This window comes from Mesorhizobium sp. CNPSo 4689, assembly GCF_057784325.1.
In genome coordinates, this window is sequence record NZ_JBWLUZ010000019.1 from 1 (window position 1) to 56353 (window position 56353).

Below are 56353 nucleotides of genomic sequence, written 5' to 3' on the forward strand. Positions count from 1 at the left end.
ACTCCCAAGTCGCCGCCACCTCCACCTCCCCCACCTCCGCCTGATCGATTGATCAAGGAGGAGAGGTTCCCATATGTGGTGCCGCCTTCTCCCAAACCGAAGTAGTGGAACTACCGTGGCCACTTGAACCATCAGCGAAAGTCCATTGATCCATCAGTAATTTGCGATGGTCTTGGGCAGGCTGCTGGGCCATAGCGTTGGGCCATGGCAATCGAAACAACTCACCTCGACGAAGACGCCAAGGCCCGCCGCGGCTTTCTGCTGGCGTTGGGTGCCTATCTCCTGTGGGGGATGCTGCCCTTCTACATGAAGGCGGTCGCGCATCTGCCCCTCATCGAAGTCATCGCCCACCGTATCGTCTGGTCGGTGCCGATCGCCGCCGCCGTGCTGGTCTGGGCCGGTCGCACCGCCGATTTCAAGGCGGCGATCCGCTCGCCGCGCAGCATCGCCATGGCGGCGCTTACGGCGACGCTGATCTCGGTCAACTGGGGCATCTATGTCTGGGCGATCGCCGTCGACCGCACCGTCGAGACCGCGCTCGGCTACTACATCAACCCGCTGGTGGTGGTCGTGGTCGGCGCGGTGCTGCTGGGCGAGCGGCTGGACCGGCTGCAGATCGCGGCGGTGGTGCTGGCCGCGGTCGCCGTCACGGTGCTGACCATCGAGGGCGGCAAGCTGCCCTGGGTGTCGTTGGCGCTGGCCTTTTCCTTCGCCGCCTACGGCTTCTTCCGCAAGACGCTGCCGATCGGCCCGAGCCAGGGCTTTCTGCTCGAAGTGCTGCTGCTTTCGGTGCCGGCGCTTTGTTACATCGCCTACCTGATCGCCACCGGGCAGGACCATTTCGTCTCCAGCACCGCCAACGACACGGCGCTGCTCATCGGCTGCGGCCCGGTGACGGCGGTGCCGCTGCTGCTGTTCGCCTTCGGCGCCAGGCTGCTCCGCCTCTCTACCATCGGCATTATGCAGTACATCGCGCCGACCATGGTGTTCCTGATCGCCGTGCTGGTTTTCGGCGAGCCTTTCGGCAACACTCAGGCTATTGCATTCGGCCTGATCTGGACGGCGCTGGCGATGTATAGCTGGTCGATGTTCCGCGGCCGCGAGATCCGGCCGGCGGCACCGGCGGCTCGGTAGGGGCAAGGGGTTTCCGATGTATGTGCTGCACATAGCCAACAAGAACTATTCGTCATGGTCGCTGCGGCCGTGGGTGCTGATGCGCGCCCTCGACATCCCGTTCGAGGAACGGCTGACGCCATTCCCGACCGGATCAAGCTGGGAGCTTTACCGACCGTTCTCACCCAGCGGCCGGGTGCCGTGCCTGGTCGACGAGGGTTGGGCGGTCTGGGATTCGCTGGCCATCGTCGAGTATCTCGCCGAGCGCCACCACGGCGTCTGGCCGGTCGAAGCCAAGGCGCGGGCCTGGGCGCGCTCGGCCGCCGCCGAGATGCATTCGAGCTTTACCGCGCTGCGCAACCTATGCCCGATGAGTTGCGGCCTGCGCATCGAGCCGTTTGCGATGTCCGATGCGCTGAAGCACGATCTCTTCCGCCTCGGCGACCTCTGGAATGACGGCCTTGCCCGCTTCGGCGGGCCGTTCCTGGCCGGCGATCATTTTACCGCTGTCGATGCCTTCTTTGCCCCGGTGGCGTTTAGGACGCAGTCCTACGGCCTGTCTTTCGAGGGCGCGGCCGCAGACTATCCGGCGCGATTGCTCGACCTGCCGGCGATGCGTGAATGGTCTGAAGCAGGCCTTGCCGAGACATGGCGCGAGCCCGACCATGAGGCGGAAGTTCGCGCCGCCGGCACCATCACAAGGGATCTGCGGGCGACGGCGTAGCAGGACGGTGCGCTACATCCGCCCAAGCCGCCTGACGAAGAGATAGACGGCGGCGGCGACAAACAGCGCCACCGCGGTCACAACCCAGAACCCCATCGGCGTGTCGACCAGTGGCAGGCCGCCGACATTCATGCCGAACAGGTCCGAAATGATGGTCATCGGCAGAAGCACCGCTGTCATGACGGACAGTATGTAGAGCAGCTGGTTCGACTGCATCGTCAGCTTGGCCATCAGTTCGTCCTGCAGCAGCCGGGTGCGGGCCTGCAACTGTTCCCCGTCGTGATAGAGCGTGTGCGCCCGGTGCGAAAGCCGTGCGGCCATGTCGTTGATCGGGTCGGGCAGATCGTTGCGGTGCGAATGGTCGAGATGCCTGAACAGGCTGGTCAGCGTCGCCATCTGCCGGTGGATTACCACCAGCTGCCGTCGCGCATCGACCAGCGCCTGCCGCTCGCTGTGCCATGCGTCGCACACGATGCGGTCCTCGATGCCGTCGAGCGTCTCGGAGAGGCCGCCCAGTTCCGCAGCCATGCCGTCCAGCGACTGGCCCATGACCGCCTCGATCAGTTCGGCGGGCGAGCGGAATTTTCGCGTGCCGTTCTCCACCGCCTTGCGGATGGTATCGACCGACTGAAGCGGCTGCTTGCGGGCGCCGATCAGAATCGTTTCGTTGAGGGCGAAACGGAAATGGCCAAGGCCGCGCGCCTCCGCCGAATAGTCGTGGCGCAGATCCGGCAAGTCGCCATAGAGCCAGTCGTCCTCGAGGTCGATGTGGCAGCCATGGCTGGCGGTCAGGAAGGCCTCGCGCACGGGGGCCGGCAAGGCCTGCTCGGAGGCGATCTCATGGCGGGCGCGCATCTCGGAGAGCTGGTAGCTGCGCCATGTCCAGTGCGCTTCAGCGATATCCTTCGTTCGCACGCCATCGGCGGTGAAATGATAGAGGAAGAATAGCCCGTGCTCGTCGGGTAGGTAGGGAGACAGATCGCTGCCTTCCGGGTTGAGGGCGATGTTCATGGTCGCTTCGCCAAATGCAGGTTTCCAAGATAGCCCGCACGGGCAGGCTGCGAAATTCCTAGCACGGGCGAAGCCGAATTCGTGTGACGGTTTCTTGACAGCTGGTCACAGCGTGGGGAGGGGCCGGCCGACGGCGGGTGAGCGCCGCCGGCCGCGCGGTTTGATGCCGTTCAGCGCTTCGGCCCAAACCCGGGATAGGGGTTGAGCGGCACGACCGCGGCAATGTCCATCATGCCGGCCTTGACCAGCGGCAAGGTGGCGAGATGGCCGCGCACGTCGGCATCGCTGCCGGCCTCCAACATCATGCCGGTGCCCGGAATATCGCCGCGGTTCCAGACCTGGCGCACCGCACCTTCGGCATAGAGCGTGCGGCGTTGCTCGGCTTCGCCGGGCAGCAGCGGGGCGAAATCGGCGTCGCTGAACTTCTCGGTGTTGCGGGTGAGAAGGGCAAAGAACTGCATGGCGGTCTCCTGTGGTTTCCAGTTTGGGGTGGCAACTGTGTCGCCGCCACTGGTCAGACTGTCCAAGACTGATTAGGCTAAAATTCAGACCTTAGAGGACTAGCTTCAGGAGAAAAAATGTTCGAGCTGCGCCAACTCCGTTATTTCGTCGCTGTGGCCGAGGCCGGCAATGTCGGCCGGGCCGCCGAACTGCTGCATATCTCGCAGTCGCCCTTGAGCCGGCAGATCATGCAGCTCGAGGCGCAACTGGGCGTCGCCTTGTTCGAAAGGGCAAAGCAGCGGGTTCATCTCAATGCCGAGGGACAGGCCTTCCTTGCCGAGGCCCGCGCGCTGCTGGCCAGTGCGCGGCGCCTGGAGGAGCTTGGCCGCGATCTTGGGAGCGGTGCTGCCGGCCGTCTCGCCATCGGCTATGTCGAGGGCGCGGTGCATGCCGGGCTGGTCGCCGGCATGCTCAGGCTGTTCCGCCGCGACCGGCCCGACTTCCATCTGCGATTGATGAGCCAGCGCTCGGCCGCGCAGTTGGACGGGCTGCGCCGGCGCACGCTCGACCTCGGCCTCGTCTATTCGCCGCCGGCCGATGATGATCCCGACATTGCCTCGTTGCTCGTCAGGCGCGAGCCGCTTGTGTTGGCGATGCCGCAAAGCGATCCGCTTGCCGATGTCGTCGACATCCTTGCGCATCATCTCGACGGCCGCACCTGGATCACCGTGGTGCGCCAGCCCGACGATACCAACCGCGGCCAGTTCCTGGCCGCCTGCGCCAAGGCTGGCTTCATGCCTGAGATCGCCTACGAAACGGCCGATCCGCTGACCTCGCTCGGCCTGGTCAGCGCCGGGCTTGGCCTGGCGACGGTGCAGGCCAGCCTGCAAAGCGCAGCCCCGCCCGGGATCGTCTTTCGCGACTTGCCCTGGTTCGAGCGCACCGTGTCGATCCATCTCGCCTGGCGGCGGCGGGACAAACGGGCAGTGATCGCGGATTTGAGGAAGGCAGTAGTGAATAGTGAATAGTGAATAGTGAATAGTGAATAGTGAATAGTGAATAGTCGGTAGTCAGTAGTGGATAGACAGGTTCCGATTCGCGCGATCTTGCACTTCACTATTCACTATTCACTATTCACTATTCACTATTCACTCTACTATTACATCTTGTCTATCACCGACTGCACTCCCTCGGTCGGCGCGTCGACGGACGATCCCGCCACCATGATGGCGGCGACGATTGCTTCGGGGTCTTCGACCACCAGCGGCCTGACCCGCTGCGCCGTGTGGATGAAGCCCTCGGCCGACATGTGGTCGAGCAGCGAAAGCATCGGATCCCAGAACCCCTTGATGTTGGCGAACACGATCGGCTTGCGGTGGTGGCCGAGCTGGCCCCAGGTCATGATCTCGACGATCTCCTCGACCGTGCCGATGCCGCCCGGCAGCGCCACAAAGGCGTCGGATTTTTCGAACATCCTGTGCTTGCGCTCGTGCATGTTGTCGGTGATCACGAGCTCGTCGAGCCGGTCAAGCGCGGTTTCGGTTGCTTCCCTGTTGATCAGGAAGCGCGGAATGATGCCCGTCACCTTGCCACCGGCCTTGAGCGCGCCCTCGGCGACGGCGCCCATGATGCCCTTGGTGCCGCCACCATAGATCAGCCGCAGGCCGGATCTGGCGAGCGAGCGGCCGAGCAGATGTCCGGCCTTGGCATAGGTTTCATCGCGGCCCGGAGACGAGCCGCAATAGACGCAGACGGATCGAATCGTGTTCATATGATGATTGGTGATAGGGACGGCAGACGGGGTCAAGCCCGGGCGGGCTTTTTCTTGTCGGACTCGCTAAAACAGGCTAGACCGGCGTTAGGTGGCTAAGGGGTAGGGAAATATGGCAATTAATCCTTTGAAGGCGTTTCTGTTCGCGGCGGGTGGGACAGTTGCGGCCGCAGGAACCGCCTATGTATCGGGCGCGCTCGATCCGTATCTCAATCACACGCCGCCGGCCGAGATCGCTGCACTTGCGCCGGCCGATACCAAGCCGGCGGAAACAAAACCGGCCGACGCGGGCACCGAAGGCCGATTGCCAGCGGCACCGGCGCCCGCTGCCGACGCCACGGCACCCGCTGCCCCTGCTGCTCCGGCGGCGCCGGCCGCAGCGCCTGCCGCAGCGCCTGCGGCTCCCGCCGCTACCGGGCCGATCGCCCCGACCTTCGATGTCGTGCGCGTCGAAGGCAACGGCTCGATTGTCGTCGCCGGCAACGCGGCGCCCAATTCCAAGGTCGAGATCCTCAACGGTGCGACGGTCCTCGGCTCGACGGTCGCCGGTGCCGATGGCGCCTTTGCCATCATCCTCGACGATCCGCTGAAGCCCGGCGACTACACGATCACGCTGCGCTCGACGACCGGCGACGTCGTGACCGCCTCGGCGCAGACCGCTGTCGTCTCGATCCCGCAAAATCCCGCCGGCCAGGTGCTGGCCATGGTCGAGGAGCCCGGCAAGCCGTCCGAGCTGCTCACCGTCCCTGCGCCCGACACCAAGCCCGCAGCACCCGCCACCGGAGACCAGGCAGCCGCGCCGGCGACCCCAGCACCGGCGCCTGAAACGCCTGCTGCAGCAGCGCCAGCGCCGGCTGCGCCAGCCACTGTTGAAGCCGCGCCGGCGCCCGCAGCGGCACCCGCCGCATCGGTTGCCGAGCCCAAGATCGTCGTTGAGGCCGTCGAGATCGACGGCAACAAGATCTTCGTCGCCGGCATCGCCGACCCTGGGCGCAAGGTGCGCGCCTATGCCAACGACATCCTGCTCGGCGACGCGCTGACCTCGCCCGACGGCCATTTCCTGGTCGAGGCGACGCGCGACATTCCGGTCGGCAGCTACACCATCCATGTCGACGGCCTCGACGCCGACGGGGTGAAGGTGGTGGCCCGCGCCGCCGTGCCGTTCGAACGCGAGCCGGGCGAGTCGGTCGCCGCCGTCGCCCCGGCCGAAACCAAGCCTGCCGCGCCAAAGCCGGCCGCGCCTGCAACCGGGGCCGAAGCACCGGCCGCGCCTGCGACGGACCCTGCCGCGCCGGCGACAACGGCCGAAACGCCTGCCGCCCCGGCCGCCGAGGCGCCGGTGGTTGCCGCCGCTCCGGCCACGACGCCCGCCCCCGAAGCCGGGGCTCCCGCCGAGGTGGCGGCGGCGACGCCCGCCGTGCCCGAGACGGTGGCGCCCAAGCTCGAACCTGCCGACAGCGCCGTCATCATCCGCCGCAACGATACGCTGTGGCGGATCTCACGGCGCGTCTATGGCCGTGGCGTGCGCTATTCGACCATCTATCTCGCCAATCAGGATCAGATCCGCAATCCCGATCGCATCTGGCCGGGACAGGTGTTCAAGGTCCCGCAAAAGTCGAAGGAAGGCGAGGACGCCGACCTCAAGGCAATGGGCGACCAGATGACGGCACCTCCGGCCAAGACGAATTAAGGCTGCGGGGGTGCGAGTAATCTCCCCCACGAGGGGAGAGATTGGCAGTTCCGGCGATCTAACCATCGGGATAGCTTGCCCCATCATCGTTCATCGTCTATCGCCGATGAACGATGACCGAATCCCTGGCTGAACCAGACCGCGCGGCAAGCGCGCTACCCACCTGCACCCCTGACAGTCGTATTGTCGCGGCTCGATTTGCGGCGCTTTCGCATCCGGCGCGCATCGAGATCCTCAAGCATCTTTCGGCGAGCCGCTCCTGCTGCTGCCGCGAGGTGGTCGACCATCTCGACCTTGCGCAGTCCACCGTGTCCCAGCATTTGAAGATACTGGTCGAAGCCGGGCTCGTGCGCTTCGAGCCCGACCGCCAGCGCTCGCGTTATGAAGTCGACCACGCCGCGCTCGCCGATGTGTCGGCGTCGCTTGCGGCACTGGTCGATTCCTGCTGTTCCGGCGGCTAAAAATAAGAAGGCAAAAAAGAATGGCCGAAAAGACCGTCTCCGACTCCTCGACCTTCAGCACCTTGCGCAATCTATGGCCCTATATGTGGCCGGCCGACCGCGCCGACCTCAGGGCGCGGGTCACCTGGGCGACGCTTCTGCTGGTCGTCGCCAAGCTGACGCTGGTCGCCGGGCCCTATTTCTTCAAATGGGCGACCGACGCGCTGGCCGGCGACGCCAAGTCTGCGCCGCCGCTGCCGGCGTTTCTCTTGGCGCCGGTGATGCTGGTCGTCGCCTACAATGTGCTCAGGCTGGTGCAGCTCGGTTTCAATCAGCTGCGCGACGCGCTGTTTGCCCGCGTCGGCCAGTATGCGGTGCGCCAGCTCGCCTTCCGCACCTTCGTCCACATGCACCAGCTGTCGTTGCGCTTCCATCTCGAGCGGCGCACAGGCGGCCTGTCGCGCATCATCGAGCGCGGCACCAAGGGCATCGAGACGATCGTGCGCTTCATCATGCTGAACACGGCGCCGACCATCCTCGAATTCGCGCTCACCACGGCCATCTTCGCCTACACTTATGGCTGGAAATACGTGGTCGTGGTGGCGGTCACCGTCTCGGTCTATGTCTGGTTCACGGTCAGGGCCAGCGACTGGCGCATCTCGATCCGCCGCGACATGAACGACAGCGACACCGACGCCAACACCAAGGCGATCGACTCGCTGCTCAATTTCGAGACCGTCAAATATTTCAACAACGAAGCCATGGAGGCCGAGCGCTTCGACCGCTCGATGGCGCGCTATGAGATATCAGCAACCAGGATCTGGACCTCGCTCGGCTGGCTGAATTTCGGCCAGGGCGTCATCTACGGCATCGGCACCGTCATCGTCATGTGCATGTCGGCGCTGGAGGTGCAGGCCGGCACGCAATCGGTCGGCGACTTCGTCTTCATCAACGCCATGCTGATGCAGCTCTCGGTGCCGCTCAACTTCATCGGCTTCATCTACCGCGAAATCCGCCAGGGCCTGACCGATATCGAGCAGATGTTCGACCTGCTCGACGTACCGCAGGAGATCGTCGACAAGGCCGATGCGAAGGCGCTCGCCGTCCCGGCCGGCAAGGTCGAATTCCGCGATGTGCATTTCTCCTATGATCCGAACCGCAAGATCCTGAAGGGCGTCTCCTTCGAGGTGCCGGCCGGCAAGACGGTCGCCATTGTCGGGCCCTCGGGCGCCGGCAAGTCGACCATCTCGCGGCTGCTGTTCCGCTTCTACGACATCCAGTCCGGCCAGGTGCTGATCGATGGCCAGGATGTCAGGGACGTGACGCAGGAGAGCCTGCGCGCGGCGATCGGCATGGTGCCGCAGGACACCGTGCTGTTCAACGACACCATTGCCTACAACATCCGCTACGGTCGCGTCGGCGCCAGCGAGGAAGAGGTGCGCAAGGCGGCCGAACTCGCCCAGATCGGACCGTTCATCGAGCGGCTGCCGGACGGCTACCGCTCTATGGTCGGCGAGCGCGGGCTGAAACTGTCAGGCGGCGAGAAACAGCGCGTGGCGATCGCCCGCACCATCCTGAAGGCGCCGCCGATCCTGATGCTCGACGAGGCGACTTCGGCGCTAGACAGCCACACCGAGCAGGAGATCCAGGCCGCGCTCGACCTCGTCAGCCAGGGCCGCACCACCATCGTGATTGCCCACCGGCTGTCGACTGTGATCACAGCCGACGAGATCATCGTGCTCAAGGACGGCCAGATCGCCGAGCGCGGCACCCATGCCGCACTGATGCTCAAGCACGGCCTCTATGCCTCGATGTGGGACCGCCAGCGCGAGGCCACCGAAGCCGAGGAGCGGCTGCGCATCGCGCGCGAGAGCGACGAGCTGGGTGTCATCGTGCGCCGGCGGACGTCCGAGGTGGGGTAGGGCGATGTTGAAGCTGCCGATCTCCCCCCTCGTGGGGGAGATGCCCGGTAGGGCAGAGGGGGGCGCTGTCCCGCCGGCCTCTGCGGTTTCTTCCCAATGCAGAGCGCCAGTATTGTTTGAAATCTCAGAAAGGATGCGATCCTTCGCGCCCCCCTCTGTCCTGCCGGACATCTCCCCCACGAGGGGGGAGATTGGCGCGTCACCGCCGGAGCCATCCGGCAAACGTCGAAAAAATTTCTTCTTGACCTCAACATAGCTTGAGATTGCAAACCGTCTTCGAACCCCTGCACAGCATATCGTTCAAGAACGGAGATGGATTGAAATGAGCGAGACAAATCAAAAGCTTGGCAATGAAGCCGTGTTCAGGGTCGACAAGTTCGTCATCCCGGCCGACGCCCGCGAGGAGATACTGCGCAAGGTCAGGGCGACGCATGAATTGCTGCGCCTTCAGCAGGGCTTCGTGCAGGATTTCCTGCTTGAGCAATTCTCGGGCCCGGGAGAATTCAACCTCGTCACCATTGTCGAATGGGAAAACCAGGCGGCCGTCGACAACGTCGTGCCGATCGTGAAGGCGGCGCATGAGCGTGCCGGCTTCAACCCCCAGGAGACGATCGCCCGCCTTGGCGTCAGGGCCGATATCGCCAACTATCAGCGCCTGCCTGAAATGTAGGAAGGCCAGCCCGCCCCGGGTGCCGGCGCCTCGACGCTGAGCACCTGGCCGGTGCGGGCGTCGCTTATCATGTGTTCGAAGCCGCGCCATTCGGCGGCGACGATGAACAGCGTCTTGCCGTCCGGCCCGCCCAGCATGCAGGCAAAGCAGCCACGGTCGACGACAATGGTTTGCAGCACCTCGCCGCCCTCGCGCACCCGCACGCAATGCCGGTTGGGCACGTCGGCATACCAGACGGCACCCTCGGCATCGAGTGAGATGCCGTCGGGAAAGCCGTTGCCGAGATCGGCCCAAACCCGCCTGTTGGCAAGCCCGCCATCGCCGCCGATGTCGAAGGCAGTCAACCGGTTGGCGTGCGATTCGGCGACGATCAGCGTCTTGTTGTCAGGTGTCACCGCCATGCCGTTGGCGAAGGCGATGTTCTCGGCCACCTGGCGGATCGTGCCATCCGGCGTGATCAGCACGATGGTACCCGGCCCGAAATGCTCGCCCGGAGCAGGCGCCGGCCCGCCGCCATTGACATAGATGTTGCCGCGCCCGTCGACGACGATCTCGTTCCACGGGCTCTTCGACAGCGGCCTGAGGTCGGCGTGCGTGACGAGCGTTCCGTCCGGCTCCCGCCGCAGCAGCAGGCCTTCACGACCGGAGACGACGAGCAGCCGCCCGTCCGGCAGCCAGTCGATCGAATAGGGCAGGGCGGCCGGCACGGTGAGCACGACCTCGCTGTTGCCCTCGGCATCGACGGCGATGATCTCGCCGGTGCCCCAGTTGCAGAGCCAGAGGCGTCCGTCATGCCAGCGCGGCGACTCGCCGAAGGCGAGGCCATTCATCACGATACGCGGTTTGTTGGCTGCTGATTTCTGTGACGGCATCACGGGCTCCAAGGTTTGATTAGAAGGAACGCTGCCTCCCAAGGACGGGCGAGCCTGGCTCGCCCCGACAATAGCGATGGTCTTTTCTGCTAGGGGCGCGCGGCTCGAGGCTGGCGGGGCCTACCTACGGCCGCCTCCCCCATTGTTGCGTTGCGACGGCGGGGGCTTTCGGCTATTGAGGCCGGACCTGAAACAAGGGCTGCCCCCATCCCATGAGCCTCGTCGACACGGTCAAGAATGCGTTCGTTCCGATCCATCGCGAAGGCTATCCGTTCATCGCCGCCTTTGGCGCGGGCACGCTTTTCCTCGGCTATTTCTCCTCCATCCTGTTCTGGATCGGCCTGATCCTGACCGCCTGGTGCGTCTATTTCTTCCGCGATCCCGAGCGTGTCACGCCGGTCGACGACCGGCTGGTGGTGAGCCCGGCCGACGGCATCATCTCGGCGGTCGGCCCGGCCGTTCCGCCGCGCGAGCTTGGCCTCGGCACCAGTGAGATGACCCGCATCTCGGTGTTCATGAACGTGTTTTCCTGCCATGTGAACCGCGCTCCGGTGCGCGGCCGCATCACAAAAATCGAGCATCGGCCCGGAAAATTCCTCAACGCCGAGCTGGACAAGGCGAGCACCGAGAACGAGCGCAACGGCGTCGTCATCGACAGCCCCAACGGCACGGTCGCCGCGGTGCAGATCGCCGGCCTGGTGGCGCGGCGCATCGTCTGCTGGGCCGAGACCGGTGGCTCGATCGCCATCGGCGAGCGCTTTGGGCTGATCCGCTTCGGCTCGCGCGTCGACGTCTTCCTGCCGGTTGCCGCGACGCCGCGCGTCGCCGTCGGCCAGACGGCGGTCGGCGGCGAAACCGTATTGGCCGAATTCGGCGGCGCTGCCGCGACGCCGCTCGTCAGGATTTCGTAAGCGGTGGGCGCGCCCTTCAAGAAGTTCGAGGCGCATGGCAGCGGCGGTCCGCGCATCCGTGAGATCCCGATGCGCATGGTGCTGCCCAATCTGGTCACCGTGCTTGCCATCTGCGCCGGCCTGTCCGGCATCCGCTTCGGCTTCGAAGGCCGCTTCGAGCCGGCGGTGGTGATGGTGCTGCTTGCCGCCTTCCTCGACGGCATCGACGGTCGCCTGGCGCGCATGCTGAAGGCGACATCGAAATTCGGCGCGCAGATGGATTCGCTGGCCGATATCGTCAATTTCGGCGTAGCACCGGCGCTCGTCCTCTACGCCTTCATGCTCGACCGCGCCGGTTCGTTCGGCTGGATCGCCGCACTTCTGTTCACCATTGCCTGCGGCTTGAGGCTTGCCCGCTTCAACGTGCTCGACGATGAGACCGACCGGCCGATCTGGCAGACCGAGTATTTCGTCGGCGTGCCGGCGCCGGCGGGCGCGGTGCTGGTCATGCTGCCGCTCTATCTGTCCTTTCTCAGGCTCGGCATCGAGCCCAGCCGCTCTGTCGCTTTCATTGCCACCGGCTTCACCGTCCTCGTCGCCTTCCTGCTGGTCAGCCGGCTGCCGGTCTATTCCGGCAAGAGCGTCAAGGTGCCGGGCGACAAGGTGCTGCCGGTCATCCTTGCCGTCGTGCTCTACGTCCTGCTGCTGATGACCTATCCCTGGTACACGCTGACCGCTTCGGTCGCCGGCTACCTTGCCTTCCTGCCGTTCAGCGTGCGCGCCTATTCGAGGCGCGCCAAGCTTGAGGGCGAGAAGGTTCCGCCTTCCGATATCGGTTAAGGGGTACTGGCGAAGCCGTTGATCGGCCTCACGCCGCGGCGCTCAGCCCCAGCCGCTCGATCACCAGCCTGCGGGTCGAGACATAGTCGGTCTTGCCCGAGCCCAGCACCGGGATCTCCTCGACCTTGACGATGTCGTTGGGCACCATCAGCTCGGCCGCGCCCGCCTGCTTGCCGAACTTGCGCAGTTCCTCTGGATCGGCGTCGTCGGCGGTGGTGACCAGCACGATGCGCTCGCCGCGCCGTTTGTCCGGCACCGCCACTGCCGCATGGCGCTCCTCCGGCCATAGCGACTGTACCAGCATCTCGACGGCGCCCAGCGACACCATCTCGCCGGCGATCTTGGCGAAGCGCTTGGCGCGGCCGCGAATGGTGATGAAGCCATCGCGGTCGACCGAGACGATGTCGCCGGTGTCGTGCCAGCCGTCCAGCGGCTGCAGTTCACCCGGCCGGTCGGCGGTCATGTAGCCCATCATCAGGTTCGGCCCGTCGAGCCAGAGACGGCCGGCATCGTCGATGCCCTCGACCGGCTCGAGCTTCATGCGTATCGCCGGCAGCAGCCGCCCGACCGTGCCGTCGCGTCCATGGATGGCGGTGTTGACGGCAACCACGGGAGCTGCCTCTGTCAGGCCAAAACCTTCGATGATTGCCGCCTGGAAGCGTTCGCGGTAGACGCGCCGCGTTTCCGGCTTCACCGCCTCGGCGCCGGCGACGACGAAGCGCAGGCTGGAGAAATCGCCGTCCTTGGCGGTGCGCGCATAATTGGCGAGGAAGGTGTCGGTGCCGAACATGATGGTCGGCTTCACCTTGCGGGCGATCTCGGGGATGATCTTGTAGTGCAGTGGCGAGGGGTAGAGGAACAGTTTCACCCCGGTGACCAAAGGCAGGATGGTGCCGCCCGTCAGCCCGAAGGAGTGGAACACCGGCAGCACGTTGAGCAGGATGTCGGCCGGCGAGATGGTGATGCGGGCTTCGGCTTGCATGGCGTTGGCGTAGAGGTTGCGGTGCGACAGCACTACGGCTTTCGGCGTGCCTTCCGAGCCTGAGGTGAACAGGATCACCGCCGGCTTGGTCGCATCCTGCGGTTGCAGGGGAAAGCGCCACAGCACTGCTGCGGCCAGCTTGTCCAGCGCCGTCACGCTCTCGCGCACGTCCTCCAACCACAGCATCCTGGCGCCGCCCGCCTCGACCGCTTCGACGATGTCGGCGATGCCGGCTTTCTCGATGAAGGCGCGGGAGGAGACGACAGTGCGGATAACGGCGGTGCGCACGGCGGCGGTCACGCTGGCCGGCCCGGCAGTGTAGTTGATCATCGCCGCCACCCGGCCGGCCGACAAAAGACCGACTAAGGACAGCACCACGCCATTGGCATTGGGCAAAAGCAGCCCGACTGCTTCGCCCGGCGCCGTCACCGCTTCGAAGCGGCGGCCAAGCACGCGCGCGCCGATGAACATTTTGCGGTAGCTCATCGCGCCCGAGATGACGTCCTCGATGATCGGATGCGAGGCGCCGACACGGTCAGCGGCGTCGCGCATCGCCAGGAACAGGCCGCGATCGAGATTGCTGCCGAACAGCCGCGCCTCGGCGACACGGTCGAACAGCGCGTTGGTGTTCGAGGCCTGGTCGGGGTTGCGCGCCACAAGCTCGGCAATGGTCATCGGCTCCAGCACGCTGATCGACAGCCGCGGAAACCAGTGGCGCGGCGCCCTGTCCGCTGGCGTCAGCGACACCGGCAGATCGCGCGCGCCGGAGACGAAGATCGGCACGATCCTGGCATCGGCCTGCATGGCGATGCGGGTGATGGCGCGAAACAGCCGGAACGCCTTGACGTCGGGCTCGACCGCTTCGGGCAGATAGACGGCCAAGCGCCCCTTGCCCTTCAGCACCCGCACCAGCCGGCGGCTGACGAAAACATGTTCGGCATTGAAGGCGATGCTGCGGCCAAGCTCGCGCCACGGCTCCAGCCAGGGCGATCTGGCCGAGGCATCGTCGAGGATATGCAGCGTGTCGTCCGGCAGCAGCGACAGCATCAGCGCCGGCTCGAAGCGCGACTGGTGCGAGACCACATAGATCACCGGCGCCGGCGCATTGCGGGCGATCCTGATACGCTCGTCGGCGATCCGGTAGGCGAGCTTGAACGGCACGTAGAGCAACGCCTGGGTAAAACGCAGGCCAAGGCGGAATTTCTCGACCACGCCGATCAGCAGCCAGGCCACTACGAGACCCGCAAGCAGCGCCAGTGTCAGGATCATGCCGCGTCTCTCCCAACGTCCTCCATGCCGCGGCTCTTTGGCGGCCGCTTCGAGGGCAGAGCCTAGCGGAAGTGGGGGCGGCGTCAATGTGGACTGAGTGCCCTCCGACCTTCTCCCCTTGTGGGAGAAGGTGGCCGAGCGAAGCTCGGTCGGATGAGGGTGTTGGAAGGATCGCAACGTCAAAGATATAAGCACCTGAAATCATTTTACTTTTTAACGCGGCGTTTCTTCAGCACCCCTCATCCGTCTCGGCGCTGCGCGCCGATCCACCTTCTCCCACAAGGGGAGAAGGTGAAGAGGTGCTAGGCCGCTTTCAACCTCCCGCTGATGAAACGAAACTCCTGCGTCTTGCCGCCATAGCCGTAAGCCGCCGCCGGCACTTCGTGCACGAAGGCGTAGCTTTCCTCGTGCACATGACCCAGCAAGCGACCGAAGGCGGCGAACACCGCCCGGAGATAAGCCTCCAGATCGAGGTTGGTGTTGGTGCCGTCGACCACCTTGATGTCGAGCCAGAAGGTGTTGGAGCCTTGCTCGGCCAGCGACTTGCCGCCGGCGAACCAGTGCTGCGGATCGAGATAGTTGATCGCGACCGCGGTGATGGTCGGATCCTTGCGCAGATGCGTGGCCGTCAGTTCGGTGACCTCCTTGGCGATTGCCGCGGACAGTTTGGCGTCGGGCTTGCCGGTGACGCTGATAGTGATGATCGGCATTGTTTTCTCCTCGGGTTGCTGCGGCGTCTGTTCGCCGTTGGAGAACCATGTCACGATCAACGAATCAGAAAAATCGAATTGTTTTCAAGTTACGATTCGATAAAATCGAATTATGCAGACACTCGATCCAGACCTTCTCAAAACCTTCCTCGCCTTCGTCGACGGCGGTTCGTTGGCGCAGGCGGCGTCGGTGGTCGGCCGCTCGCCCTCCGCTGTGACGGCGCAGATGCAGCGGCTGGAGGAGATCGTCGGCGAGCCGCTGCTTCTCGCGCAGGGGCGGGGGCGCGGCCTGACGCCGGCCGGCGAGGATCTGGTCGGCCATGCCAGGCGCATTCTCGCCGTCCACACCGAAGCATGGCTGGCGCTGAGGGGCGCGCGCGCCGATGGCCGCGTCGCCATCGGTACCACGCAGGATTTTGCCGACAGCGGCCTGCCGGAACTGCTGCGCGCCTTCGCCGCCAGCCATTCGCGGGTCAGGATTGAACTGCGCGTCGGCCGCTCCGCCGAGCTCACGCAAGCGCTGCAGTCCGGTCTGCTCGATCTGGCGATCACCATGCGCCAGCCCCAGGCGCCGGACGAGGTCGGCCTGCTCCGCGAGCCGATGCTCTGGCTCTGCTCGCAAGAGGGGCTGGCCGCGCGGGAAGAAGAGATACCCCTGGCGCTGCTCGACCCGCATTGCGGCTTTCGCGAAGCGGCCCTTGCGGCGCTCGATGCCGTCGGCCGCCGCTACCGCATAGCCGCCGGCAGCGCCAGCCTTGCCGGCCTGCGCACGGCGGTCAATGCCGGCATCGCGCTGACCTTGCGTACCGCGCGCTTTGCCCATTACGGTATTGTCGAAGCGCCGCGCGCCCTTGGCCTGCCGCCGGTTCCGTCGGCTGAATTCGCCATCCGGCTTCGCCAGGGGGCCGATCTGCCGGCGCGGGATCTGGCGGCGCTGCTGAGCGGCAACCTCGCTCTGACAGGCAGTACAGGTTGATCCAAAGAAAAAGCCGACCTTGCGATCGGCTTTAAGTAGGACGGGTCGAGGGGTTTGGGGGGACTTGGGGGGTGACCCGTCGCAGCAACAATGCCCGAGTCGGATGATGGTTCCGTGACTGCGAAAATATTTTAGCCGTCGGCTCCGCTCCGTCTGGCCACCAGCCAATCGCGGCCGGCATGGGCAAACACCGCGGCAAGCACGATGGCACCGCCGATCATGCTGGCGGCCGGCGGGATCTCGGCCAGGAACAGGAAGGCGAACACGATCGCGAACGGCACCTCGGCCGAACCGAGCAGGCCGGATTCGGGCGCCGGGATCAGCCGCGAGCCTTCCGTCCACAGGATCGAGGCCATCGCGAAAGAGGCGCCGAACGTGGCGAGCAGCACGGCATCCCGCGCCGAAACGGCCAGTGGATCGGTGACGAACCAGCCGAGCAGGAACAGAAGGAATGCCGACACAGCACCCGCCCAGACCACCGGCGTGTCGCGGAAGGCGCGCACCATGATCATGTAGAGCGCGCTGCCGGCGGTCATCAGCAGCGCTAGCCCGTCGCCCAGAAGATGGCCGGTGCCGAAGCCGGACCCGACCATGATCGCCACGCCGCACAGCGACACCGCGGCGGCGGCCAGCGTTTGCATGCGGAACGGCTCGCGCACCAGGATGAAGGCAAGCAGCGCGGTGATGAAAGGCGCCGTGGCATAGATGATGGCGACATTGGCGACATAGGTGAATTTGAAGGCGGCGATGAAGGCGATGCTGGCGAGCGCCCCTTCGACCGCCAGCAGCCACCCGCGCCAGCCGAGCCGCAGGCTTTCGCGCCCGCCCGCGCGACGGCGCCGCCACAGCACATAAACGGTGATCAGGATCGAGCCGACAAAGCCACGCCAGCAGGTGATGGTCAGCGGGTCGGCATGGATCGATTTGGTGAGAACCCCGGTCAGCGCGAAGAAGGCCGCCGATGCCGAAACCAGCATGATGCCGAGCGTTCGCTCGGCGGCGGTGTCGGTGGGTGGCATGCTCAGAGCCTCTGTCATTTCAGGAGACTACTCCGTCGCGTCCTGACACCATCCTGTCAGCAGCGATCCGTTGTCCACATCTCAGTGTCATATCCTACAGCCGCTTGCGGAAATGCTCGTTGCCGACGATCAGCAGGCCGGCACCGATGATCAGCGCGGCCCCCAAAAACACTTCGCGGCGCGGCACGTCGCCCCAGATGGCGAATCCGAGCGCGAAGGCCCAGACCAGCGACGTGTATTCGAACGGCGCCACGATCGACACCGGCGCCCGCTTCATGCCTTCGAACAGCAGGTACTGCGCGACGCCGCCGAGCGCGCCGACGCTGATGAGGAGCAGCAACTGGGCGCCATCCGGAATCTGCCACAAGATGAGCGCCGGCACCGCCGAAAAAACCAGGAAGTAGAAATTGTTGAGGATGAGCTGGATCATCGTTCGCTCCTGCATGGCGGTCTTGCGCAGCAGCACCACGGCGATGCCCCACAGCAGCGCGGCGGCCAGCACCAGAAGGATCGGCATGGACAGGCCGAGATGGGTGGGGTCGCAGGCCACGAACACGCAGGCAAAGCCGATCAGCACCGCCAGCCAGCGCAGCAGCGGTACCTTCTCGCCGAGCATGAACACCGACAGCACGGTGACGATAATCGGCGCCGCGTAATAGACGGTGGTCAGTTCGGCCAGCTGAAGAGTGCGAGCGGCATTGTAGTAGCAAAGCCAGGCAGCAAGCGTGAACGCGCTACGCACCAGCATCGGCCTGGCGATGGGCGAGCGCGCGGTATCGGCGAACACGCGCCGCCCGCCGATCACCGCGCAGCCGGCGAGCACGGTGATGCTGCGGAAGAACATGATCTGCCAGACGCTAATGCCGACGACGAGCAGCTTGATCGCAGCGTCCTGCGTCGAAAACAGGAAATAGGCGCCACCGGTGAACAGGATGCCTGCAAGCACCCTTTCGCGGGTTTCCAGAATGGCGATATCGGCCATGCGACGGGTCCCGCGGCTGTCGAGAAGGAAGCCTGCCCAATCAAGCTCCACACTGCAGGCTATACGGGCGAGACCCAGCGCGGCGCTACGCCAGCGCCGGCCTTGCGTTGGGGCAGCGGTTACTGGCGAGCCGCGCGGCCACGCCGCTCACTGCGTCGCCTGGTAGAGCTCCGAAGCGGCCTCCTTCAGCGCACGCCGTCCGTCAGGCTTGAAATACATCATGTGCCCGCCCTCGATGACATCGAGGCGGATCGGTTTGGCATTGGCGAGCGACGGGATCTGGTTCACCAGGTAGCGCGAGGCGAGATAGGGCGTGACCAGGTCCGTGTAGCCGTTGACGATGACGACGCCGAGCGCCGGGTTCAGCGAGCGCGCCCGCTGCAGATCGTCCATCACGCCGACATAGCCTTGCCGCGAGGCGCTGGTGCCATAGTCCCAATTGTGGCTGATCTCGCCGTTGAGCAACCGGTAGCTGACATCGGTGCGAAAGTTCAGCTCGTCGCGGGCATAGGCGACGAAGGCCGAGGTCAGCACCGGCACGCTGCGGTCGAGCACCGGGTCCGGGCCGGCGATGCGAGCGCTTTCGGGCGCGATATCGGCCGTCGCGATTGTGCCGTCATAGGGGCTGAGGACCTTGCCGCTGGCGCGGGCAAATTCCCTTGCGAACAGGCCGGTCGGAATACGCGCGAAATTCCGCTGGACGAGGTCGAGCGGCAGTCCGGTTATCTCCGCCACGCGCTGGCTCGCCAGCCGGCCGCCTTGCTCCAGCCCGCTGGCCAAAGCCGTAAGATAGTCGCCCATGGCATAGTGCTCGACTTCTGCGAGCTTCTCGCGCAGCGCATCGCCGCTGACGCCTTCGGTGCGCAGGCGAACCGCCGCCAGCGATGGCAATTCGAGCGCCCAATGCAGCGGCTCGAATTCGTCCGGCTGCACCAGCATGAACTCCAGCGCCGGCGAGATCAGCACGATGCCGCTCGGGCTGATGCCGATATCCTCCTGCAGGGTCCTGGCGAGCAGTGCCGCGCGGAACCCGCCATAGCTTTCCCCGGCGAGGAAGAGCGGCGATCCGGTGCGGCCGTTCTGGGCAAGAAAGAGCCGGATGAAAGCGCCGATCGAACTGGCATCCTGGTTGACGCCCCAGAAGTCGTGCGTGTCCTGGCCGGGTGCCTCGCGGCTGTATCCGGTGCCGACCGGATCCACGAAGACGAGGTCGCTCATGTCGAGCCAGCTGTCCGGATTGTCGATGAGTCTTTGCGGCGAGGGCAGGAACTCCCCGTTGGTACCGGTCGCGATGACGCGTGGGCCGAGCGCGCCAAGATGCAGATAGGCGGACGCCGCTCCCGGGCCGCCGTTGAACACGAAGGTGATGGGCCGCTGCGGCTGCTTCGCTGCGTTATCCGGCGGCTGCAGCGTGTAGGCGACATAGAAGATCTCCGCCGTGACGTCGCCCTTGCCGGAAAGCAGCGACAGCGTGCCGGCCTTCGACTGATAGTCCAGCTTGCGCCCGGCGATGGTGATCGAATGGCTGGTCGTCTGCGGCGATGGCAGCAGCGACAGGACGCCGCCTGTAGGCGCCGGCCGCTCCGCTGTTTCAGCAAGGACAGGCTGCGCGAAGGCGGCAAGAAGCAGCAGGATGAGGGGGACGAGTTTCAGCTTGGAACGCATGACATCTCCGCGAGAACGACTTTCGCATAGGTATGGTCGGGGCTATCGAAGTCAAAGGAAATGGCTTGTGCGGTTGAACATCTGCTACCGCCGCGTTCCTTCGCGCCCCCCTCTGTCCTGCCGGACATCTCCCCCTCAAGGGGGGAGATTGGACGTCGCGTCGGCTTTCGACAATCGCTAACCTCGAAGTGCGGATGTCGTGGGCGAAGCTGCGATCTCCCCCCTTGAGGGGGAGATGTCCGGCAGGACAGAGGGGGGCGCTGTCCCGCCAGCATATCAGTGCTATCAAAGCGCGAAGGACTCGAAAGGATTGCAAATGGACGCCACCGCGCTCAAGGCCATGCAGGCGCCTTTGAAGGAAGTCTATCGCGACGATGCCTCGCGGGCGCTGATCACACTTCGGGCCAAGGGTTCGATCGACGACCAGTCGATCGCCTGCAAGGTGGAGACGGGCAGGGCGTTGGCCATTGCCGGCCTGCACCCGGCCACCGGCGGTTCCGGGCTCGAACTGTGCTCCGGGGACATGTTGCTCGAGGCGCTGGTGGCTTGCGCCGGCGTGACGCTGAAGGCGGTGGCCACCGCACTCGAATTCAGGCTTGGCGCCGCGACCGTCGAGGCCGAAGGCGACCTCGACTTTCGCGGCACGCTTGGCGTGGCCAAGGATGCGCCGGTCGGCTTCCGCGCCATCCGGCTCAATTTCAGTCTCGACACGGATGAACCGCAGGAGCGCATCGATGCGCTGCTGAAGCTGACCGAACGCTATTGCGTGGTGTTCCAGACGATCAGCAACAAGCCGGAGATGACGGTGAGCGCGCGGCGTTGAAGCTGCAGATCTCCCCCCTTGTGGGGGAGATGCCTGGCAAGGCAGAGGGGGGCGCTGTCCCGCCAGCGTCTCAGCAATTGCAATTGCGATTGCAGACTTAAATCGGTGCGCGATCTAATGTAGGTTAGACGAAGGTAGGCGATCCTTCGCGCCCCCTCTGTCCTCCGGCCATCTCCCCCTCGAGGGGGAGATTTTGCTCTCCCTACTGCGCCGCCGGCTCCTCCGCGTCGCCCTCGTCGGTGAACGGCGAGGCGCTCGGCACGCAGTTCACCGCCCAGCCGGCCGGCGTCGGCTGCTTCTGGTATTCGGTGATGGCGTTGGTGCACTGGTCTCGCGTGTCGAAGGTGCTGGGCAGCACCACCATGCCGCCCTGCGGGCCGGCGATCACCAGATACCAAACAAGTGCGACGCTGGGAGCAGCCATGGGAATTCCTCGCTTTGCTGTTGTGGGAGTCGCCGCGACCCTAGCAACTCAGACCGGGTGGCGGAAGCGCGCGTCGTGCGCGTCGCCCCGCCCTGGCATCACAGCCGCGTGATGTCAGCCCGTCGCGAGAGCCGCTCAGTTCGCGGCAAAGCAGTAGAACAGGCCGTCGCCGCCGGTGCCCTGCAGCGCCTCCTGGCTGCAGCCGCCGCGCGAGGCATGCGAGGAATTCCACGACTTGGCCGCCGCCGAATCGTCAAGCCCGGTGCGGTCGTGATGGCCGACCATCGCCACCCCTTCCGCGCCGCTCATCGTCCAGTCGCCGCAGGTCTGGTCGGCGATCTTGGTGCCGTCTGGCTGAGAGCCGGTCAGCACATCGTGCCGGTTCGGCTTGTCGCCGCGGCCGTTGACCACTTCGCCTTTTTCATTGAGCGCCGTCTCCTTGGTGATGGCGTTGGCGTCGCCGTGCAGCGAGGCGACATCGTCGGCGATCTTGACGCCCTTGGCGTTGACCCAAGGCCCCTTGCCGATGCGGTCGCGCGCATCGGCATCGCTGGTCGAGAGATAGGCAGCCCAGGTCTTGCCGGTGACCCCGGCGGCCTCGGCCAGCGAGGCGCAATGCGCATCGGCGCCCTTGATGCCGCCAAGGTCGGCGCCCTTGCCGGAGCCGACGCTGGTGACGAAGAAACTCATCGTCGCGCCTTGTGAATAGGCGACGCCAGCTGCTGCAAGGAAGGTGGCGGCGGTGGCGAGAAGCAATCTGCGCATGGTGGTCCTCCGTTCTTCGGGTTTCGAATGTTCTACATTCGAAGAACGTCGCCGAGCGCGGAATTCTTCCGCCTGAAATGCCTGTTTATTCCGGCTGCCGGTAGGCGACAAAGCGGTTGTGCTTGGCCTGAAAGATCAGCCCGGTCTCTTTCAGGTCCGGGCTCGCCAACGGCACGATGCGTTTTGCGATCTCCGAGGGATGCGGCAGTGTCTCCGGATCCTCGCCGGGAACGGCCTGTGCCCGCATCGCGGTGCGGGTGGCACCGGGATCGGCGGCATTGACCCTGAGCGGCAGGCTTTGCGTCTCATGCGCCCAGGAGCGCATCATCGTCTCGACCGCCGCCTTCGAGGCCGCGTAGGGCGCCCAGAAGGCGCGCGCCGAGTGCGCCGCGTTGGAAGACAGGATGATGGCGCGGCCGGCGTCGGAGAGCCGAAGTAGTGGGTCGACCGAGCGGATCAGCCGCCAGGTCGAGGTGACGTTGATGGTCATCACCTTCTCGAAGGTTTTTGCCTCGACATGGCCGATCGGCGAGATCACGCCGAGCACGCCGGCATTGGCGACGAGGATGTCGAGCTTGCCCCAGCGCTCATGGATGGCGCCGCCCAGCCGGTCGATGCCGGCCATGTCGGCGAGGTCGAGCGGCACCAGTGTCGCTTCGCCCTTGCCGGTTTTGGCGCGTTCGGCCTTGATCTGGTCGTCAAGCTCCTCCAGCCCGCCGACAGTCCGCGCCACCGCAATGACATGCGCGCCGGCGGCGGCAAGTTCCTTGGCGATGAAATAGCCGATGCCGCGCGAGGCGCCGGTAACGACCGCGGTGCGGCCGGAGAGGTCGAGGGTCATGCGAGAGTTTCCGTCAAGTCGGCGTGAAACACCCCCCTCTGCCCTGCCGGGCATCTCCCCCTCAAGGGGGGAGATTGGACTTCGCCGAACCTGGCTCTCGTTCTGCGGCCCTGGTGATTTGCGAAAGCCGACAGTTCAGCCGATCTCCCCCCTTGAGGGGGAGATATCCGGCAGGACAGAGGGGGGTAAACTGGCGAAACCAAATGATAGACCGGCAACCCTACGCCCCGCTCGTCGCCAGCAGCGACAGCGTGCGCACATTGTCGTGGCCTTCGAAGTCGAGCAGGCGGGTCGGGTACTGGCCGGTGAAGCAGGCGTCGCAGAATTGCGGCTGCTCATTGTCGCGGCCGGCCTCGCCGACGGCGCGGTAGAGGCCGTCGATCGACAGGAAGCCGAGCGAATCGACACGGATGAACTCGGCCATCTCCTCGATGGACATGCGCGAGGCGAGCAGCTTCGACTTCTCCGGCGTGTCGACGCCGTAGAAGCAGGAGGCGCTGGTCGGCGGCGAGGCGATGCGCATATGCACCTCCTTGGCGCCGGCATCGCGCACCATCTGCACGATCTTCTGGCTGGTGGTGCCGCGCACGATGCTGTCGTCGACCAGCACCACGCGCTTGCCCTCGATCATGCGGCGGTTGGCGTTGTGCTTCAGCTTGACGCCCATGTGGCGGATCGAATCGCCGGGCTGGATGAAGGTGCGGCCGACATAGTGGTTGCGGATGATGCCGAGCTCGAAGGGGATGCCTGCGGCCTGGGAAAAGCCGATCGCCGCCGGCGTGCCGGAATCCGGCACCGGCACGATGATGTCGGCGTCGACGGGGCTTTCCTGCGCCAGCTCGGCGCCGATGCGCTTGCGCACCTCATAGACGTTGCGGCCTTCGACCGAAGAGTCCGGCCGCGCGAAATAGACATATTCGAAGATGCAGAAGCGGGTCTTCTGCGGCTCGAACGGGAACAGGCTCTCGATGCCTTTGGCGGTGACGACGACCATCTCGCCGGGCTTCAGGTCGCGCACGAAGCGGGCGCCGATGATGTCGAGCGCGCAGGTTTCGGAAGCCAGGATCCAGGCGCCGTCGAGATCGCCGAGCACCAGCGGGCGGATGCCCAGCGGGTCGCGGCAGCCGATCATCTTTTTGGCCGTCATCGCCACCAGCGAGAAGGCGCCTTCGACCTGGCGCACCGCGTCGATGAAGCGCGAGTTGAGATCGCGCTCCTTGCTGGTGGCGACCAGATGCAAGAGCGTCTCGGTGTCGGAGGTCGACGAGAAGATCGCGCCCTGCTTCTGCAGCGCGCGCTGCACGGTCATGGCGTTGGTCAGATTGCCATTGTGGGCGACGGCAAAACCGCCATCGGCGAGCTCGGCGAAGAAGGGCTGGATGTTGCGCAGGCCGGCGCCGCCGGTGGTGGCATAGCGGGTGTGGCCGATGGCGCGGTTGCCTTGCAGGCTGTCGATGACGCGCTGCTTGGTGAAAGTGTCGCCGATCAGGCCGACATGGCGTTCGACATGAAACTGGCTGCCATCATAGGAGACGATGCCGGCGGCCTCCTGGCCGCGATGCTGCAACGCGTGCAGACCGAGCGTGACGATGGCGGCGGCATCCTGCCGGCCGAATATGCCGAACACGCCGCATTCGTCGTGGAAATGGTCGTCGGCCTCGGCGGAAAGCAAATCGTCTGCGTCTGCCATGTGGGGCTCAAGCTCCGCTAAAATCGCCATATAAGGTGATAGCGCGTCGAAAGCAACGCATGTCGCGCGGCGTTCACATCATCGTCAGGCCCGGCCCTCTTCTAGCCAGGCATCAGTTTGCCGGCGCCGCGGGCGCCGGATTGGCGGGCTGGGCCGGTGCATTGTCGGCCGGCGCATCGCTTCCGCTGTCGTCGGGCGCCGGGGCATCGGCGTCGTCGCCGGTTGCCGGTGCTTCCGTTGTCGGCGCGGCGGGGGCCTCTGTGCCGGCCTCGGGCGCGGCCGGCTGATTCGGGTTCAGCTTCTTCAGGATGGCGTTTTCCGGATCCTCGGGCAGCAGGCTTTCCAGCTTGGCGCCGATCTGTTCCAGCAGCGGCCGCGACTTGGCGTTGGCGACCCAGGCCGGTGCCTTGGCGCCGGCCAGCCAGTTGAAGAACAAAAGCGCCACCGCGACCACCAGGATGCCGCGCGCCGCGCCATAGAGGAAACCCAGCGTGCGGTCGAGCGCGCCGATCCTGGAATCGATGATCCAGTCGGCGAGTTTCATGGTGATGACGGAAACGACGATCAGCGCGATGACGAAGACGATGGCAGCGGCCGCCGCCATGGCGATCTTGTCGTTGTCGACATAGGGCTGAACGTAGGGCAGAACCGGCTTGTAGAAGAAGAAGGCCGCCGCCGCCGCCGCTGCCCAGGAAACCACGGACAGCACCTCGCGGGAGAAGCCGCGAACCATGGCCAGCATTGCCGAGACCAGGGTGAAGCCGACGAGAATTCCGTCAAGCAGCGTAATCGGCATGTCTTTCGCCCCTGTCTTTTTTTCACGGCTCGACGAGCCGCGTCACTCTTTTTCGTCGGCGCGGCTGCGCCGTGAGCCGGCTATGCGCGCCACGAGATCGGCAAGCTCGGTGGGCTGGAAAGCGCTGGCCCCGATCCCCCCGGCCCCATTACCACCAACAAGTTCCTCACTGCCCAAGGGCAGAACCGCGCTTCCAAAACCCAGCTTTTCGGCCTCCTTGAGGCGCTGCTGCGCATGCGCAACTGGCCTCACCGCGCCCGACAGGCTGATTTCGCCGAAATAGACGCAATCGGCCGGAAGGGCAAGACCGATGAGCGACGAAACCAGTGCCGCCGCCACCGCGAGATCGGCGGCGGGCTCCGAAATCCGGTAGCCGCCGGCGACGTTGAGATAGACATCGTGGGTGCCGAAGCGCACGCCGCAATGCGCCTCCAACACGGCCAGCACCATCGACAGCCGGGCGCCGTCCCAACCGACGACGGCGCGGCGCGGCGTGCCGAGCGAGGAGGGCGCCACCAGCGCCTGGATCTCGACCAGCACCGGACGCGTGCCTTCCATGCCGGCGAAAACCGCGGCGCCCGGCGATTTCGCATGGCGTTCGCCGAGGAACAGCTCGGACGGGTTGGCGACCTCGCGCAGGCCCTTGTCCGACATTTCGAAGACGCCGATCTCGTCGGTCGGCCCAAAACGGTTCTTCACCGTGCGCAGGATGCGGTAGTGATGGCCGCCTTCGCCCTCGAAATAGAGCACGGCGTCGACCATGTGCTCGACGACGCGAGGGCCCGCGATCTGGCCTTCCTTGGTGACGTGGCCGACCAGCACGATCGCAGCACCTGTGGATTTCGCATAGCGGATCATCGCCTGGGCGGCGGCACGCACCTGGGTGACGGTGCCGGGCGCCGAATCGGCCATGTCCGTCCACAGCGTCTGGATCGAATCGAGGATCACCAAATCCGGCCGCTTGCCATCGGCTATGGTGGCGAGGATGTCCTCGACATTGGTTTCGGCGGCGAGTTCGACCGGCGTGTCGGCGACGCCGAGCCGCTGGGCGCGCAGCCTGATCTGGGCGACCGCCTCTTCGCCCGAGACATAGACGATGCGGTGGCCCTTTGCCGCCAGCGCCGCCGCCGCCTGAGTGAGCAGCGTCGACTTGCCGATACCGGGATCGCCGCCGACCAAAAGGGCCGATCCGCGGACAAAACCGCCGCCGGTGGCGCGGTCGAGCTCGCCGATGCCGGAGACGATGCGCGGCGCATCCTCGATGTCGCCGGACAGGCTGGTCAACACCACGGCGCGGCCCTTGCGGGCATTGCGCGTGTTGGCCGGCCCCGAGCCGATGCCGCCGGCGGTGCCTTCCTCGACGAGCGTGTTCCACTCGCCGCAGGCATCGCATTTGCCGGCCCAGCGCTGATGCACGGAGCCGCAATTCTGGCAGATGAACTGGACGCGGGATTTGGCCAAGGTGCTACCTTCCCGCCAATTGGGGAGCGCCGTGATCCTTCGCGCCCCCCTCTGTCCTGCCGGACATCTCCCCCACGAGGGGGGAGTTTGGCAGTTGCGGCGCCGGCTCTCGTCTTGCAACGCTGAAAATTGGCGAAGCGGTCGCGACATCCAATCTCCCCCCTCGTGGGGGAGATGTCCGGCAGGACAGAGGGGGGCGCCGTAGAGCGCTGCCATCCCGCATCATTGTCTGGACGTCCGCCAAGTCTACTCAAACCGATCCGGCAAATGATGCTCCTCGGCAAGGTCGGAGAAGCGGGTGAACTCGCCCTGGAAGGCGAGGCTGACCGAACCCGTCGGGCCGTGGCGCTGCTTGGCGACGATGACTTCGGCCTTGCCGCGCATCTCGTTCATCTCGTTTTCCCACTTGACGTACTCGTCGGTGCCGGGCTTCGGCTCGCGGTTCTTCAGGTAGTATTCCTCGCGATAGACGAACATCACCACGTCGGCGTCCTGCTCGATCGAGCCGGATTCGCGCAAATCCGACAGCTGCGGGCGCTTGTCGTCGCGGCTTTCGACCTGACGCGACAACTGCGACAGCGCGATGATCGGCACGCTGAGTTCCTTGGCCAGCGCCTTCAGGCCGGTGGTGATCTCGGTGATTTCCTGCACGCGGTTCTGCGAGGATTTGGCGCTCGATCCCTGCATCAGCTGGATATAGTCGATGACGATGAGGTCGAGGCCGCGCTGACGCTTCAGGCGACGTGCGCGGGCCGACAGCTGGGCGATGGAGATACCGCCGGTCTGGTCGATGAACAGCGGGATCTTCTGCATGGTCTGCGAGCAGGCGACCAGCTTCTCGAAATCCATCTCGGAAATCTCGCCGCGACGGATTTTTGACGACGGGATCTCGGTCTGCTCGGAAATGATACGGGTGGCGAGCTGCTCCGACGACATTTCCAGCGAGAAGAAGCCGACGACGCCGCCATTGGCGGCCTTGAACGAACCGTCGGCCTGCTGTGCGGGCACATAGGCCTCGGCGATGTTGAAGGCCATATTGGTGGCCAAAGACGTCTTGCCCATGCCCGGGCGGCCGGCGATGATGATCAGGTCGGACGGCTGCAGGCCGCCCATGCGGCGGTCGAGGTCGCGCAGGCCGGTGGCGACGCCCGACAGGTGCCCGTCGCGCATATAGGCGGCATTGGCCATGTCGACGGCGGTCTTGACCGCATCGGTGAAGCTTTCGAAGCCGCCATCGTAGCGGCCGGTCTCGGCCAGCTCGAACAGGCGCCGCTCGGCATCCTCGATCTGCTCGGAGGGCGCCATGTCGACCGGCGCGTCATAGGCGATGTTGACCATGTCCTCGCCGACGGTGATCAGCGCGCGGCGCGTCGCCAGGTCATAAATGGCGCGGCCATAATCGGTGGCATTGACGACGGTGACGGCCTCGACGGCCAGCCGCACGACATATTGCGCCACCGTCATGTCGCCGACCTTCTCGTCGGCAGGCAGGAAGGTTTTTAGCGTGATCGGCGTCGCCACCTTGCCCATGCGGATGAGCTCGGCCGCCACCTCGAATATCTTGCGGTGCAGCGGCTCGTAGAAATGCCCGGCTTTCAGGAAATCGGAGACGCGGTAGAAGGCATCGTTGTTGACGAGGATGGCGCCGAGCAGCGCCTGCTCGGCCTCGATGTTGTTTGGTGCCTCGCGATAAAGCGGTGTTTCCGCCACGCCGAATTTGCGCGCTGCCTCAGCCATGATGTCCCCGAATTTCGATCCCGCATTCTCGATATCAGAACGGACAAAAGCCGGTGCTGACTTATCTGCAACAGTCCCTGTCCAACCAGATTTGATGCCCACTGTTCACAGGAGAGGCACACCGTCCACAGGACAGAATTCCCGTGCTCCGATTCCGGTTGACTCGGCAAGGTGATGATTCTGTCTATGATAGAACAAATAAGGAACAAAAGCAAGTTGCATGCAACCGCTAGACGGCATCGCCCCAGTCCAGCCGCCGCGCCACCTTGAACGCATCGCCGTCGCGCTTGGTGAAGAGCTTCTCGTCGGCGCTGCCGTCCAGCTCGCAAAGCTTGAGCACAACCTTGCCGGAGCCGGGTTTGGGCGGCGCGATCACCCGCGCCGCGCGCGAAGTCGCAGGATGCCGCGAGGCAGCGACGTAAATAAACTTTTCGTCCTCCCATGGCACGTCGGCGTCCTTGGCCAGCCGGTGCAGCCGCGAGCGGGCGACGCGGCGCGAAAAATGGCACCAGTCGGGCTGGGCGAGCGGGCAGCGCGCTTCATGCGGGCAGGGCGCCAGCATATGCGCGCCGGCTTCGATCAATTGCCGCCGCACGGCAAGGATGCGCTGCCAGCCGGCAGGCGTGCCTGGCTCGACGATCAGCAGCGTGTCGGCGGTGAGCTGCCAGAGCCGGTCGATCAGCTTCGGCAGCGATGCCGGCGTGATCTCGTCCAGCACATAGGCACAGCTGACCAGATCGGCCGGTCTGAGGCCGGCAAGGTCGATCGTGGCGTCGCCGGCCAGCCACTCCGTTCTGACGGGGATGGCATCACTGGCGAGCGACTGGCCGATCTTGCGCACCGCGGCGCTCGCTTCGAGCAGCACCGCCGCTTCGAGGTCGGGCCAGACGTCGGTGGTGGCCCAAAGCACCGTGCCAGGGCCGGCGCCGACATCGAGCAGGCTCTTCGGCGCGAAGCCGGGGCGGGCGTCCGCCAGTGCGTCGAGGCTGGCGCGCACCGCCGCGTAGGTCGCCGGCAGCCGCGTCGCCAGATAGGCCCTGACCGCCATCTCCTCGGCCATATGTAGGCGGCCGTCACGCAGTTCGGCCCGGTAGCGGTCGGACAGCGTTCTTGCCGCTTGCTTCAAGACAGACAGCGGCACTTTTTCCAGCATACGGTCGACCGCTTGCCGCAGCGGGGCGGGGAGTTCCACGGCTCAGGCTCCCCGGGGCGCGAGCAGGATGACCGAGGCGCCGACGATGCAGAGTGCCGCCCCTCCAAGATCCCAGCGGTCGGGACGCACACCTTCCACCAGCCACAGCCATCCAAGCGACGCCGCGATGTAGATGCCGCCATAAGCGGCATAAGCGCGGCCCGCGGCATTTGTGTCGACCAGCGCCAGCAGGAAACCGAACAGCGCCAGCGAGGCAAGCCCGGGCGCCAGCCACAACGGTGACCTCTCCAGGCGCCACCACGCCCAGAACGAGAAGCAGCCGGCGATCTCGGCAAGCGCGGCTGCGATGTAGATGAGGTAGGTCATGAAAGGTCTCGCGATAACGAGACCTTTTTCATGCTTGGGCAGGTAATGGCAAGACCAATGGCCGCGGGGCCGGCGCCCTTCTACTCCGCAACCTTGCGGCGGCGGGCCGGTTTGGCGACGGGCGCCTGGTGGCGATGGCCCATGTCGCGCATTTCAAGCGCCTTCTCGCATTTGCCGATGTAGTCGCGCGTCATCGGCAGCGTGTCGTTCTTCTTGGCGAGCTGGATCTGGAAGATCACCAGGTCCTGCCAGCGGAAGGCCGCTTCCGAGGCGGCCAGATAGAACTCCCACATGCGGCAGAAGCGCTCGTCGTAGATCGCCTTGGCCTTGTCGCGGTTGGCGGCGAAGCGCTCGCCCCAATGCTTCAGCGTGTCGGCATAGTGCAGCCTGAGCATCTCGACGTCGGTGACGACGAGGCCGGACTTCTCGATCGCCGGCATCACCTCGGACAAAGCGGGGATGTAGCCGCCCGGGAAGATGTATTTGCGGACGAAGGCGCTGGTCGCCCACGGCACGCCGGAGCGGCCGATCGTGTGCAAGAGCATGACGCCGTCCGGCTTCAGAAGCGTCGCCGATTTTTCGAAGAAGGTGCGATAGTGGTTGACGCCGACATGTTCGAACATGCCGACCGAGACGATACGGTCGAAGCGCTCGTTGAGCTCGCGATAGTCTTTCAGGTCGAAATGGACGCGGTTTTGCAGGCCCTGCGCATGCGCGCGGTCGGTGGCGACACCGTGCTGTTCGGTCGACAGGGTGACGCCTTGGACATCGACGTCGAAGTATTTCGCCAGATAGATGCCGAGCCCGCCCCAGCCGGAGCCGATGTCGAGCACGGTCTGGCCGGCCTTCAGCCTCAGCTTGGCGGCGATGTGACGTTTCTTGGCGGCCTGCGCTTCGTCGAGCGTCATGTCGGGCTGCTCGAAATAGGCGCAGGAATACTGCATGTCCTCATCGAGGAAGAGCCGGTAGAGGTCGCCCGACAGATCATAGTGGCGCTGCACGTTGCGGCGCGCGCGCGAGGCGGTGTTGATCTGCTGCAGGCGGCGGAAAGCATGGCGCAGGCCTTCGATCGCCTTCGACCAGGTGGCGTCGATGCCGCCGCTGCCCATGTTCTGGAAGGCGATGCGCATCACGCCTAGCACGCCGCCTTCGAGGATATCGAGCTCGCCATCCATGTAGGCTTCCGGCACCGCCAGCATCGGGTCGAAGGTGATGGCGCGTTCGGCGTGCTTGGTCTTGATGTGCATATGCACCGGCTCGCCGCTGCCGTCGCCGAAGATCACTGTCGAGCCCTTAGGCCCGGTCACCTTGAGATTGCCGGTGCGCACAAGACGGTCGAGAAGGCGCTTCAACAGGATATTCATGACCAAATGTTCCCTCACAGACATGCTGTGCTGGTGCATGACCCGAAAATCACAACCGGCTTTCGCCGGGGATCATGCGCCAATCCAAGGTGCCACAGCGCCCTTTGCGCGTCATAGGACGCCCGGGGTTGTAGTCTGCCTCAATATATAGGGGTTCGAAAAGTTCCGTTTGGCACAAAAATGCCCGGGCGCGAGGCCCGGGCATTGGTCCACAAAGGCTAAATGCCGACAAAGTGATCAGAGCGCTGCTCTGACACTGTGATCAGAGGCCGCTCTGACACTCCGTCGCGCGTGATCAGGCGTTCTCTTCGCCGCCTTCGAACTCGGCGTTCGGGTCGAAGAAGTTCTCCGGCCGCGCATTGTCGTTGATGTCTTCGCCATAGATGGCTTCGGCGGTGGTCAGCGTCTCGCCCTTGGCCTGGCGCTCGGCTTCGTCGGCCGTGCGGGCGATGTTGAGCGTGATGGTGACCTCGACTTCCGGATGCAGCGCGATCGCCACATTGGTCACCCCGATGGTCTTGATCGGCTGGTTGAGCTGGATCTGGTTGCGGTTGACCGAGAAGCCCTCGGCCGTCAGCAGGTCGGCGATGTCGCGGGTCGACACCGAACCGTACAGCTGGCCGGTCTCGCCGGCCGAACGCACGGCGATGAAGCTCTTGCCGTCGAGCTTCTCGGCAACCTGCGCGGCTTCCGACTTGCGCTCGAGGTTACGGGCTTCGAGCTGGGCGCGCTGGCCTTCGAACTTCTTCTTGTTGGCTTCGTTGGCGCGCAGCGCCTTGCCCTGCGGCAGCAGGAAATTGCGGGCAAAGCCGTCCTTGACCTTGACGGTATCGCCCATCTGGCCGAGGCGGGAAACGCGTTCGAGAAGAATGACTTCCATGGTTTTGTTCCTTCGTTTGGGCGCCCATCGATCGGCGCCGGATTGTCTGGAACAGGTCAGGAAGCAAAAGGGCGTTGCCGCCGGTGTCGCTGTCCTGCCTGTCGCGGCAGTTAGAGGCTTTTCACCTCAACTCGGGATTTGACGTTCAACCCTGCGGCGCCCGTCGCCGTGGGAGAAGAGCGGGCGGCGAACCGCCCGCCTCGAAAGTGTTAGCGAACCACGTAGGGCAGCAGGCCGAGGAAGCGGGCGCGCTTGATCGCCTTGGCGAGCTCGCGCTGCTTCTTCTGGCTGACGGCGGTGATGCGCGACGGCACGATCTTGCCGCGCTCGGAAATGTAGCGCTGCAAGAGGCGCACGTCCTTGTAGTCGATCTTGGGCGCGTTGGCGCCGGAGAACGGGCAGGTCTTGCGGCGGCGATGGAACGGGCGCCGGGTCGGGATCTGATTGATGTCGACCATTATTCTGCACCCCCTTCAAAGCCTTCGCGCGGACGGCGCGGACCACGATCGCCACCGGCGTCGCCGAACGAGCGCGGCGGACGATCGCCACGGTCGCCGCGATCGCGGTCGCCGAACGAACGCGGGCCACGATCGCCGCGGTCACGGTCGCCGAAGCCGCCGCGTTCCGAGCGCTCTTCGCGCTTCTGCATCATGGCCGACGGACCTTCCTCATGCGCCTCGACCTTGACAGTCAGGAAACGCAGCACGTCCTCGGACAGGCCCATCTGGCGCTCCATCTCGTTGAGCGCTGCCGGCGGGCAGTTGAGGTCCATAAGTGTGTAGTATGCCTTCCGGTTCTTGTTGACCCGGTAGGTGAGGGACTTCAGTCCCCAGTTCTCGACCCGGCCGACGGACCCGCCATTGGCGGAGATGACGCCCTTGTACTGTTCGACAAGCGCATCGACCTGCTGCTGCGAGAGGTCCTGCCGGGCAAGGAACACATGTTCGTAAAGAGCCATAGTGTATCAGTGCCTTTCTTCGTTTCTCTCCCGGACCCTCGCGGCAAAAGCCTCTGCAACTTCTCTGACCGCTGATCCCCAGTAAAAGGGGGCGGGAAGAAAGGAGCATTTCGAGACGGTCGAGAGCGGAGACACGGGAGGCGGAAGCGCTTCTGGCTTCACACACCGCTTTTCGAGAAAAGCAACGGCCCTCCGTTCAGCCCCCAGCAAGGACCGGCAGATTGCGGGCGTCTATACAGCAATTCCCGGGGAAGGCAAGGCCGGGCGGCGTTGCAGACAGCGTCCTTGGCGTCGCAGGGCCGAAGACACCAGGCTCAGCTGGTGTGGGCGACCGCCTTGTCGACCGTTTCGGGGAAGAAGTCGGGCGCGGCGCGGCGCTTGCCGAACATCATGTCGTATTGCAGCAGGCGGAAATCGTTGATCGCCGGGTCGATCTTCTTCTGCCGCGCCCAGTCGGGTGTCGCCTCGCCGGCCGGCGTCAAGAGAAGGTTGCGGTCGACGACGCGGTAGCGTTCGCGCAGCGCGCCGAGGAAGCCGGTGTAATAGGGATGCGTGATGCCGGCCGTGGTCAATATGTGGTAGGGCAGGAAGGCCGGGCTGACCGCGCCCATGTCCTCGGCCGGACCGGTGCGATTCGACCAGATGATCAGCGGCGTTTGATGATGCTCCAGCATCTGGTCGGCCGGCTCCTTGCGCGGCGCGACATTGTCTTTCATGAAGCCGGTCTCGACATAGACTGGTCCGAGCGGCGGCAGATGGTCGCCGAAAAAGGCGATCACCGTCGGCCGCTCGCGTTTCCTGGCCCATTCGATCAGGCGCTCTAGCCCGCGGTCCGCATCGGCGGAGCCTTCGGTGTAGCTGAGCAGCGATTCCCGCGCCCATGTGCTGATCGGCGCCTGCACCTTGTGGGTCGGATTGTAATAACGATAAGGCTCGTAGGGACCGTGGTTCTGCAGGCTGACGGCGAAGAAGAAGACCGGGTCTTCGCTGGCATCGGCCTCGCGGATGATCTCGTCGGTCATTGCCGCATCGGAGGCCAGCGGTCCGCGCTTCTGCATCGGCGGCAGCGTCTCTTCCGAGCGGAAGTCGTTGAAGCCGAAATCGGCATAGACCGCGCCGCGGTTCCAGAACCAGTTGGTGCCCGGGTGAATGGCGCGCGCCCTGTAGCCCTCGCTCTTCAGGAAGGTGGCCAGCGAGGGCGTCGGCGAGCGCACATATTGCTGGTAGGGGATGGAGCCGGCCGGCAGGAAGGCGTTGGAAAAGCCGGTCAGCGCCTCGAACTCGATATTGGCGGTCATGCCGCCGAATTCGGGCGAGAACATGTAGCCCGAGCGCAGTGCCCGCACATTGGGGATCGGATCCGGCGTGATGGTGACGCCGGGCAGCTTGGTCGGATCCCAGAAGGATTCGCTCATCACGATGATGATGTCGGGCTTCTCGGCGGGCACCGATGCCGTCACCCCTGGCCTGTCGATCGCGGCGATCGCCTTGTCGGAATAGCCCGCCGGCGCCGAGACATGCGCCATCGGCACATTGAGCGCGAAGGCCAGCGCGAAACCGTTGGAGGCGTAGTTTTCCTTTTGGTCCCACATGATCGGAATGATCTGCAGCCGGTCGCGGGTCCACGAGAAGGTGGCGTAGTCCATGATCGAGACGAAGAAGGCGAGCAGCGGCACGGTCAGGGTCAGCCTGGCAAGGCGGCCCTTGCGGCTGAGGACCGGCACCCGGCGCCGCCACTGCCGCCAGCCATAGACGAGCAGCGACAGGCCGCCGACGATGCCGATCGCGATGGCCAGCGCGGTCATCGGTCGCTCGCGCACCAAAAGCGGCATCAGCGACATGATCTGCCTGGAATACAGGAAATCGGTCGGATAGAGCGGGTCGCCGAGATAGTGCGACTTCTGGTGGCCGACAAAGGCCAGCACCAGCGTCAGCGGCGCCACGATCATCAGGCTCTGGTGGCTGCGGCCGAGCACCGCGTCGAGACCAATCAGCACCAGCGCGAACACGATGATGGTGGTCCAGCCCGGCTTGAAGGGCTGCAGGAAGAAGCCGACCGTGCCGTAAAAGTCGCCGCGCACGATCCATTCGATGGCAAAAACCAGTATGGCGGAGGCGAGCAGGCTGATCAGGCCATAGCGTACGACCGGCCACTTCCGCCCCGGCAGATAGCCGGTGGACGGATCGCCTTCCAGAAACTGCGGCGCGCGTTTGGCCACGCCCTTTCCGATCCTTGCCACTTCACTTCCCCCGGCCCACGCAACGCGTCTTTCCCACTCGCGTCACTGATCTGTCATAGAACTGTCATGCAAAAGCTAGCGGCTGTGGCGAAAATAAGAAGAGCCAGCAAACGATTCGTGAGCGGTTTTCATCAGGTGTGATCGCCAAAAAGGCTTTCGGAACAGGGACTCGACCGGTTTTTCCGGCCGCAAGGAAGGCTGAAACGCTGCCCGCGGGCTTGACTTGGCCGTCCGCCTTGCGTCACAGGCAGGGAAAAACCAGCCTCTGGAGAAGCCCAAATGGCCGTCGCATTCACCTTTCCGGGACAGGGCAGCCAGGCTGTCGGCATGGGCAAGGATCTGGCGGATGCCTTTCCCGAGGCGCGCAAGGTGTTCGAGGAAGTCGACGACGCGCTCGGCGAAAAGCTGTCGAAACTGATCTGGGAAGGGCCGGAAGAGACGCTGACGCTGACCGCCAACGCCCAGCCGGCGCTGATGGCGGTGTCGCTGGCCGCCATCCGGGCGCTGGAAGCGCGCGGCTTTTCGCTGAAGGACAAGGTGTCTTACGTCGCCGGCCATTCACTGGGCGAATATTCGGCCCTTGCCGCAGCCGGCTTCGTTCCGGTCGCCGATGCGGCGCGGCTGCTGCGCGTGCGCGGCAATGCCATGCAGGCGGCGGTGCCGGCCGGCGAGGGCGCCATGGCGGCCATCATCGGGCTGGAACAGGCCGATGTCGAAGCCGCCTGCGCCGAGGCCGCTCAAAGCTCAGTTTGCCAGATCGCCAACGACAATGGCGGCGGCCAGTTGGTGATTTCGGGCGCCAGGGCCGCGGTCGAGCTGGCGGCAAAACTCTGCACCGAAAAGGGCGCCAAGCGGGCGCTGATGCTGCAGGTCTCGGCCCCCTTCCATTCGGCGCTGATGGCGCCGGCGGCAGCGATCATGCGCGAGGCGCTGGCCGGCGTGGCGAAGAACGCGCCGCTGGTGCCTGTCGTGTCCAACGTCTCGGTCACGCCGACCAGCGATCCCGACGAGATCGCCCGCCGCCTGGTCGAACAGGTAACCGGGCGCGTGCGCTGGCGCGAAACGGTGGAATGGTTCGGCACCAACGGCGTCACGACGCTCTACGAAGTTGGCGCCGGCAAGGTGCTGTCGGGACTGGCGCGACGCATCAACCGCGATGTCGCCACCGCGGCCGTCGGCACGGCGGCCGATGTCGAGGCGGCGCTGGCCGTGCTTGCATAATCCACTGGCGATTTGACCCCACCCATGTGAAGGGTGTCGTCTGAGATTCAGGAGACAAAAATGTTCGAACTGACCGGCCGTAAGGCGCTCGTCACCGGCGCAACCGGAGGCATCGGCGAGGCGATCGCTAGAGTGCTGCACGCGCAGGGCGCCATCGTTGGCCTGCATGGCACGCGCGTCGAGAAGCTGGAGACGCTGGCTGCCGAGCTCGGCGACCGGGTCAAGCTTTTTCCGGCCAATCTGTCCGACCGCGACGAGGTCAAGGCGCTCGGCCAGAAGGCGGAGGCCGAGCTCGAAGGTGTCGACATCCTCGTCAACAATGCCGGCATTACCAAGGACGGCCTGTTCGTGCGCATGTCGGATGCCGACTGGGATGCGGTGCTGGAGGTCAACCTCAACGCCGTGTTCCGGCTGACGCGCGAACTCACCCATCCGATGATGCGCCGCCGGCATGGCCGCATCATCAACATCACCTCGGTGGTCGGGGTGACAGGCAATCCCGGCCAGACCAACTACTGCGCCTCCAAGGCCGGCATGATCGGCTTTTCCAAGTCGTTGGCGCAGGAGATCGCCACCCGCAACATCACCGTCAACTGCGTCGGCCCTGGCTTCATCGAATCGGCCATGACCGACAAGCTCAACGACAAGCAGAAGGAGACGATCATGGCGGCGATCCCGACCCGGCGTATGGGCACCAGCGCCGAGGTCGCCTCTGCGGTCGCCTATCTCGCCTCCAATGAAGCGGCCTATGTGACCGGCCAAACCATTCATGTGAATGGCGGCATGGCCATGATCTGACGGACCAAGGTCCGGCGGGTTGTGAAAAGGCCCATTTCGGCTTGGACCTCGGCCATTTTTCGTGTAATGCGGCCCGCAACCCGGCGGTTCGGGCAAAAACCGGTCCTGTTTGTTGTGTTTCCGGCGGGACCATCTTTCAGCTTGATTAGCGGCATTCCGCCCGCTAACGAAGACAGACAACCAAAAGACGAGGATGCCCCAAATGAGTGACACCGCAGAGCGCGTCAAGAAGATCGTCATCGAGCATCTTGGCGTCGACGCCGACAAGGTGACGGAGCAGGCGAGCTTCATCGACGACTTGGGCGCTGACAGCCTCGACACGGTCGAACTCGTCATGGCCTTCGAAGAAGAATTCGGCGTCGAGATCCCGGACGATGCGGCCGAGACCATCCTGACCGTCGGCGATGCCGTGAAGTACATCGACAAGGCCTCGGCCTGAGGCTTTTCGCAGGCATTACCGGGGAGGACCTGCGATGAGGCGTGTCGTCGTCACGGGCCTTGGCCTGGTTTCGCCGTTCGGCATGGGCTTCGAGCATGGCTGGAAGGAACTGCTGACCGGCCGCAGCGCCGCCAAGCGTGTCACCGAATTCGAAGTGGAGGATCTTGCCTGCAAGATCGCCCACGTCATTCCGCGCGGTGACGGCTCCAACGGCTCGCTCAATCCCGAAGCCGTGCTCGAGCCGAAGGAACTGCGCAAGATCGGCGACTTCATCCTGTACGGGATCGCGGCCGCCGACGAGGCGCTGAAGGATTCCGGCTGGGAGCCCCAGACCGAGCAGGAGCGCTGCGCCACGGGCGTCATGATCGGCTCCGGCATCGGCGGCCTCGAGGGCATCGCTGAGAACGCGCTGATCCTGCACGAGCGCGGACCGCGCCGCATCAGCCCCTTCTTCATTCCCGGAAACATCATCAACCTGGTGTCCGGCCAGGTGTCGATCCGGCACGGGCTGAAAGGCCCGAACCACGCCGTCGTCACCGCTTGCTCGACCGGCGCGCATGCCATTGGCGATGCCGCCCGGCTGATCATCTTCGGCGATGCCGACGTGATGCTGGCCGGTGGCGCCGAATCGCCGGTGACCCGGCTTTCGCTTGCCGGCTTCGCCGCTTGCCGGGCGCTGTCGACCGAGCGCAACGACACACCGGAAAAAGCCTCCCGTCCCTATGACCGCGACCGCGACGGCTTCGTCATGGGCGAGGGCGCCGGCGTCGTAGTTCTCGAAGAACTCGAACACGCCAAGGCGCGCGGCGCGAAAATCTATGCCGAGGTCACCGGCTATGGCCTGACCGGCGACGCCTACCACATCACCGCGCCCGCCGAAGACGGCGACGGCGCCTTCCGCTGCATGACGGCGGCGCTGAACCGGGCGAAGCTGTCGCCCGCCGACGTCGACTACATCAACGCGCACGGCACCTCGACCATGGCCGACACGATCGAGCTTGGCGCCGTCGAGCGGCTGGTCGGCAACGCGGCGTCGAAGATCTCGATGTCGTCGACCAAGTCGTCGATCGGCCATCTTCTGGGCGCGGCGGGTGCCGCCGAGGCGATCTTTTCGATCCTCGCCATCCGTGACAACATCGCGCCGGCCACCATCAATCTCGACAACCCGGAACGTGAGACGGCGATCGACCTGGTGCCGAACACGCCGCGTTCCAGACAGATCGACGTGGCGCTGTCCAATTCCTTCGGTTTTGGCGGCACCAACGCCTCGCTCGTCTTCCAACGCTACAATGGCTGAACAGCCGGCCGGCAGGCGTCCCCGAACCCTGTCGTCATTTTTGCCATATTCGCCCCTACTCTGCCCCAGGGGATTCGTCGAAATGACAGATGGTAGGGCGCTATGAACACAAATCCGGGCGGCGGAGAATTCGGACAGCAGCAGGCCGCATCCAGTCCGATCGTGCCGAAGACGGCCGCCGAGGCCTTGCGGCCCGAGGCCGGCACGCCGCCGCCAAGGCGCTCGCGGGCCTCGCGCAGCCAGATCGTCGTGTTCATGAACTTCGTCATCTCCTCGGTGATGCTGCTGGTTCTGGCGGCCGGCATCGCGCTCTATTTCGGCAAGCAGGCGTTCAACGAGCCCGGCCCGTCGGCCGCCGGCGACACCTTCCTGGTCAAGCCGAACACCGGCGTCCAGGATATCGCCGACCAGCTCGAGCGGCGCGGCCTGATCAGCGACGCCCGTATCTTCCGCCTTGGCGTGCGCGCCAACGGCAATGATTCCGCGCTGAAGGCCGGCGAATACGAGATCAAGGCCGGGGCTTCGATGCGCGACATCATGGAGCTTTTGAAGAGCGGCAAGTCGGTGATGTATTCGCTGACCATCCCGGAGGGGCTGACGGTCGAGCAGGCGCTGCAGCGCATCGCCGAGCAGGATGCGCTGACCGGCGACATGCCTGCGACCGAGCCGTCCGAGGGCAGCCTCGCCACCGACACGCTGCGCTTCACCCGTGGCGCCACGCGTCAGCAGATGGTCGACAAGCTGCTGGCCGACCAGAAGAAGCTGGTAGAGGAGGTCTGGCAGCGGCGCGCGCCTGATCTACCCTTGGCCAATATCAACGACTTCGTCACGCTGGCCTCGATCGTCGAAAAGGAGACGGGCAAGGGCGACGAGCGCTCGCGCGTGGCCGCCGTCTTCCTCAACCGGCTGGCCAAGGGCATGCGTCTGCAGTCCGATCCGACGATCATCTACGGCCTGTTCGGTGGTAAGGGCAAACCTGCCGACCGTCCGATCTACCAGTCGGACATCGACAAGCAGACGCCCTACAACACCTATCTGATCAACGGCCTGCCGCCGACACCGATCGCCAATCCGGGCCGTGCGGCACTCGAGGCGGTCGCCAATCCGTCCAAGACCGACGACCTCTATTTCGTCGCCGACGGCACCGGCGGCCACGTCTTTGCCTCGACGCTGGAAGAGCACAACCAGAACGTCGCCCGCTACCGGGCGCTGCAGAAGAAGCAGGCCGACGACGCCGCCAAGGCCGGGGCCAAGGTGGAAGGCCAGACCGATGCCCCCGCCGATGCCGGCGATAGCGGCGACGCCGGTGGCGATGCGGGGGCCGCCCAGTAGCGCCGGGTGGTTTTTAAATCGTCCCTTGCGGGATGCGCTGATTTTTGAAGAAAACGTACGGCGCCGGCTTGAAGGCACCAGTCGTTTCGGCATTTTGTAGCCGCGCGTGGTTTGACCGGGAACGGGTTCCTGGATCACGCGCCAAGGGGCGTACGGGCATCATGAATTTGCAGAGCATGACCGGTTTTGCGCGCGCGGTCGCCGAACACCAGGGCACCTCGATCGCCTGGGAGGTCAAGTCGGTCAACGGCAAGAGCGTCGAGGTCAGGCTGCGGCTGCCGCAAGGCTTCGAGCGATTGGAGCCGGCCGTCAGGCAGACCATGCAGAAGCGATTTTCGCGCGGCAACTTCCAGGCGACGCTGACCGTCGGCCGGGCCGCCGGCGCGCAGGTGCAGCCGGTGGTCAACGAGGTCTTCCTGAAGGATCTGGCGGGACTGGCCAAGCGGCTGCAGGAGCAGTTCGGCGTCGCCCCTGCGACGGCCGATGGGTTGCTGGCGCTACGTGGCGTGCTGGATATCCCGGAAGCCATCGAGACCGAAGAGGCGCGGGCCGCGCTCGATGCGGCGGTCCTGTCGGCGCTGGACGTGGCGCTCGCCGGGCTGGAGCAGGCGCGCCAGAGCGAGGGCGATGCGCTTCGTTCGCTGCTCAGCGGCCATATCGACGCCATCGAGGCGCTGACGCTGAGGGCCGAGGCCGATCCGTCGCGCGAGCCGGCGGCGATCCGCGAGCGCATTGCCGAGCAGGTCCGCCTGCTGATGGATGCCTCCGCCAATCTCGACGCCAGCCGGCTGCATCAGGAGGCGGCCTTCCTCGCCACCAAGGCCGACATCCGCGAAGAGATCGACCGGCTGAAGACGCATGTCGCATCGGGACGGGTGCTGCTCGCCAATGGCGGCGCCATCGGCCGCAAGCTCGATTTTCTGGCGCAGGAATTCAACCGCGAATCGAATACGCTGTGTTCCAAGTCGAACGCCGCCGCGGTGACCGCCATCGGGCTAGAACTGAAGGCGGTCGTCGATCAGTTTCGCGAACAGGTCCAGAATCTGGAGTAGCCCGAATGGTCGCCAGGGATTTGGGTTCCCGCATCCGCCGCCGCGGGCTGATGCTGGTTCTGTCGTCGCCGTCCGGTGCCGGCAAGTCGACGATCGCGCGCAATCTTCTGGAAAGCGATTCAAGCCTCGAACTGTCGGTCTCGGTCACCACCAGGCCGCGTCGTGGCAGCGAGATCGAGGGCGTCCACTATCATTTCCGCACCATGCGCGAGTTCGAACGGCTGCGCGATTCCGATGCGCTGCTCGAATGGGCCGAGGTGCACGGCAATTGCTACGCGACGCCGCGCGAGCCGGCGGAGCTGGCGCTGGCGCAAGGCCGCGACATGCTGTTCGACATCGACTGGCAGGGCGCCCAGCAGCTCAAGGAGAAGATGCGCGCCGACATCGTCTCGATCTTCATCCTGCCACCGTCGATGAAGGAGTTGAAGGCGCGGCTGAAGCGCCGCGCCGAGGACCAGGAATCGGTGATCGAGACCAGGCTGAAGAACGCCCGCAACGAGATCGAGCACTGGAAGGAATATGATTTCGTCATCGTCAACGACGATCTCGATCGCGCCTTCGCCGAGGTGCGTGGCATCGTCATCGCCGAGCGGCTGAGGCGCGACCGCCGGCCGGGGTTGTTCGACTTTGTCTCCGGATTGCTGGACGAGAAGACGGATTGAGGCGGTGGAGCGCCGATCTCCCCCCTTGTGGGGGAGATGCCCGGTAGGGCAGAGGGGGGCGCTGTCCCGCCGGCGTTCGAATAAATTAGACTCCATCCTAAGCCGGCTGACGGCCGTTGGTTAGGTCGACCAGACAGAGGTGGTGATCCTTCGCGCCCCCCTCTGTCCTGCCGGACATCTCCCCCACGAGGGGGGAGATCAGCAGCTTCTCAAACCGCGTTCGTCAGCCGCACGAATTCCTCGACGCTGAGCGTTTCGGCGCGCCGCGTCGGGTCGATGCCCGCGCGTGTCAGCAGCGCTTCCCCTCCGAGGCTTTTCACGCTCTGCCTGAGCATTTTCCGCCGCTGGCCGAAGGCGGCTTCGGTGAAACGGCCGAGTTTCTTCACGTCGGTGGGCAAGGGGCTCGTGCGCGGCACCAGATGCACCACCGAGGACGTCACCTTGGGCGGCGGCGTGAATGCCTGCGGCGGCACGTCGAAGGCGATCCTCGCCTCGGTGCGCCAGCCGGCCAGCACGCCGAGCCGGCCATAGGCGTCGCTGCCGGGGGCGGCGACAATACGCTCGGCCACTTCGCGCTGGAACATCAGCGTCATCGAGGCGTAGAAGGGCGGCCATGCCGTCACCGTCAGCCAGCGGATCAACAGTTCGGTGCCGATATTGTAGGGCAGGTTGGCGACGATCTTCACCAGGCCGCCTTCCGAGGCGGCCTCGGCAAGAGCGGAAAAATCCGTCTTCAGCGCGTCGCCGGCGATGATCTCGAGCCGGCCTGGATAGTGGTTCGAGACCTGCGCCAGCGCTTCGAGGCAGCGCTCGTCGCGTTCGATGGCGACGACCCGCCTGGCGCCGCTGAAAAGCAGCGCCCGCGTCAGCCCGCCTGGGCCGGGGCCGACCTCGATCACAGTGGTCTCGCTGAGGTCGCCGGCGGCGCGTGCGATCTTGCCGGTCAAATTGAGGTCGAGCAGGAAATTCTGGCCAAGCGCCTTCTTCGCCTGCAGCCCATGGCGTTCGATCACCTCGCGCAGCGGCGGCAGCCCGTCGATGCTCATGCAGATGCGCTCATGCGGCAGCTGCTTCCGTCCCGCTGTCGGCAAGCCGGCGGGCGAGCCGCAGCGCCGCGATCAGGCTGTCGGCGCGCGCAATGCCCTGGCCGGCGATGTCGAAGGCGGTGCCGTGGTCGGGCGAGGTGCGGATAAAGGGCAGGCCGAGCGTGACGTTGACCGCCTCGTCGAAGGCCAGCGCCTTGGCCGGGATTAGCGCCTGGTCATGATACATGCACAGCGCCACGTCATAGCTGGCGCGCGCGTGGGCATGAAACAGCGTATCGGCCGGCAGCGGCCCGAAGGCGTCGATGCCTTCCGCTCTCAGCTGGTCGACCGCCGGACGGATGATGCGCTGATCCTCCAGGCCCATCGACCCGCCTTCGCCGGCATGCGGGTTGAGGCCTGCTATCGCCAGCCTTGGCCTGGCGATGCCGAAGCGGCTTTCGAGGTCGGCGGCGGTGATACGGGCCGTGGCGACGATCAGCTCCGTCGTCAGCGCCTTCGGCACTTCGGCGAGCGGGATATGGATGGTGACCGGAACGGTGCGCAATTCCGGACCGGCAAGCAGCATCACCGGCGTCACCTCGGCGCCTGTGTGGAGCGTGGCCAGGTGCGCCAGATATTCGGTGTGGCCGGGAAAGCGGAAGCCCGCGTCGTAGAGGGGCTTCTTGGCGATCGGACAGGTGACGACCGCCGCGGCGCGGCCGCCGAGGCAGTCGGCCACGGCGCGGTCGATGGCCTCGATGGTGCCGGCGGCGTTGGCCTTGTCCGGCCTGCCGGGCCTGTCGACCTGGGTGGCGTCGAGTGGCACGACCGGCAGGACGCGGTGAAATATCCGCGCTGCTTGCTCTGGCATGGTTTCCGCGATCGCCACGTTGGCGCCGATCTGGCGCGCCCGCGCCGCAATCAGCGCCGGGTCGGCAAGCAGATAAAAGGGCGGCACGCCAGCGCTGTCGCCGGCCTGCCATGCGGCGATGGCGATTTCCGGGCCGACACCTGATGGATCGCCGACGCTCAAGGCCAGCGGGGCATCTGTCCGGCGCATGTCTATGCCGCTTTGCCGGCGGACCCGTCCGGACCGAGAGAGGGCAGGGCTCCGTCTTGTCGGACCACGGCCTAGCGCTCGACGATGCGGGCTTTCTTCCGCAGCTCCTCGACGTACTTCTTGCTGAGATCGTCGGCGTTCTTGTCGTTGTTGCCTTCGCTCTGGAACACCATCTGCGCGGCCTTGTCGTCGGAGACCTCGCGCGACGAGCAGATGCCGATGAACTCGACGCCACGCTCCGTCTCGCGCGTGGCGGTGGCGCCGCCGACCTTGGTGGCCTTGATCTGGTCGGCCCATTCCGGCGGCAATTGCGGCGCCAGCACCCGGCCGAGGTCGCGAACGGTGACGTCGATCAGGCCCTTGGCGAATTCGCGCGTGGTGTTGCAGCCGTTGAAGCGGGCGCGCATGGCGTCGGCTTCGCGCTTGCGCTTGCCAAGGGTTGCGCTGCGCTCCGACGCCGGCACCACGAAGATGACCTGCTGCAGCATGTATTCCATGGCGGTCGGCTTGGAGCCGCCCTTGTCGAGCATGCGTCTGACCGCGTCCTGTTCGGTCACGGAGCCGCCGTCACCCGAACGATAACGGGCCGAAAGCGCCTGGTTCCAGGCCATCTGGGCGCGGATGAATTCCTTGAAATGCTCCTTGCCGACACCCGACTGCGCCATGACGCCGTCGAGCTGCTTGAGCTGCATCTTGTTGTTCGTGGCGAAGCGCTGGTAGGCGGCGTCGACCTGCTCATCGGTGACCTTGATGCCGAGGCGCTTGACCTCAGCCATGCGCAGTGTCTGGTCGATCATTTCCTGGGCGGCATCGCCCTTCTTGCGCTGCAGTTTCAGGAACGCTTTCCGGTGTGCGATGTCGCCGGTGGTGATCGGCACGTCGTTGATGACGTACTTGATCTCGCTGGCAAAAGCCGGCGGCGTCATGACCGTAATCGAGACCGAGGTTGCCGCGATCAGCAGCGCGAATCCTGCCGAAAACAGATATTTCCTCATCGAGAGCATCCCAAATATTCCATCCCGCTCCTACAGCGCCGCGCGTTCCTCGGACGCGCAAAGGACGCTGCAGCATCTTAACTTTGCGCATGATCCTTTCCGAAAATCGATCTCGATTTTCGGGGTCATGCGGTGTGATCGAAACCCGTGCCCGCTCTATACGGCGAAACGATGTCACCAGCGCATGACCCCGTCTGCTACTGGCCCGTCTTTACTGGCCCGTCTTTACTGGATCGTGTCGATCGAGCTCTGTGACGTGCCGAAATCGCCGAGCGTGCGGAACGACAGGTTGAAGCCGACATTCTGCGACACTTCCTTGGTGATCGTGTCGCGCGATTCGGAGAACGTCATCAAATAGGTGAAGCAGGAATCATTATAGGCAAAACCGACGCCGTCCTTGACCAGCACGCTTTGCTTCAGGTCGTAGGTGCCGGTGCCGAAGACGCGCCAGTTCTCGGCAAGATGCGTCGAGGCGCCGAGCGTGACCTCGTGGCGATCGGTGGTGAAGCCGTAAAGCGGCTGCGCCTGGATGAAGGCATATTTGGCGCTGAGCGAAACCGGCAGGCCGGAATAGGCGGCTTTCACCTCGGCGCGCCGGACGTCAAAACTCTGTTCGTCGAAACGGCCGCTGAGCGAGCCGGAGAAGCCGCTCGCGCTGCTGAAGCCGATCAGGCCGACATAGTCGGAGGTCGACTTGTCCAGTCCGGAATAGGCGCCGACATTGACCAGGTCGGGCGCCGTGAACGAATTCTGGCCTGCCAGCTGGTAGGATTGGCCGAAGATCGCATTGGTGCTCCAGCCATTGTCGTAGGCGCCGGAATAGCGGAAACCGACATTGGCGCGCGTGCCGCCTTCCATGCGGTCATAGCCGGAAAACTTGTCGCGCTCGAACAGCGTCGTGGCGTCGAAGACGAAACTCTGCGCGTCCTCGTTGGGTACGGCGAGGCCGCCGACATACTGCTCGTTCGGGCGCACGAACACCTGCGCCATCGGTTCGACGATATGGCTGGAGCTCGGCATCGAGAACAGCACCGGCCAGCGCATTTCGAGCCCCGCGGTCGCCATGTAGCGCGCCAGCGACGTGCGCATATTGTCGTCGACGCCGAGATTCGTCGCCATCTCGTTGATGGCGGCGAGCGAGTTCGAGGTCGCGTTGACATAGCCGGCGTCACCGCGCAGCGCCAGCAGCGGCGTCAGCTGCAGGCCGCCATCGGTGGTGAAGGTGCGCTTCCATTCGGCTTCGGCGGTGAGGCGGCTCGACTGGCCTTCGATGCCGCGCACCCGCTCAACGGGCGTGCTGTCGTCATAGGGAGTTTCGAAGGCTTGATCCAGCCGGTCGCGGCTGATGACCCGCGCGTTGACGTTGAACGACAACTGCCCGCCGGCGACAGACATGTCGGGGATATAGGCATAGTCGAGCGACGGCAACACCCATGGCTGCTGGGCGGCACGGGCGGACGGATCGCTGGCCAGCGTGTTCTCCTGGACCTCGAAGCGCATGGCGCGCACATCGAAGTAATTGCGGCCGTCGAGGCCGGTCAGGTAGATCGTCGACTGGTGTGTGACGTCGCTGAAACCGTCGATGGAGTAGGTGCGCGAAAAATTCTTGTCGCTCTGCAGCAGCACGTCCCAGCCGAAATCCCAGCGCGGATTGATGGCGAACTGGCCCTTGGTGCCCATCATGCCGCGGAACTTGTTCGGATCGCTGGCGGGGCCGGAATCGACATTGACGCCGCTGCTGTTGATGAACTCTTCCGGGCTCTCCTGCCGGATGCCGGCCATCTTCAGCGTGTACTCGCCATTGTTGAAGCGCTGGCGCCACTCGGCCTCGCCGAGGAAGCCCTGCTTGGTGTAGCCGGTGCCGGTGACGGTGAGGTCGTAAGTCGGCGACAGTGCGAAGTAATAGGGGACTTTGACGCCGAAGCCGAGGTCGGTCTTGTAGTTGATGCCGGGGATCAGGAAGCCGCTCTTGCGCTTGACCGTCGGGTCGGCGATCTCGAACGCCGGCAGATAGGCAAGCGGAAAGCCGAAGAACTCGAAATTCGCGTTCTCGAAGCGAACCGTCTTCTTCTCGCCGTTCCAGATGATCTTGCGCGCCTTGACGCGCCAGGTCGGTGCCTTGTCCGGCTTGTCCTCGCAAGGTTCGCAGGCCGTGTAGACGCCGTTGTGGAAGGTCGTCAGCACGCCGCCCATGCGTTCGGCGCTTTCGGCGGCGAAATAGGCCTTTTCCGGGGTTTCGACACGCAGCGCGTTGACGAAGCCGTCGGCGAAATCGTCGGTGATGTCGATATGCTCGGAATTGATCTTTGTGCCGTCGCTGTTGATGATCTCGACGGCGCCGCTGGCGACCATGCGCTTGGTGTTGCGGTTGTACACGACGCGCTGGGCGACGAGCTTGTTGCCGCCATAGTCGATCTGCACGGCACCGACGGCGGTCACGGTCTGATCGTCGTTGTTGTAGACAAGCGTATCGGCGGCAAGCAGCATCTGCGAGCCGGAAGGAACGTTCGTCGCCATGTCCGTGACGTCCTGCGCCAGCGCAGGGGCCAGCGGGACCGCGCAGGCGAACAGGCATGCCAAGGCGCTCGCCCCATAAAGGCGTGCCAAACCGGCCTGCCTATGGCTGCGCAAAACCGCCTCCCTCACTAGCCGTCTTCCTTGTAAAGCAGGAACGTCACCCCGAAGAACATAGCCACGACAACCGGAACCCATGCAGCCACGGCTGTGGGCACGAATCCCGCCACGCCGAATGCCTTGACCAATACCGAAACGACATAAAGCAGAAAGCCTGCGAGGACGCCACCCAGAATCATCGTCGCCGACTGCCCCATCCTTGCAAATCGCATTGATACTGTTGCCGCAATCAGCGTCATGGCGACGAGAAGGAACGGCAACGCCACCAGCGAATCAAACTGCATGGCGAAGGCATTTGCCTTGAGGCCGAAGGAACGGGCAACCTCGATCTTGCCCGGCAGGTCGTAGAAGGGGATCGTTTCCGGCCGGGCAAGCCGCTCCTGCACGAATTCCGGCTTGAGATTGGTGTCCACGCGGTCGGTCGCTTCGGAGCGGATGGTGCCGTTCTTGAAGACCTTGACGTCCTGCAATTCCCAATAGCCGTCGCGCAGGAAGGCACGCGCCGCGTCCTTGCGCTCGACGATGTTGCCTTGCTGATCGAGCACGAAGAAGACGGTATCCGCCATCTCCAGTCCCTGGTTGAGGATGGCGCGGGCACCGATGATGGTATCGCCGGAGGCGGTCTTCTGCCGGATCCAAGGTGTCGAGTCGGCCGAAACGGTGTTGGATTTGCCGGCGCGCAGCTGGTTTTCCATCCGCTCGGACCAGGAGAAGGCATGCGCCGCCACCGGGTTGAGCACGCCGACCGACAGCATGCCGACCATCAGCGCCCCGATGCAGCACGGCAACAGGAACTGCCAGGCCGAGACGCCGGCCGAGCGGGCAATGACCAGCTCGTATTTGCGGTTGAGCGACACCAGCGTCGCCATCGCCGAGAACAGGCCGACGAACGGCACCGTCTGCAGCATGATCATCGGCATCCTGAGCGCCGAAATCGCGAACGCCGTGCCATAGGTAAAGCCCGGCAGGCCGGTGGTGCGGCCGGACAGCTCGGTGAAGTCGATCAGGAACACCAGCGCCAAAAGGCCGAGGAAGAACCACACCGTGATCGACACGTAGCGGAAGAAGAAATAGCGGCCCAGAGTCCAGCCCATTAGCGTGTCCAGCCCATTAGCGTGTCCGGCCCATCAGCCGGCTCCCTGGCCGGAGGCGCCGCGCTTGGCGAAGCGCAGCTTGAGGGCCGTCCAGGTTTCGCTGGCGCGGCCGGCGACGTTGGTCATCCAGTCCGCCCAGGCGACCGGCAGTTCCATGGTCCTGGAGGAGAGGATGAACCAGCCGGCGATCGCCGAGGCGACGATCGGCACGCCGAAGACCATATAGGCGTATTGCGGAACCTTGTCCGCCTTGCCGGCGGCGAAGAAACCAAGCCAGCGCACGAACAGCGCAATGACGATTGCGGTGATCAGCGGGTGGATGCGCGCCTCGCGATGCGAACGCGCGTCGCCCGCCACCGCCAGCGCGATCAGCGCGAACACCAGCGAGTAGGACCATTCGGAAAAACGCTGCTCGAGTTCGGCCGAATACTCGCCCGGGTTGCGCTGGAACATCTTGTCGTTGGGGCTCGGGTTGAGCAGGTACTGGGTCGTGCGGTCCTTCGGGAGGAGCGTGATTTCGTTGGCGGCCGACATGAAGGCCGAGAGGTCGAAGGCGTAGGAGGTGAAGCGGATGACCGAGAGGTCACCGGTCAGCGTCTTGCGATGGATGACGCCGTCATTCATCATCAGCACCTTCTCGTCGCCCTTTTCGACAATGCTGCCGCTCTTGGCGTAATAGATCAGGTTGGCGCCTTCCTCGCGCGAATCGGCGACGAAGATGCCGCCCAGCCTGTTGTCGGGCAGCCGTTCGCCGACCTGCAGGAACAGGCCGTCGTCGATCTTGCGGAACGTGCCCTCCTGGATGATCAGCGACACCAGGTCGGCGCGCGAAGCCGCCACCAGCTGCCGGTTCTTCTGCCTGGCATAGGGGTCGACGCCATTGTCGACGACGAAGGAAAAGACGCTTGCCGCCAGCGCCAGGAGCAGGATCGGCCGCGCGATGGTCCAGCGCGAGGCGCCGGCGGCATTGATCACGGCCAGTTCCGAATCCGTGTTCATGACGCTGAGCGTCTGGGCGACCGCCACCACCAGCGCGAACGGCACGACGATCGGGATGATCGACGGGATGATCAGCGCCGCGACCTCGAAGAAGGTCAGCGCCGACTGGCCGCTGTCGGTGACGAGGTCGATCTTGGCCAGTACCTGCGTCGTCCACACGATCGCCAGCGTCCAGGTCAGCGCAGCCAGGAAGACCGCCGATGTCCGACGCATGATGTAGCGTTCAACGACCTTCATGAAGGCTTTTCTCGATTTTGCCGAACGGCATCATGCCCGCGGACAAGGTAGTCATCCGGCGACGCCTGCACAACTGGCTCCATCGGCGGCTCGATCCGGTTTCTCGTCCCACATCATTCGCCCCGGCGGGCGGAGTGTCGGCTCCAATGGATAAAAAATGCAAAACATTGATGGTTAACAACAAGTTGCGACAAGGGAGCGGGGTCATGTCGCAGCGAATCCGATAGTGTTCGAGGCGCGCATATAGGCTGCGGTTTCGGCCAAAGTCTTGCCAAATGCCGTAAAACGACCAAATGTCGCGCACTCTTGAAAGCCGTTGTCCGGCACCCAGCACCCCTGAAAGCAGCACCTGATGAATTCGAGACCTACGATCGCCTTCGCCAAATTCGCCGCACCCCAGACCGCAACGTCGAGGAAGGGCAGCGTCTTCGTGCTGGCGGCGGACGATGGCGGCGTCAGCGATGCCGCCAAGGCCTGCGATCCGGCCGGCACGCTTGCGCGGGCGTTTCCGGCTGCGGATTTCTCCGGCAAGTTCGGCAGCGTCGTCGAGGTGTTCGCGCCGGAAGGAACAGCACTCGACCGTCTCGTGGCGGTCGGCGCCGGCAAGGCTTCCAGCCTCGACGATCATGCATGGCTGAAACTCGGCGGCAGCATCGCCGCATCGCTGCGCAAGGCAGCCGAGGTCGCCGTCGTGCTCGACGTTGCGGGCGCCCAGGCCGGCGGCAGGCAAGCGGCGAACGTCGCGGCCGGCATCCTTTTGCGCAGCTATGCCTTCGACAAGTACAAGACGAAGAAGGACAAGGACAACGGCCAGCCGAAGAAGCCGGCAAAGGTGACCATCCATTGCGCCGATCCTTCCGCGGCGAAAAAGGCCTTCGCCGACGAGGTGGCGGTGATCGACGGCGTGCTTCTGGCGCGCGACCTGGTCAACGAGCCGGCCAATGCGCTGGGGCCGGTGGAATTCGCCGCCCGCGCCAAGGAGTTGGAGGCGCTCGGCGTCACCGTCGAGATCCTGACCGAGAAGGAAATGAAGAAGCTCGGCATGGGCTCGCTGCTCGGCGTCGCTCAAGGGTCGCCGCGCGGCGCCCGCATGGCCGTCCTGCAGTGGAACGGCGGCAAGGCCAAGGCGAGCCCCGTCGCCTTTGTCGGCAAGGGCGTCACCTTCGACACCGGCGGCAATTCGATGAAGCCGGCTTCCGGCATGGAGGACATGAAGGGCGACATGGGCGGTGCTGCCGCCGTCACCGGGCTGATGCATGCGCTGGCCGCGCGCAAGGCCAAGGCCAACGTCGTTGGCGTCATCGGCCTGGTCGAGAACGCGGTCGACGGCCACGCCCAGCGCCCTGGCGACATCGTCACCTCGATGTCGGGCCAGACCATCGAGGTGCTGAACACCGACGCCGAAGGCCGCCTCGTGCTGGCGGATGCGCTCTGGTACTGCAACGACCGCTTCAAGCCGGCGTTCATGGTCAATCTGGCGACGCTGACCGGCGCCGTCATGGTGGCGCTCGGCCAGCACTACGCCGGCCTGTTCTCCAACAATGACGAACTGGCAGAGAGGCTGGCCAATGCCGGGCAGGCGACGCAGGAGCGGCTGTGGCGCATGCCGCTGGGCTCCGAATACGACAAGCTGATCGATTCCAAGAATGCCGACATGAAGAACATCGGCGGGCGCTACGGCGGCGCCATCATCGCCGCGCAGTTCCTGCAGCGCTTCGTCAAGGAAACGCCCTGGGCGCATCTCGACATCGCCGGCACCGCGATGGGCTCGCCGCCGAGCGAGATCAACCAGTCCTGGGGCTCGGGCTTCGGCGTCCGGCTGCTCGACCGGCTGGTGCGCGACCACTACGAGGGATGAGGCCAACGCCATGGCCGAAGTCCTGTTCTATCACCTGACCGAATCGACGCTGGAAGATGCGTTGCCGGGGCTGCTCGAGCGCAGTGTCGACCGCGGCTGGCGCGCCGTGGTGCAGACCGGCACCGAGGAGCGGCGCGACGCGCTCGACCAGCACCTGTGGACGTTCCGCGACGATTCCTTCCTGGCGCATGCGATCGACCGCGAAGCCTATCCGGCCGAGCAGCCGATTCTTTTGACCACGGGGCAGGAGAATCCGAACCAGGCGCAGATCCGCTTCCTCGTCGATGGCGCGGCGCCCGCGGATCTCGGCGGCTACGAGCGCGCCGTCTTCCTGTTCGACGGCCATGACACGGCCCAGCTCGAAGGCGCGCGTAGCCACTGGAAGACGATGAAGGATGCTGGCCATACGGTGACGTATTGGCAGCAGACGTCCGACCGGCGCTGGGAGCGCAAGGCTTAGAGGCGGACGCGGACGGCAGCGAACCGGCCATGTCGGACCACACTCTAGCTGTTTGGCCCTCTGTCCGGCGCTCGCATCATCAGGGCAACGACGATGCCTGAAATAAATGTCAGCGCCGCGACCGATCCGATTGCCCAGGCGAAGCCGAAGAAGTCGGCGACAAGGCCTGCCGAAAGCGCGCCGATCGCGTAGCCGAGGTCGCGCCAGAAGCGATAGACGCTGAGCGAGCGCGCCCGCCACGAGGGGTGGGATGCATCGGACACGGCAGCGATCAGGCTCGGATAGACCATCGCCGTTCCGAGCCCAAGCAGCAGGCTTGCCGCCAGCCACCAGCGGAAGTCGCGGGTGAGGGCGGTCAGCAGCAAGGCTGCCGCCTGAACCCACATGCCCGCTACGATCAGGCCCTTGCGGCCCCATTTGTCGCTGAGCGGTCCGGTGGCGACCTGAAGCACCCCCCAGGCGGCCGGATAGACGGCTTTCAGAATTCCGATTCGCTCCACGCCGAGGCCGTTCGCGGCGAAGAACAGCGGGAAGATGCCCCAGCTCATGCCGTCGTTGAGGTTGTTGACCAGCCCCGCTTGCGAGGCCGCGAACAGGTTCGGGTCGCCGAACGAGGTCAAGGCGAAGATTTCGCGAAAGGTGAGGGGAGAGGCCGCCTTCGCAGCGTTTGCCGCCTCCAGTTGGACATGCCCGCGCGTGTCCCGCACCAGCAGGATCGACAGCGCGGTTCCGACGATCGCGTACCCGATCCCGAGATAGATGGGGACCGGGCGAAGGCCGTATTGCCCGGCCAGATAGCCGGTCAGGAAAGCGGTGATGCCGACGGCGAAATAGCCGGCGAACTCATTCAGGCCGACCGCCAGTCCGCGCCCCTTCGGCCCGACGAGGTCGACCTTCATCAGCACCGTCATCGACCAGGCCAGCCCCTGGCTGACGCCGAGCAGGGCGTTGGCGGCGATGATCCAGCTCCAGCTCGGGCCCCACAGGATCATGAACGGCACGGGAAGGCCGAACATCCAGCCGAGCACCAGCACGCGCTTGCGGCCCCAGCTGTCGGCAAGCTGGCCGGAGACGAGATTGGCGAAGGCCTTCACCACGCCGAAGCTGACGATGAAGGAAACGACCAGCGTCGTCGAGGTGATGCCGAACTCCTTGGAGCCGATCAGCGGCACCACGGTTCTCTCAATGCCGACCATGCCGCCGACGAAGGCGTTGATCAGCACCAGCAGGGCGAATTGCCGCCAGTTTGCCTTGAGACCGAGTGCTATGGAGGATGCGGCCACCGCCGCCGTCACCGCGCAGCGCCAGCGTTCGAGGCGCGGTTATGGGCTGCATCGGGCGGCGGTGGTGGAATATCGGCGGTCATCGCCTGAACGAACGCGGACTCGTCGTCGATGCGGAAGGCCTTGTTGAAGCGCTTCTCGAAGCCGATCGTCGACGTCGGCTTGCCGCTCAGCGACCGTCCGCAGACCGAGCCCGAAAAGGCCCCGGGCAGCACCTCGATATGATCGGGCAGTTGTTTCAGCCGCCCGACGCTCGCAAACAGCGCCCTGGCGCCGTCCTCGGCGCTGGAGGCGAGTTCGGTGCGGCCGACGTCGCCTACCATCAGCGTGTGGCCGGTCAGCGCGAACCACGGTTCCGGCGCGCGGGTGCGGTCGGTCACCAGCAGCGTTATGTGCTCCGGCGTATGGCCGGGCGTGTGCATGACCGTCGCGGTCACGTTGCCGAGTTCGAGGACATCGCCATCCTTGACCGCCCGGAACGGGAAGGCGGCTTGCGCACCCTCGAACAGCACGTAGTCGGCACCGGCGGCCGCGGCGAGCGCGCGGCCCGCCGAAATATGATCGGCGTGGATGTGGGTGTCGATGACGTAGAGGATGCGCATGCCGGTCGCTTGCGCTACCTCGAGATAGGGCGCGATGTCGCCGATCGGATCGACGACGGCTGCGGCCGCCTTGCCGCCGCAACCGAACAGATAGGACGCGCCGACCGGCTGCGAATGAAGGAATTGTCTCAGGATCATCGCCACGCTCCGGCGCGCCCGCGAACGGGCGAAAGCTTGACAGCCCGGCTGGGTGCTGTCATTCAATGATTATATTGAATGATGTATCGTTACCTGGAAGTCGATGTCAATCCGCAATCCGAAACAGAAGCTCTACGAGCAGTTCGCGATCGTCGCCAAGGCGCTCGGCCATCCGCAGCGGCTGGAACTGATCGAGCACCTGGCGCAGGGTCCGCGCAGCGTCGAGGCGCTGGCAATGAAGCTCGGCCTGCCGATCGCCAACGTTTCCCAGCATCTGCAGACACTTCGCCGCGCCGGGCTGTTGTCGGCCGAGCGCAACGGCAAGTTCGTCAACTACCGTCTCGTGGACGACAGCGGGCTGGCGGCCTTCGCCTCAGTGCGCACCGTCGCCGAGCGCCATCTGGCGGAAGTCGACCGCATCGTGCACGGCTATTTCGAAGCCCGCGACGACATGGAGCCGGTCACGCGCCAGGAACTGGCCATGCGCATGCACGACGGGCTGGTGACCGTGATCGATGTCCGCCCGCCGGACGAGTTTGCGCTCGGCCATGTACCAGGCGCGATCAACGTACCGCTTGGCGATCTTCCGGCCCGGCTTTCCGAGCTCGGCAAGGACAAGGAAGTCGTCGCCTACTGCCGCGGTCCATGGTGTGTGATGTCCTTCGAGGCGGTGGCTGCACTTCGCAGCCACGGTTATGCCGCGCGCCGGCTCGCGGATGGCATGCCCGAGTGGAGGGCCGCCGGAATGGCCGTCGAGGTGGCGGCCTGATCCGGCACCTCGGTCGACGGAGCGCTACTCGCCGGAGCCAGGCGGCATTTCGAGACACATCATTACCCTCACACGCAATCCGGGCTATGGGTTAGATAGACGCGAACTCATTCGGCGGGTTGAGAATGCGGGTCAGGATCATCGGAACCGGCGGGGCGGTGCCGGCTAGCTGCGTGACGTCGCGCGCGCTGGAGCAAAAGCTCGGCCTCGCCGAGGGCAAACTCGAAACCGCCACCGGCATTATCGAGCGCTATGTCTGCGAGGCTGAATCGCAGATTGACCTCGCTTGCGCGGCGGCGCGTCTGGCGCTCGCCGATGCCGGGATCGAGGTCGGCGCCGTCGATCTCATCATCGGCGGCTGCGGCGTGCCTTACCAGCCGCTGCCGTCGACGGCGCCTTTGGTCATGCAGCGCCTCGGCCTGGCGGACGGTTCGGCCGCCGCCTTCGACGTCAACAGCACCTGCCTCGGATTTCTCACCGCATTCGAGACCGCCGCCCGCCTGATCGGGGCCGGGCAATGCGAAACGGCGCTGGTGTTTTCTTCCGAGGTCGCCTCGCGGGCTCTGCCGTGGGAGGAGCAGCCGGAGGTCGCGGCACTGTTCGGCGATGGCGCGGCGGCGGCCATCTTGCAGAGGGGCGAGCCCGGCGAGGGCAGGGTGGCGGCAAACCTGATGCGCACTTACCCGTCGGCCTGGGAGGCCTGCGGCATCGGCTCCGGCGGCACCCGTTTCGATTTTCGCCGCCAGCCGGAAGAGTTTGCCCGCCACAGCCTGTTCCACATGGACGGCAAGGAATTGTTCCGAGTCACCTCGCGCCATTTCAATGGCTTCGTCACAGAATTGCTCGAGCGCGCCGGCTGGCGGCATGAGGATGTCGACCTCGTCTTGCCGCATCAGGCAAGCCCGTTCGCGCT

Annotated in this window: 53 protein-coding genes (1 of these 53 cut by a window edge); 22 read left to right on the forward strand and 31 right to left on the reverse strand. The window is 65.1% G+C overall.

Annotated features, from left to right (window positions below):
• Window positions 1-204 precede the first annotated feature (204 nt).
• Window positions 205-1134, forward strand: a complete 930-nt coding sequence (gene rarD / locus AC04SI_RS21535; protein WP_488474838.1) for an EamA family transporter RarD — start codon at window positions 205-207, stop codon at window positions 1132-1134.
• A gap of 16 nt (window positions 1135-1150) precedes the next feature.
• A complete protein-coding gene (locus AC04SI_RS21540; RefSeq protein WP_488474839.1) occupies window positions 1151-1837 on the forward strand; it encodes a glutathione S-transferase family protein in 687 nt (228 codons plus the stop codon).
• A 12-nt stretch (window positions 1838-1849) separates the two neighbouring features.
• Here the strand turns inward: AC04SI_RS21540 and AC04SI_RS21545 are convergent, their stop codons facing one another.
• Window positions 1850-2848, reverse strand: coding sequence for a transporter (locus tag AC04SI_RS21545; protein ID WP_488474840.1), 999 nt, complete (start codon window positions 2846-2848; stop codon window positions 1850-1852).
• 170 nt (window positions 2849-3018) lie between these two features.
• Entirely contained in the window at window positions 3019-3309 is a 291-nt protein-coding gene (locus AC04SI_RS21550) for a hypothetical protein (protein WP_488474841.1), read from the reverse strand.
• Window positions 3310-3426: 117 nt separating this feature from the next.
• On the opposite strand from AC04SI_RS21550, the gene AC04SI_RS21555 reads away from it, so the two are divergent.
• Window positions 3427-4317, forward strand: a complete 891-nt coding sequence (locus AC04SI_RS21555; RefSeq protein WP_488474842.1) for a LysR substrate-binding domain-containing protein — start codon at window positions 3427-3429, stop codon at window positions 4315-4317.
• Window positions 4318-4448: 131 nt separating this feature from the next.
• Here the strand turns inward: AC04SI_RS21555 and AC04SI_RS21560 are convergent, their stop codons facing one another.
• Window positions 4449-5060: an LOG family protein gene (locus tag AC04SI_RS21560; RefSeq protein WP_192181264.1), complete on the reverse strand. Its 612-nt coding sequence runs from the start codon at window positions 5058-5060 to the stop codon at window positions 4449-4451.
• Window positions 5061-5172: 112 nt separating this feature from the next.
• On the opposite strand from AC04SI_RS21560, the gene AC04SI_RS21565 reads away from it, so the two are divergent.
• The 4 genes from AC04SI_RS21565 to AC04SI_RS21580 all read left to right on the forward strand — a co-directional run bounded on the left by AC04SI_RS21565 (window position 5173) and on the right by AC04SI_RS21580 (window position 9782).
• Window positions 5173-6750, forward strand: a complete 1578-nt coding sequence (locus tag AC04SI_RS21565; protein WP_488474843.1) for a LysM peptidoglycan-binding domain-containing protein — start codon at window positions 5173-5175, stop codon at window positions 6748-6750.
• A gap of 113 nt (window positions 6751-6863) precedes the next feature.
• Window positions 6864-7211, forward strand: coding sequence for an ArsR/SmtB family transcription factor (locus AC04SI_RS21570; RefSeq protein WP_192181271.1), 348 nt, complete (start codon window positions 6864-6866; stop codon window positions 7209-7211).
• Window positions 7212-7231: 20 nt separating this feature from the next.
• Window positions 7232-9112: an ABCB family ABC transporter ATP-binding protein/permease gene (locus AC04SI_RS21575; RefSeq protein ID WP_404284726.1), complete on the forward strand. Its 1881-nt coding sequence runs from the start codon at window positions 7232-7234 to the stop codon at window positions 9110-9112.
• 322 nt (window positions 9113-9434) lie between these two features.
• Entirely contained in the window at window positions 9435-9782 is a 348-nt protein-coding gene (locus AC04SI_RS21580) for an antibiotic biosynthesis monooxygenase family protein (protein WP_404284728.1), read from the forward strand.
• On the opposite strand, the gene AC04SI_RS21585 is transcribed toward AC04SI_RS21580, so the two are convergent.
• Complete coding sequence (locus AC04SI_RS21585; protein WP_404284730.1) at window positions 9761-10654, reverse strand: SMP-30/gluconolactonase/LRE family protein; 894 nt, start codon at window positions 10652-10654, stop codon at window positions 9761-9763. The two genes, AC04SI_RS21580 and AC04SI_RS21585, sit on opposite strands and share 22 nt — an antisense overlap.
• Before the next feature lie 212 nt (window positions 10655-10866).
• On the opposite strand from AC04SI_RS21585, the gene AC04SI_RS21590 reads away from it, so the two are divergent.
• Both AC04SI_RS21590 and pssA read left to right on the forward strand, forming a co-directional pair.
• Window positions 10867-11565 carry a phosphatidylserine decarboxylase gene (locus tag AC04SI_RS21590; protein ID WP_404284732.1) on the forward strand — a complete coding sequence of 233 codons (699 nt, stop codon included), beginning with the start codon at window positions 10867-10869 and terminating at the stop codon, window positions 11563-11565.
• Between the two features lie 3 nt (window positions 11566-11568).
• Window positions 11569-12384 (forward strand): CDP-diacylglycerol--serine O-phosphatidyltransferase, encoded by an 816-nt coding sequence (gene pssA, locus AC04SI_RS21595; protein WP_404284734.1) that lies wholly within the window; start codon window positions 11569-11571, stop codon window positions 12382-12384.
• A gap of 28 nt (window positions 12385-12412) precedes the next feature.
• On the opposite strand, the gene AC04SI_RS21600 is transcribed toward pssA, so the two are convergent.
• A complete protein-coding gene (locus tag AC04SI_RS21600) occupies window positions 12413-14635 on the reverse strand; it encodes an AMP-binding protein (RefSeq protein ID WP_404284736.1) in 2223 nt (740 codons plus the stop codon).
• Between the two features lie 302 nt (window positions 14636-14937).
• A complete protein-coding gene (locus tag AC04SI_RS21605; RefSeq protein WP_404284738.1) occupies window positions 14938-15345 on the reverse strand; it encodes a tautomerase family protein in 408 nt (135 codons plus the stop codon).
• Between the two features lie 112 nt (window positions 15346-15457).
• Between AC04SI_RS21605 and AC04SI_RS21610 the strand changes: the two genes are divergently transcribed.
• Entirely contained in the window at window positions 15458-16321 is an 864-nt protein-coding gene (locus AC04SI_RS21610) for a LysR substrate-binding domain-containing protein (protein WP_488474844.1), read from the forward strand.
• A gap of 131 nt (window positions 16322-16452) precedes the next feature.
• Here AC04SI_RS21610 and AC04SI_RS21615 read toward each other — a convergent pair whose 3' ends face one another.
• From AC04SI_RS21615 to AC04SI_RS21625, 3 genes are all read right to left on the reverse strand, one after another.
• Complete coding sequence (locus tag AC04SI_RS21615; RefSeq protein WP_488474845.1) at window positions 16453-17340, reverse strand: DMT family transporter; 888 nt, start codon at window positions 17338-17340, stop codon at window positions 16453-16455.
• 94 nt (window positions 17341-17434) lie between these two features.
• A complete protein-coding gene (locus tag AC04SI_RS21620; RefSeq protein WP_488474846.1) occupies window positions 17435-18322 on the reverse strand; it encodes a DMT family transporter in 888 nt (295 codons plus the stop codon).
• A 147-nt stretch (window positions 18323-18469) separates the two neighbouring features.
• The gene (locus AC04SI_RS21625; RefSeq protein WP_404284745.1) at window positions 18470-19987 is read right to left on the reverse strand and encodes a S10 family peptidase; all 1518 of its coding nucleotides are present in this window, start codon (window positions 19985-19987) and stop codon (window positions 18470-18472) included.
• Between the two features lie 316 nt (window positions 19988-20303).
• Between AC04SI_RS21625 and AC04SI_RS21630 the strand changes: the two genes are divergently transcribed.
• A complete protein-coding gene (locus AC04SI_RS21630; RefSeq protein ID WP_404284746.1) occupies window positions 20304-20810 on the forward strand; it encodes an OsmC family protein in 507 nt (168 codons plus the stop codon).
• Window positions 20811-21012: 202 nt separating this feature from the next.
• Here AC04SI_RS21630 and AC04SI_RS21635 read toward each other — a convergent pair whose 3' ends face one another.
• From AC04SI_RS21635 to AC04SI_RS21700, 14 genes are all read right to left on the reverse strand, one after another.
• The gene (locus AC04SI_RS21635; RefSeq protein ID WP_006202291.1) at window positions 21013-21234 is read right to left on the reverse strand and encodes a hypothetical protein; all 222 of its coding nucleotides are present in this window, start codon (window positions 21232-21234) and stop codon (window positions 21013-21015) included.
• Between the two features lie 135 nt (window positions 21235-21369).
• On the reverse strand, window positions 21370-21999 hold the full coding sequence (locus tag AC04SI_RS21640; protein ID WP_404284747.1) for a hypothetical protein: 630 nt from the start codon (window positions 21997-21999) through the stop codon (window positions 21370-21372).
• 85 nt (window positions 22000-22084) lie between these two features.
• Window positions 22085-22840 carry an SDR family NAD(P)-dependent oxidoreductase gene (locus AC04SI_RS21645; RefSeq protein ID WP_404284748.1) on the reverse strand — a complete coding sequence of 252 codons (756 nt, stop codon included), beginning with the start codon at window positions 22838-22840 and terminating at the stop codon, window positions 22085-22087.
• Between the two features lie 220 nt (window positions 22841-23060).
• On the reverse strand, window positions 23061-24530 hold the full coding sequence (gene purF, locus AC04SI_RS21650) for an amidophosphoribosyltransferase (RefSeq protein ID WP_404284749.1): 1470 nt from the start codon (window positions 24528-24530) through the stop codon (window positions 23061-23063).
• Between the two features lie 112 nt (window positions 24531-24642).
• A complete protein-coding gene (locus tag AC04SI_RS21655; RefSeq protein ID WP_404284751.1) occupies window positions 24643-25326 on the reverse strand; it encodes a CvpA family protein in 684 nt (227 codons plus the stop codon).
• A 42-nt stretch (window positions 25327-25368) separates the two neighbouring features.
• The gene (radA, locus tag AC04SI_RS21660) at window positions 25369-26787 is read right to left on the reverse strand and encodes a DNA repair protein RadA (RefSeq protein WP_488474847.1); all 1419 of its coding nucleotides are present in this window, start codon (window positions 26785-26787) and stop codon (window positions 25369-25371) included.
• 246 nt (window positions 26788-27033) lie between these two features.
• Window positions 27034-28524 (reverse strand): replicative DNA helicase, encoded by a 1491-nt coding sequence (locus AC04SI_RS21665; protein WP_404280711.1) that lies wholly within the window; start codon window positions 28522-28524, stop codon window positions 27034-27036.
• A gap of 229 nt (window positions 28525-28753) precedes the next feature.
• Window positions 28754-29716: a small ribosomal subunit Rsm22 family protein gene (locus tag AC04SI_RS21670; protein ID WP_488474848.1), complete on the reverse strand. Its 963-nt coding sequence runs from the start codon at window positions 29714-29716 to the stop codon at window positions 28754-28756.
• A gap of 3 nt (window positions 29717-29719) precedes the next feature.
• A complete protein-coding gene (locus AC04SI_RS21675; protein WP_404280715.1) occupies window positions 29720-30043 on the reverse strand; it encodes a YnfA family protein in 324 nt (107 codons plus the stop codon).
• A gap of 80 nt (window positions 30044-30123) precedes the next feature.
• Window positions 30124-31407: a cyclopropane fatty acid synthase gene (locus tag AC04SI_RS21680; protein WP_404280718.1), complete on the reverse strand. Its 1284-nt coding sequence runs from the start codon at window positions 31405-31407 to the stop codon at window positions 30124-30126.
• 295 nt (window positions 31408-31702) lie between these two features.
• Window positions 31703-32287: a 50S ribosomal protein L9 gene (gene rplI, locus AC04SI_RS21685; RefSeq protein ID WP_404280720.1), complete on the reverse strand. Its 585-nt coding sequence runs from the start codon at window positions 32285-32287 to the stop codon at window positions 31703-31705.
• Window positions 32288-32496: 209 nt separating this feature from the next.
• A complete protein-coding gene (gene rpsR / locus AC04SI_RS21690) occupies window positions 32497-32745 on the reverse strand; it encodes a 30S ribosomal protein S18 (protein ID WP_006203718.1) in 249 nt (82 codons plus the stop codon).
• Window positions 32745-33245, reverse strand: a complete 501-nt coding sequence (rpsF, locus tag AC04SI_RS21695; protein WP_192181295.1) for a 30S ribosomal protein S6 — start codon at window positions 33243-33245, stop codon at window positions 32745-32747. The genes rpsR and rpsF overlap by 1 nt, the downstream gene beginning before the upstream one ends.
• Window positions 33246-33559: 314 nt before the next feature.
• Complete coding sequence (locus tag AC04SI_RS21700) at window positions 33560-35485, reverse strand: LTA synthase family protein (RefSeq protein WP_404280736.1); 1926 nt, start codon at window positions 35483-35485, stop codon at window positions 33560-33562.
• Window positions 35486-35764: 279 nt separating this feature from the next.
• Here AC04SI_RS21700 and fabD point away from each other — a divergent pair, with 279 nt between their 5' ends.
• The 7 genes from fabD to gmk all read left to right on the forward strand — a co-directional run bounded on the left by fabD (window position 35765) and on the right by gmk (window position 42286).
• A complete protein-coding gene (gene fabD, locus AC04SI_RS21705) occupies window positions 35765-36706 on the forward strand; it encodes an ACP S-malonyltransferase (RefSeq protein ID WP_404280738.1) in 942 nt (313 codons plus the stop codon).
• Window positions 36707-36766: 60 nt separating this feature from the next.
• Window positions 36767-37504, forward strand: coding sequence for a 3-oxoacyl-[acyl-carrier-protein] reductase (fabG, locus tag AC04SI_RS21710; protein ID WP_488474849.1), 738 nt, complete (start codon window positions 36767-36769; stop codon window positions 37502-37504).
• Between the two features lie 202 nt (window positions 37505-37706).
• On the forward strand, window positions 37707-37943 hold the full coding sequence (locus AC04SI_RS21715; RefSeq protein WP_006203723.1) for an acyl carrier protein: 237 nt from the start codon (window positions 37707-37709) through the stop codon (window positions 37941-37943).
• A 34-nt stretch (window positions 37944-37977) separates the two neighbouring features.
• The gene (fabF, locus tag AC04SI_RS21720) at window positions 37978-39240 is read left to right on the forward strand and encodes a beta-ketoacyl-ACP synthase II (RefSeq protein ID WP_404280745.1); all 1263 of its coding nucleotides are present in this window, start codon (window positions 37978-37980) and stop codon (window positions 39238-39240) included.
• A gap of 102 nt (window positions 39241-39342) precedes the next feature.
• On the forward strand, window positions 39343-40572 hold the full coding sequence (mltG, locus tag AC04SI_RS21725; protein WP_488474850.1) for an endolytic transglycosylase MltG: 1230 nt from the start codon (window positions 39343-39345) through the stop codon (window positions 40570-40572).
• 161 nt (window positions 40573-40733) lie between these two features.
• The gene (locus tag AC04SI_RS21730; RefSeq protein WP_404280748.1) at window positions 40734-41624 is read left to right on the forward strand and encodes a YicC/YloC family endoribonuclease; all 891 of its coding nucleotides are present in this window, start codon (window positions 40734-40736) and stop codon (window positions 41622-41624) included.
• A gap of 5 nt (window positions 41625-41629) precedes the next feature.
• The gene (gene gmk, locus AC04SI_RS21735; RefSeq protein WP_404280750.1) at window positions 41630-42286 is read left to right on the forward strand and encodes a guanylate kinase; all 657 of its coding nucleotides are present in this window, start codon (window positions 41630-41632) and stop codon (window positions 42284-42286) included.
• A gap of 209 nt (window positions 42287-42495) precedes the next feature.
• Here the strand turns inward: gmk and rsmA are convergent, their stop codons facing one another.
• From rsmA to lptF, 6 genes are all read right to left on the reverse strand, one after another.
• A complete protein-coding gene (gene rsmA / locus AC04SI_RS21740) occupies window positions 42496-43332 on the reverse strand; it encodes a 16S rRNA (adenine(1518)-N(6)/adenine(1519)-N(6))-dimethyltransferase RsmA (protein ID WP_404280751.1) in 837 nt (278 codons plus the stop codon).
• Window positions 43333-43342: 10 nt separating this feature from the next.
• Window positions 43343-44371 (reverse strand): 4-hydroxythreonine-4-phosphate dehydrogenase PdxA, encoded by a 1029-nt coding sequence (gene pdxA / locus AC04SI_RS21745; protein ID WP_404280753.1) that lies wholly within the window; start codon window positions 44369-44371, stop codon window positions 43343-43345.
• Between the two features lie 71 nt (window positions 44372-44442).
• Window positions 44443-45375 carry a SurA N-terminal domain-containing protein gene (locus AC04SI_RS21750; protein WP_404280756.1) on the reverse strand — a complete coding sequence of 311 codons (933 nt, stop codon included), beginning with the start codon at window positions 45373-45375 and terminating at the stop codon, window positions 44443-44445.
• 216 nt (window positions 45376-45591) lie between these two features.
• Window positions 45592-48012 carry an LPS-assembly protein LptD gene (locus AC04SI_RS21755; protein ID WP_488474851.1) on the reverse strand — a complete coding sequence of 807 codons (2421 nt, stop codon included), beginning with the start codon at window positions 48010-48012 and terminating at the stop codon, window positions 45592-45594.
• Window positions 48012-49094, reverse strand: coding sequence for an LPS export ABC transporter permease LptG (gene lptG, locus AC04SI_RS21760; protein WP_006203732.1), 1083 nt, complete (start codon window positions 49092-49094; stop codon window positions 48012-48014). The genes AC04SI_RS21755 and lptG overlap by 1 nt, the downstream gene beginning before the upstream one ends.
• A 33-nt stretch (window positions 49095-49127) precedes the next feature.
• Entirely contained in the window at window positions 49128-50330 is a 1203-nt protein-coding gene (gene lptF, locus AC04SI_RS21765) for an LPS export ABC transporter permease LptF (protein ID WP_404280759.1), read from the reverse strand.
• Window positions 50331-50682: 352 nt separating this feature from the next.
• On the opposite strand from lptF, the gene AC04SI_RS21770 reads away from it, so the two are divergent.
• Together AC04SI_RS21770 and AC04SI_RS21775 are read left to right on the forward strand one after the other, a co-directional pair.
• Window positions 50683-52188, forward strand: a complete 1506-nt coding sequence (locus AC04SI_RS21770) for a leucyl aminopeptidase (protein WP_404280761.1) — start codon at window positions 50683-50685, stop codon at window positions 52186-52188.
• A 10-nt stretch (window positions 52189-52198) separates the two neighbouring features.
• Window positions 52199-52648 (forward strand): DNA polymerase III subunit chi, encoded by a 450-nt coding sequence (locus tag AC04SI_RS21775; protein WP_488474852.1) that lies wholly within the window; start codon window positions 52199-52201, stop codon window positions 52646-52648.
• 44 nt (window positions 52649-52692) lie between these two features.
• Here the strand turns inward: AC04SI_RS21775 and AC04SI_RS21780 are convergent, their stop codons facing one another.
• Entirely contained in the window at window positions 52693-53943 is a 1251-nt protein-coding gene (locus tag AC04SI_RS21780) for an MFS transporter (RefSeq protein WP_404280766.1), read from the reverse strand.
• Window positions 53940-54671: an MBL fold metallo-hydrolase gene (locus tag AC04SI_RS21785; protein WP_404280768.1), complete on the reverse strand. Its 732-nt coding sequence runs from the start codon at window positions 54669-54671 to the stop codon at window positions 53940-53942. Before AC04SI_RS21785 ends, AC04SI_RS21780 begins: the two co-directional genes overlap by 4 nt.
• 103 nt (window positions 54672-54774) lie before the next feature.
• On the opposite strand from AC04SI_RS21785, the gene AC04SI_RS21790 reads away from it, so the two are divergent.
• Together AC04SI_RS21790 and AC04SI_RS21795 are read left to right on the forward strand one after the other, a co-directional pair.
• The gene (locus AC04SI_RS21790) at window positions 54775-55440 is read left to right on the forward strand and encodes an ArsR/SmtB family transcription factor (RefSeq protein ID WP_488474853.1); all 666 of its coding nucleotides are present in this window, start codon (window positions 54775-54777) and stop codon (window positions 55438-55440) included.
• A 125-nt stretch (window positions 55441-55565) separates the two neighbouring features.
• Window positions 55566-56353: the 5' portion of a 3-oxoacyl-ACP synthase III family protein gene (locus AC04SI_RS21795; RefSeq protein WP_488474854.1), read on the forward strand. Its footprint extends 202 nt past the window's final position; the window shows 788 of its 990 coding nt (coding positions 1-788); the start codon lies at window positions 55566-55568; its stop codon lies off the right edge, out of view.

What these genes read in the sequence shown, in the direction of transcription:
- rarD (WP_488474838.1), top strand. Translation starts at nt 205, where the DNA reads ATGGCAATCGAAACAACTCACCTCGACGAAGACGCCAAGGCCCGCCGC.
- AC04SI_RS21540 (WP_488474839.1), top strand. Translation starts at nt 1,151, where the DNA reads ATGTATGTGCTGCACATAGCCAACAAGAACTATTCGTCATGGTCGCTG.
- AC04SI_RS21545 (WP_488474840.1), bottom strand. Translation starts at nt 2,848, where the DNA reads ATGAACATCGCCCTCAACCCGGAAGGCAGCGATCTGTCTCCCTACCTA.
- AC04SI_RS21550 (WP_488474841.1), bottom strand. Translation starts at nt 3,309, where the DNA reads ATGCAGTTCTTTGCCCTTCTCACCCGCAACACCGAGAAGTTCAGCGAC.
- AC04SI_RS21555 (WP_488474842.1), top strand. Translation starts at nt 3,427, where the DNA reads ATGTTCGAGCTGCGCCAACTCCGTTATTTCGTCGCTGTGGCCGAGGCC.
- AC04SI_RS21560 (WP_192181264.1), bottom strand. Translation starts at nt 5,060, where the DNA reads ATGAACACGATTCGATCCGTCTGCGTCTATTGCGGCTCGTCTCCGGGC.
- AC04SI_RS21565 (WP_488474843.1), top strand. Translation starts at nt 5,173, where the DNA reads ATGGCAATTAATCCTTTGAAGGCGTTTCTGTTCGCGGCGGGTGGGACA.
- AC04SI_RS21570 (WP_192181271.1), top strand. Translation starts at nt 6,864, where the DNA reads ATGACCGAATCCCTGGCTGAACCAGACCGCGCGGCAAGCGCGCTACCC.
- AC04SI_RS21575 (WP_404284726.1), top strand. Translation starts at nt 7,232, where the DNA reads ATGGCCGAAAAGACCGTCTCCGACTCCTCGACCTTCAGCACCTTGCGC.
- AC04SI_RS21580 (WP_404284728.1), top strand. Translation starts at nt 9,435, where the DNA reads ATGAGCGAGACAAATCAAAAGCTTGGCAATGAAGCCGTGTTCAGGGTC.
- AC04SI_RS21585 (WP_404284730.1), bottom strand. Translation starts at nt 10,654, where the DNA reads ATGCCGTCACAGAAATCAGCAGCCAACAAACCGCGTATCGTGATGAAT.
- AC04SI_RS21590 (WP_404284732.1), top strand. Translation starts at nt 10,867, where the DNA reads ATGAGCCTCGTCGACACGGTCAAGAATGCGTTCGTTCCGATCCATCGC.
- AC04SI_RS21600 (WP_404284736.1), bottom strand. Translation starts at nt 14,635, where the DNA reads ATGATCCTGACACTGGCGCTGCTTGCGGGTCTCGTAGTGGCCTGGCTG.
- AC04SI_RS21605 (WP_404284738.1), bottom strand. Translation starts at nt 15,345, where the DNA reads ATGCCGATCATCACTATCAGCGTCACCGGCAAGCCCGACGCCAAACTG.
- AC04SI_RS21610 (WP_488474844.1), top strand. Translation starts at nt 15,458, where the DNA reads ATGCAGACACTCGATCCAGACCTTCTCAAAACCTTCCTCGCCTTCGTC.
- AC04SI_RS21615 (WP_488474845.1), bottom strand. Translation starts at nt 17,340, where the DNA reads ATGCCACCCACCGACACCGCCGCCGAGCGAACGCTCGGCATCATGCTG.
- AC04SI_RS21620 (WP_488474846.1), bottom strand. Translation starts at nt 18,322, where the DNA reads ATGGCCGATATCGCCATTCTGGAAACCCGCGAAAGGGTGCTTGCAGGC.
- AC04SI_RS21625 (WP_404284745.1), bottom strand. Translation starts at nt 19,987, where the DNA reads ATGCGTTCCAAGCTGAAACTCGTCCCCCTCATCCTGCTGCTTCTTGCC.
- AC04SI_RS21630 (WP_404284746.1), top strand. Translation starts at nt 20,304, where the DNA reads ATGGACGCCACCGCGCTCAAGGCCATGCAGGCGCCTTTGAAGGAAGTC.
- AC04SI_RS21635 (WP_006202291.1), bottom strand. Translation starts at nt 21,234, where the DNA reads ATGGCTGCTCCCAGCGTCGCACTTGTTTGGTATCTGGTGATCGCCGGC.
- AC04SI_RS21640 (WP_404284747.1), bottom strand. Translation starts at nt 21,999, where the DNA reads ATGCGCAGATTGCTTCTCGCCACCGCCGCCACCTTCCTTGCAGCAGCT.
- AC04SI_RS21645 (WP_404284748.1), bottom strand. Translation starts at nt 22,840, where the DNA reads ATGACCCTCGACCTCTCCGGCCGCACCGCGGTCGTTACCGGCGCCTCG.
- purF (WP_404284749.1), bottom strand. Translation starts at nt 24,530, where the DNA reads ATGGCAGACGCAGACGATTTGCTTTCCGCCGAGGCCGACGACCATTTC.
- AC04SI_RS21655 (WP_404284751.1), bottom strand. Translation starts at nt 25,326, where the DNA reads ATGCCGATTACGCTGCTTGACGGAATTCTCGTCGGCTTCACCCTGGTC.
- AC04SI_RS21665 (WP_404280711.1), bottom strand. Translation starts at nt 28,524, where the DNA reads ATGGCTGAGGCAGCGCGCAAATTCGGCGTGGCGGAAACACCGCTTTAT.
- AC04SI_RS21675 (WP_404280715.1), bottom strand. Translation starts at nt 30,043, where the DNA reads ATGACCTACCTCATCTACATCGCAGCCGCGCTTGCCGAGATCGCCGGC.
- AC04SI_RS21680 (WP_404280718.1), bottom strand. Translation starts at nt 31,407, where the DNA reads ATGAATATCCTGTTGAAGCGCCTTCTCGACCGTCTTGTGCGCACCGGC.
- rplI (WP_404280720.1), bottom strand. Translation starts at nt 32,287, where the DNA reads ATGGAAGTCATTCTTCTCGAACGCGTTTCCCGCCTCGGCCAGATGGGC.
- rpsR (WP_006203718.1), bottom strand. Translation starts at nt 32,745, where the DNA reads ATGGTCGACATCAATCAGATCCCGACCCGGCGCCCGTTCCATCGCCGC.
- rpsF (WP_192181295.1), bottom strand. Translation starts at nt 33,245, where the DNA reads ATGGCTCTTTACGAACATGTGTTCCTTGCCCGGCAGGACCTCTCGCAG.
- fabD (WP_404280738.1), top strand. Translation starts at nt 35,765, where the DNA reads ATGGCCGTCGCATTCACCTTTCCGGGACAGGGCAGCCAGGCTGTCGGC.
- fabG (WP_488474849.1), top strand. Translation starts at nt 36,767, where the DNA reads ATGTTCGAACTGACCGGCCGTAAGGCGCTCGTCACCGGCGCAACCGGA.
- AC04SI_RS21715 (WP_006203723.1), top strand. Translation starts at nt 37,707, where the DNA reads ATGAGTGACACCGCAGAGCGCGTCAAGAAGATCGTCATCGAGCATCTT.
- fabF (WP_404280745.1), top strand. Translation starts at nt 37,978, where the DNA reads ATGAGGCGTGTCGTCGTCACGGGCCTTGGCCTGGTTTCGCCGTTCGGC.
- mltG (WP_488474850.1), top strand. Translation starts at nt 39,343, where the DNA reads ATGAACACAAATCCGGGCGGCGGAGAATTCGGACAGCAGCAGGCCGCA.
- AC04SI_RS21730 (WP_404280748.1), top strand. Translation starts at nt 40,734, where the DNA reads ATGAATTTGCAGAGCATGACCGGTTTTGCGCGCGCGGTCGCCGAACAC.
- gmk (WP_404280750.1), top strand. Translation starts at nt 41,630, where the DNA reads ATGGTCGCCAGGGATTTGGGTTCCCGCATCCGCCGCCGCGGGCTGATG.
- rsmA (WP_404280751.1), bottom strand. Translation starts at nt 43,332, where the DNA reads ATGAGCATCGACGGGCTGCCGCCGCTGCGCGAGGTGATCGAACGCCAT.
- pdxA (WP_404280753.1), bottom strand. Translation starts at nt 44,371, where the DNA reads ATGCGCCGGACAGATGCCCCGCTGGCCTTGAGCGTCGGCGATCCATCA.
- AC04SI_RS21750 (WP_404280756.1), bottom strand. Translation starts at nt 45,375, where the DNA reads ATGCTCTCGATGAGGAAATATCTGTTTTCGGCAGGATTCGCGCTGCTG.
- lptG (WP_006203732.1), bottom strand. Translation starts at nt 49,094, where the DNA reads ATGGGCTGGACTCTGGGCCGCTATTTCTTCTTCCGCTACGTGTCGATC.
- lptF (WP_404280759.1), bottom strand. Translation starts at nt 50,330, where the DNA reads ATGAAGGTCGTTGAACGCTACATCATGCGTCGGACATCGGCGGTCTTC.
- AC04SI_RS21770 (WP_404280761.1), top strand. Translation starts at nt 50,683, where the DNA reads ATGAATTCGAGACCTACGATCGCCTTCGCCAAATTCGCCGCACCCCAG.
- AC04SI_RS21775 (WP_488474852.1), top strand. Translation starts at nt 52,199, where the DNA reads ATGGCCGAAGTCCTGTTCTATCACCTGACCGAATCGACGCTGGAAGAT.
- AC04SI_RS21785 (WP_404280768.1), bottom strand. Translation starts at nt 54,671, where the DNA reads ATGATCCTGAGACAATTCCTTCATTCGCAGCCGGTCGGCGCGTCCTAT.
- AC04SI_RS21790 (WP_488474853.1), top strand. Translation starts at nt 54,775, where the DNA reads ATGTCAATCCGCAATCCGAAACAGAAGCTCTACGAGCAGTTCGCGATC.